Origin of the sequence: Amorphus coralli DSM 19760 (genome assembly GCF_000374525.1) — a bacterium.
GTDB classification, from domain to species: domain Bacteria; phylum Pseudomonadota; class Alphaproteobacteria; order Rhizobiales; family Amorphaceae; genus Amorphus; species Amorphus coralli.
The window spans coordinates 1-57,671 of record NZ_KB894572.1 but is presented as its reverse complement, the minus strand read 5'-3'; the positions used below and the strand labels follow the sequence as shown (position 1 = coordinate 57,671).

46 protein-coding genes and 1 tRNA gene (1 of these 47 running past the window's edge) are annotated in these 57,671 nt (G+C 67.9%); 19 read left to right on the top strand and 28 right to left on the bottom strand.

Annotated features, from left to right (window positions below):
• Positions 1-620, bottom strand: the 5' portion of a protein-coding gene (locus C507_RS0108280) for a mandelate racemase/muconate lactonizing enzyme family protein (RefSeq protein WP_018699212.1). The gene continues 541 nt to the left of window position 1, outside the view; the window shows 620 of its 1,161 coding nt (coding positions 1-620); it begins with the start codon at positions 618-620; its stop codon lies beyond the left edge, outside the window.
• A 161-nt stretch (positions 621-781) separates the two neighbouring features.
• On the opposite strand from C507_RS0108280, the gene C507_RS0108275 reads away from it, so the two are divergent.
• From C507_RS0108275 to C507_RS0108260, 4 genes are all read left to right on the top strand, one after another.
• Positions 782-1,750 (top strand): tripartite tricarboxylate transporter substrate binding protein, encoded by a 969-nt coding sequence (locus C507_RS0108275; protein ID WP_018699211.1) that lies wholly within the window; start codon positions 782-784, stop codon positions 1,748-1,750.
• A gap of 64 nt (positions 1,751-1,814) precedes the next feature.
• On the top strand, positions 1,815-2,258 hold the full coding sequence (locus C507_RS0108270; RefSeq protein WP_018699210.1) for a tripartite tricarboxylate transporter TctB family protein: 444 nt from the start codon (positions 1,815-1,817) through the stop codon (positions 2,256-2,258).
• Positions 2,259-2,332: 74 nt separating this feature from the next.
• The gene (locus tag C507_RS0108265) at positions 2,333-3,811 is read left to right on the top strand and encodes a tripartite tricarboxylate transporter permease (protein ID WP_018699209.1); all 1,479 of its coding nucleotides are present in this window, start codon (positions 2,333-2,335) and stop codon (positions 3,809-3,811) included.
• A complete protein-coding gene (locus C507_RS0108260) occupies positions 3,808-4,527 on the top strand; it encodes an arylmalonate decarboxylase (protein ID WP_018699208.1) in 720 nt (239 codons plus the stop codon). The genes C507_RS0108265 and C507_RS0108260 overlap by 4 nt, the downstream gene beginning before the upstream one ends.
• Before the next feature lie 168 nt (positions 4,528-4,695).
• Here the strand turns inward: C507_RS0108260 and C507_RS0108255 are convergent.
• A tRNA-Glu gene (locus C507_RS0108255) sits at positions 4,696-4,770 on the bottom strand.
• 371 nt (positions 4,771-5,141) lie between these two features.
• Between C507_RS0108255 and C507_RS0108250 the strand changes: the two genes are divergently transcribed.
• Complete coding sequence (locus C507_RS0108250) at positions 5,142-6,347, top strand: hypothetical protein (protein WP_020608217.1); 1,206 nt, start codon at positions 5,142-5,144, stop codon at positions 6,345-6,347.
• An 11-nt stretch (positions 6,348-6,358) separates the two neighbouring features.
• On the top strand, positions 6,359-7,000 hold the full coding sequence (locus C507_RS20775) for an exopolysaccharide biosynthesis protein (RefSeq protein WP_018699207.1): 642 nt from the start codon (positions 6,359-6,361) through the stop codon (positions 6,998-7,000).
• Here the strand turns inward: C507_RS20775 and C507_RS20770 are convergent.
• From C507_RS20770 to C507_RS0108220, 5 genes are all read right to left on the bottom strand, one after another.
• A complete protein-coding gene (locus C507_RS20770; RefSeq protein ID WP_018699206.1) occupies positions 6,997-8,535 on the bottom strand; it encodes an ArnT family glycosyltransferase in 1,539 nt (512 codons plus the stop codon). The two genes, C507_RS20775 and C507_RS20770, sit on opposite strands and share 4 nt — an antisense overlap.
• A 7-nt stretch (positions 8,536-8,542) precedes the next feature.
• A complete protein-coding gene (locus C507_RS0108235; protein WP_018699205.1) occupies positions 8,543-9,679 on the bottom strand; it encodes a glycosyltransferase in 1,137 nt (378 codons plus the stop codon).
• Between the two features lie 209 nt (positions 9,680-9,888).
• Positions 9,889-11,277 (bottom strand): PepSY-associated TM helix domain-containing protein, encoded by a 1,389-nt coding sequence (locus C507_RS0108230; protein ID WP_018699204.1) that lies wholly within the window; start codon positions 11,275-11,277, stop codon positions 9,889-9,891.
• A 71-nt stretch (positions 11,278-11,348) separates the two neighbouring features.
• Complete coding sequence (locus C507_RS0108225; RefSeq protein ID WP_018699203.1) at positions 11,349-11,747, bottom strand: DUF2946 family protein; 399 nt, start codon at positions 11,745-11,747, stop codon at positions 11,349-11,351.
• An 87-nt stretch (positions 11,748-11,834) separates the two neighbouring features.
• A complete protein-coding gene (locus C507_RS0108220) occupies positions 11,835-12,605 on the bottom strand; it encodes a gamma-glutamyl-gamma-aminobutyrate hydrolase family protein (protein WP_018699202.1) in 771 nt (256 codons plus the stop codon).
• Positions 12,606-12,855: 250 nt separating this feature from the next.
• Between C507_RS0108220 and C507_RS0108215 the strand changes: the two genes are divergently transcribed.
• The 4 genes from C507_RS0108215 (at position 12,856) to C507_RS0108200 (ending at position 19,783) form a co-directional block, all read left to right on the top strand.
• Complete coding sequence (locus C507_RS0108215; RefSeq protein ID WP_018699201.1) at positions 12,856-13,953, top strand: TRAP transporter substrate-binding protein; 1,098 nt, start codon at positions 12,856-12,858, stop codon at positions 13,951-13,953.
• Positions 13,954-14,060: 107 nt separating this feature from the next.
• On the top strand, positions 14,061-14,600 hold the full coding sequence (locus tag C507_RS0108210) for a TRAP transporter small permease subunit (RefSeq protein ID WP_018699200.1): 540 nt from the start codon (positions 14,061-14,063) through the stop codon (positions 14,598-14,600).
• Between the two features lie 8 nt (positions 14,601-14,608).
• The gene (locus C507_RS0108205; protein WP_018699199.1) at positions 14,609-16,204 is read left to right on the top strand and encodes a TRAP transporter large permease; all 1,596 of its coding nucleotides are present in this window, start codon (positions 14,609-14,611) and stop codon (positions 16,202-16,204) included.
• 108 nt (positions 16,205-16,312) lie between these two features.
• A complete protein-coding gene (locus C507_RS0108200) occupies positions 16,313-19,783 on the top strand; it encodes an indolepyruvate ferredoxin oxidoreductase family protein (protein ID WP_018699198.1) in 3,471 nt (1,156 codons plus the stop codon).
• Between the two features lie 369 nt (positions 19,784-20,152).
• On the opposite strand, the gene C507_RS0108195 is transcribed toward C507_RS0108200, so the two are convergent.
• The 3 genes from C507_RS0108195 to C507_RS0108185 form a co-directional block, all read right to left on the bottom strand.
• Positions 20,153-21,409, bottom strand: a complete 1,257-nt coding sequence (locus tag C507_RS0108195; RefSeq protein WP_156829228.1) for a L,D-transpeptidase family protein — start codon at positions 21,407-21,409, stop codon at positions 20,153-20,155.
• Between the two features lie 289 nt (positions 21,410-21,698).
• Positions 21,699-22,661: an acetyl-CoA carboxylase carboxyltransferase subunit alpha gene (locus C507_RS0108190; protein WP_018699196.1), complete on the bottom strand. Its 963-nt coding sequence runs from the start codon at positions 22,659-22,661 to the stop codon at positions 21,699-21,701.
• A 62-nt stretch (positions 22,662-22,723) separates the two neighbouring features.
• Entirely contained in the window at positions 22,724-23,662 is a 939-nt protein-coding gene (locus C507_RS0108185) for a site-specific tyrosine recombinase XerD (protein WP_018699195.1), read from the bottom strand.
• Positions 23,663-23,798: 136 nt separating this feature from the next.
• Here C507_RS0108185 and C507_RS0108180 point away from each other — a divergent pair, with 136 nt between their 5' ends.
• From C507_RS0108180 to C507_RS0108170, 3 genes are read left to right on the top strand one after another with little or no spacing between them, the layout of a single operon-like run.
• Complete coding sequence (locus C507_RS0108180) at positions 23,799-24,410, top strand: shikimate kinase (RefSeq protein ID WP_018699194.1); 612 nt, start codon at positions 23,799-23,801, stop codon at positions 24,408-24,410.
• Positions 24,407-25,531: a 3-dehydroquinate synthase gene (aroB, locus tag C507_RS0108175; protein ID WP_018699193.1), complete on the top strand. Its 1,125-nt coding sequence runs from the start codon at positions 24,407-24,409 to the stop codon at positions 25,529-25,531. The genes C507_RS0108180 and aroB overlap by 4 nt, the downstream gene beginning before the upstream one ends.
• A complete protein-coding gene (locus C507_RS0108170) occupies positions 25,528-26,817 on the top strand; it encodes an HlyC/CorC family transporter (RefSeq protein WP_018699192.1) in 1,290 nt (429 codons plus the stop codon). Before aroB ends, C507_RS0108170 begins: the two co-directional genes overlap by 4 nt.
• Positions 26,818-26,846: 29 nt before the next feature.
• Here the strand turns inward: C507_RS0108170 and C507_RS20765 are convergent, their stop codons facing one another.
• Entirely contained in the window at positions 26,847-28,262 is a 1,416-nt protein-coding gene (locus C507_RS20765) for an undecaprenyl-phosphate glucose phosphotransferase (protein WP_018699191.1), read from the bottom strand.
• Between the two features lie 140 nt (positions 28,263-28,402).
• Positions 28,403-29,242: an O-methyltransferase gene (locus C507_RS0108160; RefSeq protein ID WP_018699190.1), complete on the bottom strand. Its 840-nt coding sequence runs from the start codon at positions 29,240-29,242 to the stop codon at positions 28,403-28,405.
• Between the two features lie 296 nt (positions 29,243-29,538).
• Here C507_RS0108160 and C507_RS20760 point away from each other — a divergent pair, with 296 nt between their 5' ends.
• The 3 genes from C507_RS20760 to C507_RS0108145 are packed head-to-tail and all read left to right on the top strand — an operon-like array spanning position 29,539 to position 33,229.
• On the top strand, positions 29,539-31,365 hold the full coding sequence (locus C507_RS20760) for an ABC transporter ATP-binding protein (protein ID WP_018699189.1): 1,827 nt from the start codon (positions 29,539-29,541) through the stop codon (positions 31,363-31,365).
• A gap of 5 nt (positions 31,366-31,370) precedes the next feature.
• Positions 31,371-32,267, top strand: a complete 897-nt coding sequence (locus tag C507_RS0108150) for a glycosyltransferase family 2 protein (RefSeq protein WP_018699188.1) — start codon at positions 31,371-31,373, stop codon at positions 32,265-32,267.
• A gap of 44 nt (positions 32,268-32,311) precedes the next feature.
• Positions 32,312-33,229, top strand: a complete 918-nt coding sequence (locus C507_RS0108145) for a glycosyltransferase family 2 protein (protein WP_169508957.1) — start codon at positions 32,312-32,314, stop codon at positions 33,227-33,229.
• A 704-nt stretch (positions 33,230-33,933) separates the two neighbouring features.
• Here the strand turns inward: C507_RS0108145 and C507_RS23055 are convergent.
• From C507_RS23055 to polA, 3 genes are all read right to left on the bottom strand, one after another.
• Entirely contained in the window at positions 33,934-34,302 is a 369-nt protein-coding gene (locus tag C507_RS23055; protein WP_018699186.1) for an MliC family protein, read from the bottom strand.
• Between the two features lie 267 nt (positions 34,303-34,569).
• On the bottom strand, positions 34,570-34,875 hold the full coding sequence (locus tag C507_RS0108135; protein WP_342662894.1) for a GIY-YIG nuclease family protein: 306 nt from the start codon (positions 34,873-34,875) through the stop codon (positions 34,570-34,572).
• Between the two features lie 102 nt (positions 34,876-34,977).
• A complete protein-coding gene (gene polA / locus C507_RS0108130) occupies positions 34,978-37,965 on the bottom strand; it encodes a DNA polymerase I (RefSeq protein ID WP_018699184.1) in 2,988 nt (995 codons plus the stop codon).
• A gap of 251 nt (positions 37,966-38,216) precedes the next feature.
• Between polA and C507_RS0108125 the strand changes: the two genes are divergently transcribed.
• Positions 38,217-40,427, top strand: coding sequence for a transglycosylase domain-containing protein (locus C507_RS0108125; RefSeq protein ID WP_018699183.1), 2,211 nt, complete (start codon positions 38,217-38,219; stop codon positions 40,425-40,427).
• Positions 40,428-40,960: 533 nt separating this feature from the next.
• Here C507_RS0108125 and C507_RS0108120 read toward each other — a convergent pair.
• From C507_RS0108120 to C507_RS0108060, 13 genes are all read right to left on the bottom strand, one after another.
• Positions 40,961-42,160, bottom strand: a complete 1,200-nt coding sequence (locus C507_RS0108120; protein WP_018699182.1) for a multidrug effflux MFS transporter — start codon at positions 42,158-42,160, stop codon at positions 40,961-40,963.
• Positions 42,161-42,405: 245 nt separating this feature from the next.
• The gene (locus C507_RS0108115) at positions 42,406-43,644 is read right to left on the bottom strand and encodes an HlyD family secretion protein (RefSeq protein ID WP_018699181.1); all 1,239 of its coding nucleotides are present in this window, start codon (positions 43,642-43,644) and stop codon (positions 42,406-42,408) included.
• A gap of 3 nt (positions 43,645-43,647) precedes the next feature.
• Positions 43,648-44,085, bottom strand: a complete 438-nt coding sequence (locus C507_RS20755; RefSeq protein WP_018699180.1) for a hypothetical protein — start codon at positions 44,083-44,085, stop codon at positions 43,648-43,650.
• A 197-nt stretch (positions 44,086-44,282) separates the two neighbouring features.
• A complete protein-coding gene (rplS, locus tag C507_RS0108105; RefSeq protein ID WP_018699179.1) occupies positions 44,283-44,696 on the bottom strand; it encodes a 50S ribosomal protein L19 in 414 nt (137 codons plus the stop codon).
• 251 nt (positions 44,697-44,947) lie between these two features.
• Positions 44,948-46,180, bottom strand: a complete 1,233-nt coding sequence (locus tag C507_RS0108100) for a phenylacetate--CoA ligase family protein (RefSeq protein WP_018699178.1) — start codon at positions 46,178-46,180, stop codon at positions 44,948-44,950.
• 40 nt (positions 46,181-46,220) lie between these two features.
• A complete protein-coding gene (locus C507_RS0108095; RefSeq protein ID WP_018699177.1) occupies positions 46,221-47,075 on the bottom strand; it encodes an ABC transporter ATP-binding protein in 855 nt (284 codons plus the stop codon).
• The gene (locus tag C507_RS20750) at positions 47,066-48,121 is read right to left on the bottom strand and encodes an alpha/beta hydrolase (protein WP_018699176.1); all 1,056 of its coding nucleotides are present in this window, start codon (positions 48,119-48,121) and stop codon (positions 47,066-47,068) included. The genes C507_RS0108095 and C507_RS20750 overlap by 10 nt, the downstream gene beginning before the upstream one ends.
• A gap of 106 nt (positions 48,122-48,227) precedes the next feature.
• The gene (locus C507_RS0108085) at positions 48,228-49,562 is read right to left on the bottom strand and encodes an ABC transporter substrate-binding protein (RefSeq protein WP_051089730.1); all 1,335 of its coding nucleotides are present in this window, start codon (positions 49,560-49,562) and stop codon (positions 48,228-48,230) included.
• Positions 49,563-49,718: 156 nt separating this feature from the next.
• Positions 49,719-50,795: a branched-chain amino acid ABC transporter permease gene (locus tag C507_RS0108080; protein ID WP_018699174.1), complete on the bottom strand. Its 1,077-nt coding sequence runs from the start codon at positions 50,793-50,795 to the stop codon at positions 49,719-49,721.
• Positions 50,795-51,175 (bottom strand): VOC family protein, encoded by a 381-nt coding sequence (locus C507_RS0108075; protein ID WP_018699173.1) that lies wholly within the window; start codon positions 51,173-51,175, stop codon positions 50,795-50,797. Before C507_RS0108075 ends, C507_RS0108080 begins: the two co-directional genes overlap by 1 nt.
• Before the next feature lie 3 nt (positions 51,176-51,178).
• Positions 51,179-52,135, bottom strand: coding sequence for a branched-chain amino acid ABC transporter permease (locus tag C507_RS0108070; protein ID WP_018699172.1), 957 nt, complete (start codon positions 52,133-52,135; stop codon positions 51,179-51,181).
• Between the two features lie 48 nt (positions 52,136-52,183).
• Complete coding sequence (locus C507_RS0108065) at positions 52,184-53,005, bottom strand: ABC transporter ATP-binding protein (RefSeq protein WP_018699171.1); 822 nt, start codon at positions 53,003-53,005, stop codon at positions 52,184-52,186.
• Positions 53,006-53,014: 9 nt separating this feature from the next.
• The gene (locus C507_RS0108060) at positions 53,015-55,006 is read right to left on the bottom strand and encodes an AMP-dependent synthetase/ligase (RefSeq protein WP_018699170.1); all 1,992 of its coding nucleotides are present in this window, start codon (positions 55,004-55,006) and stop codon (positions 53,015-53,017) included.
• Between the two features lie 291 nt (positions 55,007-55,297).
• Here C507_RS0108060 and C507_RS0108055 point away from each other — a divergent pair, with 291 nt between their 5' ends.
• Both C507_RS0108055 and C507_RS0108050 read left to right on the top strand, forming a co-directional pair.
• Complete coding sequence (locus C507_RS0108055; protein ID WP_018699169.1) at positions 55,298-56,473, top strand: DUF3734 domain-containing protein; 1,176 nt, start codon at positions 55,298-55,300, stop codon at positions 56,471-56,473.
• A gap of 151 nt (positions 56,474-56,624) precedes the next feature.
• Positions 56,625-57,368: an acetoacetate decarboxylase gene (locus C507_RS0108050; RefSeq protein WP_018699168.1), complete on the top strand. Its 744-nt coding sequence runs from the start codon at positions 56,625-56,627 to the stop codon at positions 57,366-57,368.
• Positions 57,369-57,671: the final 303 nt, after the last annotated feature.

Sequence of the window (57,671 nt, the reverse complement as noted above, 5' to 3'; positions counted from 1 at the left end):
TCCACGTAAAGCTCGCACTCCGGGCCGATCGCCTCGCGCACCGTCCGCACGCGCTCCACGTCCTCCAGCACCGCCGCGCGCAGGTCACGATTGTGGGAGCGCCGGGCCAGCGCCTGGTGGCCGACCACCATCTTGAAGCGGGTCACGCCGTCGCTCTTCAGGTGGGTCGCGGCGTCACGCAGCTGGTCCCGGTCGAGCGAGCCGAAGCCGAACGTCACATAAAGGGGGACCTCGTTGCGGGCGCCGCCGAGCAGCCGCCAGCACGGTTGGCCGGTGGCCTTGCCGAGAATGTCCCACAACGCCAGGTCGATGGCGGAGACGACATGGCTTGCATAGCCGGTCTGGCCGCGGGGCGAGAGCAGCCAGTAGAGGCGCTCGGAAATCTTCTCGCGGTCGAGAGCATCCATGCCGGTCAGGGCCGGCGTCACCACTTCGCGGATCGCGGCCGTGACGACTTCCTCGTCGGTGATCGCCGTATAGCCATGGCCGACGATGCCTTCCGCGGTGACGATTTCGACCACGACGCACGACAGGGCCGTTTCGGCCTTGACCGAGCCGAGTGGCAGCATCACCGGAATGTAGGCTGGATAAGCGGTCACCTCCTGGATCGTCAGGTTCACGCGCTCCTCCCTTTCTGTCTCGTTTCGGCCACCGGACCGATCCACATTTGAAAAAATCTCATGAGAGATCGTTGACAACAAGAAGGTTGGATAAAAAACTAATTAGCGCAGATCAAGCAAGAGGCGCCTCGTCGCGCCCAATAATTCAACCGGGAGGAAACATGCAGATCAGATCCCTCGCAGTCGCCGCGCTGGCCGCCACCCTGGGCCTCGGCGCCGCCGCCGTTCCGGCTCAGGCGGACTATCCCGAGAAGCCGATCAAGCTCATCGTGCCGTTCCGCGCCGGCGGCGGCACCGACGGCCTCGCACGGGCCGTTCAGGCCGCGATCGACAAGCACGACCTGCTGCCGGTCCCGTTCGTGGTGGTCAACGCCGACGGCGCGGCCGGCACGGTCGGCACTCGCCAGGTGCTGACCGCCGAGCCCGACGGCTACACCATCCTGCAGATCCATCAGGAAATGTTCGCCGTGTCGGCCCTGGATCGCGTCGAGTACGGCCCCGCCGATCTCGAGCCGGTGCTGCAGGCCAGCGAGAGCTGCCTGTTTGTGGCAGTTCCCATCGAATCGCAGTTCGAGACGCTCGAGGACTTCCTGACCTTCGCCAAGGAAAACCCGGGCAAGATCAAGCAGGCCGACGACATCGGCAGCGCCACCCATTTCCCCTCTGCCCAGCTCATGCAGGCTGCGGACGCGGAATGGGCGATCGTCCCCACCGGCGGCACGTCGAAGCGCTTCGCCTCGATGAAGGGCGGCTTCACCGACATGGCCCTCATGTCGACGCCGTGGCTGACCAAGGGCAAGAACGACCTGCGTCCGCTGGCCGTGCTTGGTTCCGAGCGGCTGGACTCCCAGCCCGATCTGGCCACGGCCAAGGAGCTTGGCTACGACGTGCAGGGCTGCCTGACCCGGCGCTACTGGGCTCCGAAGGGGACCCCGGCCGACCGTGTCGCCTACCTCGCCGAAGTGCTGGAAAAGGCGCTGCAGACCGATGAGGTGCAGGCTTACCTGAAGCAGAACAGCGAAGCTTCGGTGATCTTGAGCGGCGAAGAGCTGCAGCAGGCGGTGGACGCGGACTATCAGTCGTTCCTCGACGTCGCCGACCTGGTGAAGCAGACGTCGGCCAAGAACTGACCCGACGCCCGCTTCGAGGACTTTCCGGATGATACCCGCTCTCGTTCGCCGGAACGGATCCGCGATGGCCTTCATGGCCATCGCGGTTGCCGTGGCCGGATCGTGCCTCTACGCGCTCGCCTCGGTGACCGCGTCGCCCTACGAACAGCTCGGCACCGCGGCCTTCCCGCGCGCGGTGGCCGTCCTGACCCTCGCCTTCGTCGTCCTCAAAGCCGTCGGTTTGGCGCGCAGCCGCGACAGCGACGATGATCGTGACGAGGATGGAGGAGCTTGGCGCCGGCTGGCCGGACCGGCCCGGATGATGGCCCTGACGGTCGCCTATCTCCTGGCGCTGTCGCAGACCGACATCGATTTCCGGATTGTCACCAGCATCTTCCTGTTCGTGGCAACCTGGATCATGGCGGGCCGGCTGGGGATGCGAGCGCTGATCGTGCTCCTTGCCGCCTCCATCGCGGTCAGCATCGGCCTCGACCTCCTGTTCAAGAATTTCCTTTACGTCGACCTCTGATCGGGACGACGGCCAGCCGGATCGCATTCGCGACCGGCCCGTCGCGGATCGGCACCAACGCCCCGAGGCGCGCAATGCTCGACATCTACGTCTACGTGTTCACGACCGGCCTGCCGTGGATCCTGATCGGAACCGGCGTCGGCATCCTCGTCGGCGCCATTCCCGGCCTGTCCGGTGCGGTGGTCATCTCGCTGGCCCTGCCGACCACCTATTTCATGGACGGTTCGGACGCATTGCTGCTCCTTATCTCCATGTATATCGGCGCCACCACGGGCGGCCTGATCAGCGCCACGCTGATGCGCATGCCGGGCACCGAGGCGGCGATCATGACCACGCTCGACGGCTACCCGATGGCGGCCGGCGGCCAGCCCGCCCGCGCCCTCGGGCTCGGCGTGCTCGCCTCGTTCATCGGCGGCCTCATCGCCTGGGCGATCCTGGCAGCCCTCTCGCCGCCGCTCTCCCTCGTGGCGGTGCGGTTCGGCCCCTACGAGATCTTCGCCATGACGGTGGTCGCGTTGACCCTGATCGCGGCGGTGTCGCGCGGCTCGCTCCTCAACGGCCTGCTCGCGGCTGCCCTGGGCGCCCTCTTCGCCATGCCGGGCATCGACCCCTCCTCCGGCATGCTCAGGCTGACGTTCGGCATCTCCAGCCTCGACAACGGCTTCGCGCTGCTGCCCGTGATCCTTGGCGTACTCGTCCTCGGCCAAGTCCTGCTCGACTGCGAAGGCCCTGCGGCCAAGACGCTCGAGCGGGTTCCGGGCTCGGCCCGCATTGCCATGCGCCTCAGCGATCTGCGCGACTACGCTGGCACCTTCGTCAGCGCCTCGGTGATCGGTTCCTGGATCGGCATCCTGCCTGGCGTCGGCGGCACCACCGCCTCCATCGCCGCCTACTCCGTCTCCAAGGCGGCGTCGAAGAACCCGGAGCGCTTCGGCCAGGGCGAGGAGCGCGGCATCATCGCCGCCGAGAGCGCCAACAACGCCGGCACCGTCGGGGCGCTGGTGCCACTCATCACGCTGGGCATCCCTGGCTCGGTCATCACGGCGATCCTGCTCGGTGCGATGGTCATCCACAATCTCAATCCGGGGCCGCTCCTGTTCACCGAGAACCCGGAGATTGCCTATACCGTCATCGCCGGTGCGTTCGCCGCCAACGTTGCCATGCTTGCCATAATGTGGGTGGCCACGCCGCTCCTGTCGCGGCTGATGTACGTCAACAAGTTCTACCTGTTCCCCGCCATCGTGGTGTTCTGCTTCATCGGCGCGTTCACCGTGTCGAGCCGCTTCTTCGACATCTGGGTGATGCTTGGCTTCGCTGTCCTCGGCTACGTCATGGCCAAGGCGAAGGTTCCGGCTGGCCCGTTCATCATCGCCTACATCCTCACCCCGATCGCCGAGACGAACCTCCGGTCCGGTCTGGTCATCTACGACGGCAGTTTCGTTCCACTCCTGACCCGCCCGGTCTGCGCAGCATTCCTGGCGCTCGCCGCCGTGTCGCTGATCTGGTCGCTTTGGACGGAGCTGAAGCACGCGCGCCGGACGCCCGCCCGATGAGCGAGGAAACGCCCCCCACCATCGGCATGATCGTCCCGCCGGCCGCCGGCGAGGTACCGCCCGAAGCCCCCGCGGTCTATCCGGAGCTGCGCTTTCTCGCCCATGGTCTCGGCCTCGCAGACATGGCGCCGGACGACTACGCCCGCGTCACGGATTTCGTCGGCGACGCCGCGGCAGGTCTCGCGGCAAGGGGGGCCGATGTCGTCGGCATCATGGGGACGTCGCTCAGCTTCTTTCGCGGCGCGGATTTCAACGACGCGCTTGCCGCGCTGGTGGCGGAACGCTCCGGGCGCCCCTCATCGACCATGAGCTCGGCGATCATCCGCGCGCTGCGGGCCGTCTCCGCGCGCCGGCTTGCCGTTCTGACCGCCTACGAGGACGACGTGAACCGGCTGCTTCAGGCTTATCTGGAAGGCCACGGGTTCTCGATCGCCTCGCTGCAGGCGCTGAAGATCCGCGCAGTCTCGGAAGTGGCCGGTGTCGGGACAGAGCAGCTGGTTCACGAAGGCCGCCGCGCGATCGAAGCGGCTGCAGGGGCCGACGCGCTTCTGATTTCCTGCGGCGGTCTGCAGACGTTGGACTGCGTGCGCCAGCTGGAGGCAAAGGGGTCGCCTCCGGTTGTCACCAGCGCCACCGCCGGCGTCTGGGATCTCGCCCGGCTGGCCGGCGCCCACACGCCACGCCCCGGCTTCGGCCGCCTTTTCGAGATCGCCTGAGGCGGAAGGCCTCGCCCGCCTGTTTCGCGGCAGGCTCAAATGCCCTCTGCCTTTCCCCAAGTCGCCATGGCGAAAGAGAACCACGCGCCACCGCGCGCGCGAGTGTGCACTCGCGACGGGATTCCACAGGCAGATAGAGAGGGAAAAAGCCCCTGGCCGGGGAGCGGGTGGCACGCCCTAGGGGAGTCGAACCCCTCTTTCCAGAATGAAAATCTGGCGTCCTAACCGATAGACGAAGGGCGCACACCGCGACGCTCTTGCGAACGTTGGCGGGGTTATAAGGAGCACAAAGCGGCTCGGCAAGAGGCGAAAGTCACCGATCCACCGGTGCACCGACGGTTTTTTTGGGGTGGGCTGGGTCGCGAACGGCACGCGATCGCCCAATACAGCGAAAAACCGGCCATCTTGCCACCTTGCCGCCGAAGTCGGCTTGAATGGATGAGGGAAGAATACACATCCGAGCGGGCGCACGATGGGGCGATCCCGCCGTGCGAGCCCCGTTCCGGGCAGGTCGCGACCGCCGGGCGCGGTTGCAGCCGGGCTGGGAAACGGGCAGACGTCATGATGCGCGGGAGGCTGCCGCCGGCGCGTCGCCACCACGGGACACCGGACCGATGACACCGACCATTCTTCTTGCGCGCATTCAGCGCGGCCTGCGGCGGACCGCCGCCCTTGGCGCCCTGCTTGCCGCCGGCGCCCTCGCCGCCGCGCCGGCCCATGCCCAGGGCGGGCCGATTCCGCCGCGCGATCTCGGCGCCATCGACCAGCAGCTTCAGTCCATCCTCCAGTTCGCACCGCCCGGCTCCCCGGATTCCTTCAGCGCCCCGTCCGGCGCCAATGTCAGCGTGCGCTCCTTCCAGGCCGTCGAGCGCCGCACCAGCCAGCCCTGCATCACCTGCGCCAATCCCTGCCGCGGCTACGAGGTAACCTATTCCGGCCCCGCCGAGCGCGTCGTCATGCAGGGCTTCCGCTGCCGCCGCAGCGACGGCGTCTGGGTCATGGTGCAGCCGGAAACCATCATCAGCCGCGAAGCGACGGGCACCGGCCCGGTGATCGGCGAAGCCGGCGACATTCCGGAAATGTCCGAGGACGAACTGCGTCGGCGCGGCCTGATCCCCGGCGAGCCCGGCGCGGAGATCGAGACCGGTGAGCTCGGCTCGCCGAGCGGCCCGCAGCCGCTGACGCCGGAAGAGCAGCAGGCCGCGGCCGACGCGCAGCGCGCCTTCGAGGAAGGTGCTCTGCCGGAGGCGGACGGCATTGGCGCGGTGCCGGAAGCCGTCGAGGAAGGCCAGCTTCCCGGCGATCCGACCCAGACCGCCGGAACCGGTCCCGACGGACAGCCGTCGGGCACGCCTGCGACACAGACCGCGGCGGCCGCGCCAGACGGCCAGGCGGTCATTGGGGGCACGTCGACGACGCCGGTCGATGCTCCGCCAGCGCGCGAGCTGACCGAGGAGGACACCGTCTCGCGCGTGATCTATCCCGGCGGTGGCGGCGGCGACGAGGCCCAGCCGCAGCCGCAGGAGACGCAGACCGCGTCCGCCGGCGCGACTGACGACGGCATGGACGCCGCCCTTTCCGATCCCGCCGTGGTGAGCCGGCTGAAGCAACTGCGCTACCTGCCCCAATCCGCGTCCGCCAGCGACCAGGAACAGGTGCGCCGCGCCGTCGGCGCCTTCGCCGTCGACGAGCAGTTCGCGCTGCCCATCGATGCCTCGGCGCTGGCCACCCGGCTCGATGCCGCGGCCGATCGCAACGCGTCCATCGCCTCGTGCTCCGACGCGGCCGCCGCCGACACGATCTGCGCGGAAGGACAATAGGGGCAGGCCCGATGGCGACCGCCTCCGTCAGGCATCGCCGGAGGGTTCGGCTTCATCTCCACCGGCTCACGGTTCCACCGCCTAGCCTGAGCGCCCTTCTCGACCGGCTCGCCAGGGGCTTCGGTTCGGAAACCGTCGGCAGCCTGCTGGGCCGACTCGGATCGCGATCCTTTGGCCCGGTTCTGGCGCTGTGCGCGCTGTTCGCCATCCTGCCGACCGGCGCGATACCCGGCATCAGTGCCGTGCCCGGCCTGGTGGCCCTGCTCGCCGCTGGCCAGCTTGCGCTCGGCCGGCCGTGCCTTGCCCTGCCACGGCGTCTCTCCGCCATCGATGTCGCCCCGGAGACCGTGGCAGGCCTGGTTCGGCGCGTCCGCCCCACTGCCCGCTTTCTCGATCCGGTCCTGAAACCGCGCCTGCTCATCCTCACCGAGCGGCCGTGGTCCCGCCTGGTTGCCGGCGTCGCGGCCATGACCGCAGTCTCGATGACCGCACTGGCGCTCGTGCCCTTTGCAGCACTTCCTCCGGGCGCCGTGCTGCTTCTCATCGGTCTGGGACTGACCACCCGTGACGGGGTGGTGGTCGCGGCGGGACTCGCGACGGCCATTGGCTGGTTCGCTGCCCTCGCCGGGCTGGCTGCAGCGAGCGTTTTCTAGTCCGCTTGCGCGTCGATCGGGCCGGTCCGGCCGGTCGGATCGCCCTTCGCGCCATCCACCAGCCAGACATCGTAGGTCGCGATCGCGACGCCGTTGGCCGTACGGGTGACGGTCCCGATCTGCTCGAAGCGGTCGAAGCGGCCGCCGAGGATGTCCGTGCCCAGGCGCCGGTGTTCGTCGAGCACCAGCCCCGGCTTCTGCAACAGCGCCGTATCGGGATCGGGCAGGTTCGCGTAACGCAGCGGTTCCACGACCCCGAAAACGGGGACGTCAGGCAGATGAAAGGCCAGTTCGCCGGTCACCGTGTAGTGGACCGCCCCGATCCATTGCGCTCCGGCGGTCTCGCGCATCCGGTCGATCTCGGCTGAGAACGTGTCCCAGCCCCTCAGCTGCTTGGTCGGATCCTTCGTTGTGACGAACCCCGCACCGAGACTGGCATGCACGATCAGGAGCAGCGAGAGACCGATCCCCACCGGCGCCACCAGCATCCTGAGCCTCTCCCAGCCACGCTTGCGCCGTGCGGAGACGCCCACCAGCGCGGCGCCCTGTGCGGCGATCAACGCCACCGCCGGATAGAGCGGCGCCGGCCAGTTGCCCTGAACCCGGTCGTGCAGGCCATGAACCAGCAGATAGGCCAGGAACGGCAGTCCGGACAGCAGCACCAGCCAGTTCCCCGGCGCCATCCGGCGCGGCGATTTCGCGATGCCGATGATGCCCACGACAAGGAAGGGCAGCATCAGCGGCCCGATCAGTCCGATTTCCGCCAGCAGAAATTCCGGGATGAAGCGCTCGTCGAACTGATCGCCGGCGACCCGACCGAACTGCTTGGCGAACGAGGCCCAGTCGTTGGCCGCGTTCCACATCACCACCGGCGCGAACAGGGCCAGCGCAAGGATACCCCCCAGCCACAGCCAGGGGCTTGCCAGCCAGCGCCACTGACCTGGCACCACCAGCATCCACAGGACGATGCCGCCCCCCAGGAACAGGCCGGAATATTTGGCCAGCAGGCCCAGCCCGGCAAACAGGCCCACGGCCAGCCACCAGCGGCCGTCATCGCGGTGGACCAGTTCCAGCATGGCCCACAGAGCCAGCCCCCAGAAGAAGGCCGACGGCACGTCCGGCGTGGCGATCATCGCGCCGATGCCGACCAGCAGAGTCGCGTTGAACCAGACGACGGCGCGCCCGGCGATGCGGGCGTCAGACGTGAGGATCGCACCGGCCCGCCAGATGGCGAGCGAGCCGAGCGAGACGGAGATCACCGTGAAGAAGCGGATGCCGAGGAGCGTGTCGCCGAAGATCGCCTGCCCGGCCGCAATCCACCAGGCCACCATCGGCGGGTGATCGTAGTAGCCCCAGGCTGGCGCCATGGCCCACAGCCGGTAATAGGCCTCGTCCTCGGTGAGGCCGACGGTTGCCGCGGCCACGAGCCGGATCACGGTCAGGAGGGCGACGATGCCTGCGACGGTCCAGGGCGAGGCAAGGTCGAGAAGCGACTTCGGGCCGCGGAAACCAACCGGGGAAGCGGAGGTGCTCACGGTTGCCTCAGCGCACGCGCCAGGTCAGCGCGGCACTGGCGGCATAATTCCAGACCGCGCCGATAACGGCACCCGCAATGCCGGCCACCCACCAGACCTGATCGGCCTCGTGCACCATGCCGGCGACGCCGACATTGGCGACCACGCCCAGCGAACAGACGAGATAGAAGGACAGGAGCCCGCGCACCATGGCCAGCCCGTGCAGGCGGCGGTCGCGGTAGGTGAGCCAGTTGTTGAGGAAGAAGTTCCACGTCATGGCGACCACCGTCGCCACCGTCTGTGCGACCTCAAAGGCGATGCCCGGAACGACCAGGCCAGCCCGCAGGACCGCCAGATGCACGACCACGCCGGTGGCGCCAACCCCCATGAACAGGATGAAGCGCACCGACACGGCGTTGAACAGCAGCTTTGAGAGGATCAAGGCCAGGAACTCGATGGTGACCAGCTCGTCGAGCTTGCTCTCGCCGGCAACGCGTTCGCGGAAGGAGAACGGGACCTCCACCACCCGGATGGAGCGCGGCGCGGAAGCGACGATGTCGAGCAGGATCTTGAATCCCTGGCGCGACAGCTTCGGCTCGAGCCGTTCCACCATTTCGCGGCGAAGCATGAAGAAGCCGCTCATCGGATCGTTGAGGCGCACGCCGAGCAGCACCTTGGCGAGGCCGTTGGCCAGCTTGCTGCCGGCCTGTCGCACGGCCGAAAGCCCCTCGTTCGAGGCTCCGCCATCCACATAGCGGCTGCCCACCGCGATATCGGCGGATCCGCTTTTAACGGCTTCCAGCATCCGTGGCAGGATCGTCTCGTCGTGCTGCAGGTCGGAATCCATCACCGCCACGATGGGCGAAGCCGCCGCGATCATGCCTTCCACGCAGGCGCCGGACAGGCCGCGACGCCCCACCCGGCGGATACAACGCACCCGCCCGTCGCGCTCGGAGATCGCGTTGACCACGTCGCTGGTGCCGTCCGGGGAATCGTCGTCCACGACGATGATTTCCCACAACCGACCGTCCAGCGCCCTGGCCACGCGCTCGATGGCGATCGGCACGTTGTCCCGCTCGTTATAGGTCGGCAGCACGACCGTGATCTCCGGCGCCGGATGGGGGCCGTAGACCGGAAGGCCGGTCGGCTCGGAAGCGGGGCTCATCGTCTTCATCAACGCACGTTACGCCGTTGCAGGGCCGGGGCGGCTGCCGCGGCGCACCTGTGCCGTGGCGGCGGGACCATAGCTCGCGCGATTGCGAATGCAATGGCAAGCACCCGCCCCAGCGAACGCGTCGCAGGAACGGCCCTTATGCGGGTGGGCCCATTTTTCGCATTCCCTCCCGGACCGAACCGGTCCGGGAGGGAATGCCTTCAGGCGGCCGTGCGCCGGTCTCGACGCCGGGCGGCCGTCCGGATCACGATCTGATCGAGAAGCAGGAGCACAGCGAGCGTGAGCCCGGTTAGCGGGAAGACGATGCCGCCGATGACCAGGATGAGGATCAGGCCCCGGAAGACCCGCCGGTCCAGGGGCATCGGCGGCACGCCCATGGAGCCCTGCGGCCGACGGCGCCACCACATCACGCCGCCCGAGACCGCCAGCACCACCATCGCGAGGCAGGCACACAGCAGCACGAGCTGGTTCCAGATCCCGAAGGCCTGGCCCATGTGCAGGCTAACGCCCCACTCCGCCGCCTTGCCCAGTGGCCCGAGATCGTCGAGCCCCATGTCGGACAGCACCGCGCCGGAATACTGGTCGACGTGGATGACACGCTCCTGTGTCACGTCGTGCGGATAGACGGACGCAGTGAAGACGCCGTCCGGTGTGCTCGGGATGTTGAGCGCATAACCCGGGTGAATGCCGCGCGCCTCGACCGCGGCCACCGCCTGGTCGAGGCCGACCGGAACACCCGCCTTCGCGCCCGACACCGGCATCGGCTCGTGCTGCATGATCCAGGGCGTCTGGTCCAGTGCCTCGCCGGCCGGAACGGTCGAGGTCGGATAGCCGCCCCAGTAGCCGTCGGGGATGCCCAGCCCGGCCTTGTAGGAGAGATCGTAGAACTGCTTGCCCCAGAAGCCGGACCAGGGCAGCCCGCTGACCGCCAGAAACACGATGAAGAGCCCGACATAAAGGCCGGTAACGGCGTGCAGATCGCGCCAGAAGGGGCGGCCCCTGCGTTTGCGGATCGTGACCGTGCCGACATCCTTGCCGCGCGGCCACCACAGGTAAATGCCGGTCGCAACGAGGAGAACGCACCAACCGGCCACCGCCTCGATGACGCGGCTCGCCCACCAGCCGGCATAGTCGAGACTGTGCAGCTTGCGCACCAGCCACATGGCGCCGCTGCCGGACGATCCGCCGTCCCACGCGCTGCCGATGACCGCGCCGGTGTAGGGGTCTACGAAGAGGGTGTCGCGGACGCCGTCGTCGCCGACGATCTTGACCTCCGCCGACCGGTCTGGCGCGGCCGGCGGAGCATAGGCCTTCAGCGTTCCGGGATGGGCAGCCAGCGCCGCAGCGGCGATTTGCGACGGCGCAAGCGCGGAGCCGACGCCCGGCTCCACGATGCGGAGATCGGCCTGAATGCGGTCGTTGATTTCGTCCTTGAAGAGATAGATGCCGCCGGTCACGGCGAGCAGGAGCATGAAGGGCAGGACGAACAGTCCGGCGTAGAAGTGCCAGCGCCAGACGGCGCGATAGAGATCGGCGGAGGAGCGCGCACCCGCGGCGGCAGCCTCGCGCCCGGAAAGGACGTGGGACATCGAAGTCTCCTGACAGGCAAAGAAGATCGGCCGGCACGCCTCGCGCACCGGCTCACGACAGTCGTCGAAGGTCAGGAAACGGGAGGCGCGCGCGGACTTGTCGTCAGGATCCTGAGGAGCGCGGAGGCAACGCTCTCGTGGGGTTCGGATCGGACGGACCGGACCGGCGGCGCACGGCCGTCAAGCGACGGCGCGGTGTCCGCCGGTGCCATTGCAGCGGTTGCGATCCGGCTGAGTGCGCAGAGCGGGCAGGTGATCCCGGCCCCTTCGGAGCCGTCGCTGTCCGCCCCTGCCTCACCCGGCTGGCCGACGCCGGCCGAACAGATGACCTGCCACGGCTCGCCGCCGGGATTGGCCATCGCGCCCTGGGCGAAGCCGGACAGGAAGGCGGTGACCAGAAACAGGTAAGCCAGCGCCGCGACGCATGCCGCCGACGCCCCTCCCCGCCTTCTGAGTCTGATCCGGTCCATGAGCCCTCATGGCACGCCGCACGCGCTCTGTCACTGCGACCGAAAGGCGAGTGCGCCGTCCAATATTCCCGCAACCGAATTGCGCCCTCAGGCGGTGGCCGGCGATCCGGCCCTGGCCGCCGCATAGGCGCGCGCGGCGTCGCCGAAGGCTTCGAACAGCCGCCGCGACGGCGGATCGGTCCGGGCCCAGAATTCCGGATGCCACTGGACCGCAAGCGCGAAGGCCGAAGCGTCCTTTACCCGTACCGCTTCGATGGTGCCGTCCGGGGCACGACCTTCGACGATCAGCCGGTCGGAAAGCGCGAACACCGCCTGGCGATGCAGCGAGTTCACCATGAAATCGGTCTCGCCGATGAGCCGCGCGAGCTCCCCCTCGGGATCGAGCGACACCTCGTGGCTCAGCTTGAAGCGAACCGCGTTGTCCTCGTGCTCCGGCGGGCGGTGGTCCATCCGTCCCTCGATGGCATGCACGGCCGGATGCAACGTCCCGCCCAGCGCCGCATTCAGTTCCTGCATGCCGCGGCAGATCGCCAGCATCGGCACACCGCGATCAACGGCCCGGGCGATCAGGTTCAGCGACACCGCGTCCCGGGCCCGGTCGTAGGGTTCGGCCTCCTCGGTCGGCGATCCACCGTAGCATCCCGGATAGACGTTCGATTTCGACCCCGTTGCCAGAACACCGTCGGCACGGTCGAGGAGCGCATCGACGTCGAGCGGATCATCGAGCGCCGGAACCACCACCGGAACCCCGTGCGCAACCTCCGCGACAGCTTCCAGATACTGGGTGGGGGTGGCCACCCATACATATTTGTCGAACGCGCGCTGGTCCGACGTGACGAGAATAAGGGGGGCTGACATCCTGTCCGGCCTGCCTTTTCGCTGGTGAGCGTCTGAGCGATTTCCCGTCCACCGGTCGGTTTCGGCGCCGCGGCGCCTCTCGATGCTGCGACTGGTTCAGAAATCTGCCCAATTCCGTTTCCGACCCTTGTCGGCTCCCGGAACATGCGGTTTATATCGGAGCACGGGGCGTAAAGAGAACCGCCGTCTTGCAGGTTCCTGACAGGCGAGCGAACCACACGCCACCGCGCAACCAACCGGGAGGATACCGATGGATCGCCGTTCCTTTCTGAAATCGGCAGGTGTGGCCGCCGGCGCCACCGCCGCGTCCGCCACGCTGGCCGCGCCTGCCATTGCCCAGGGCAAACAGGAGTGGAAGCTGGTCACCACGTGGCCGAAGAACTTCCCCGGCCTGGGCACCGGCGCCCAGCGCTTTGCCGACTCCATCACCGCAGCCACCGACGGCCGCATCACGGTGAAGCTGTTCGCCGCGGGCGAGTTGGTGCCGCCGTTCGAATCGTTCGACGCGGTCCAGAACGGCACCGCCGACATGTATCACGGTGCCGAATATTACTGGCAGGGCAAGCACCCGGCCTTCGCCTTCTTCGCGGCCGTGCCGCTCGGCCTGACCGCCGGCGAGCAGGACGCCTGGGTGCAGTGGGGCGGCGGCCAGGAACTCTGGGACGAGCTGTCGGCCGGCTTCAACATCAAGCCGTTCCAGTGCGGCAACACCGGCGTCCAGATGGGCGGCTGGTTCCGCAACGAGATCAACACCGTCGAAGACCTGCGCGGCCTCAAGTTCCGCATGCCTGGCCTCGGCGGCGAAGCGCTGCGCCAGCTCGGCGTGTCGGTGATCAACCTTCCCGGCGGTGAAATCTTCCAGGCCCTGCAGTCCGGCGCCATCGACGGCACCGAGTGGGTGGGTCCGTGGAACGATCTGGCCTTCGGCTTCTACAAGGTCGCCAAGTTCTACTACTACCCGGGCTTCCACGAGCCGGGCCCGACGCTGGGCGTCGGCCTGAACAAGGGCGTCTGGGACGGCCTGTCGGATTCCGACAAGGCGATCGTCACCGCCTGCGCCCGCGCCGAAAACAACAACATGTACGCCGAGTTCATGGCGAAGAACGGCCAGGCGCTCTCGACCCTCATCAACGAGCACGGCGTCCAGCTGAAGAAGTTCTCCGACGAGATCTTCGACGCGTTCGGCGCTGCCTCGGAAGAGGTCGTGGCCAAGGTCGCCGACCACGATGACCTCGGTAAGCGGATCTACGACAGCTACATCAAGGCCCGGAAGGACCTTGCTGGCTGGACCGACATTTCCGAGCAGGCCTACTCCATGGGCCGCAGCCGGATCATCGGCAAGGAATAGGCCGCCCGGCCCATCCGCTCACGACGGCGCGGCGGACCGCTGCCGCGCCGTTCCCCCTGATGACGCGTCCCGCCGCCTCCGCCGGCCGGTCTCCACAGGACAGTCTCATGCGTGCCATCGCCCTGGCGATCGACGCCATCAATCTCTGGACCGGCAGGATCCTCGCCTGGCTGGCGCTTGCCGTCGTGCTCGTGCAGTTCATCGTCGTGGTGATGCGCTACGTGTTCGGCGTCGGCTCCATCCAGATGCAGGAGCTGATCATCTACCTGCACGCCTTCCTGTTCATGCTGGCGGCCGCCTACACGCTGCGCGTGGACGGGCACGTGCGCATCGACATCTTCTATCGCGAGGCTTCGCCCCGCCGGAAGGCATGGGTCAACCTGCTCGGCTGCCTCTTCTTCCTGATGCCGGTCTGCACCCTGATCTTCTGGATCAGCTGGCCTTACGTTTCCAACTCCTGGGCCATCCTGGAAGGCTCCCGCGAATCCTCCGGCATTCCCGGCGTCTTCCTGCTCAAGACCGCCATCCTCGTCTTCGCCGCGCAGCTCTTCCTCCAGGGGCTTGCCATGGTCATCCACTCGATCCTGGCGCTTGGCGGCGACAGGGACGAGCTGGACGCCCTCACCATTCCCTCCGCGACGCCCTGAGCGCCCCCATGTCGTTCGACGATTTCGCGCATATGCTCGACCTCCTGATGTTCGTCGCCGCGTGCGTCGTGCTCCTGTCGGGCTTCCCCGTCGCCTTCACCCTCTCCGGTATCGCGCTGATCTTCGGCCTGATCGGCATGGTGTTCGGCGTCTTCGACATCGCCTTCTTCGCCGCCCTGCCGCAGCGCATCTTCGGCACCATGACCAACGAGGTCCTGGTCGCGGTGCCGCTGTTCATCTTCATGGGCGTGATGCTGGAGCGCTCCCGCGTCGCCGAGGAACTCCTCGACACGATGGGCAAGCTGTTCGGCCACATGCGCGGCGGCCTCGGCCTGTCGGTGGCCATCGTGGGCGCCCTCCTGGCCGCCTCCACCGGTATCGTCGGCGCTACCGTGGTCACCATGGGCCTGCTGTCGCTGCCGACCATGCTGAAGCGCGGCTACTCCCCAAGCCTCGCCTGCGGCTCCATTGCCGCGGCCGGCACGCTGGGCCAGATCATCCCGCCGTCGATCGTGCTGGTCGTGCTCGGCGACCAGCTGATGAACGCCTATCAGAAGGCCCAGCTCGACATGGGGATCTTCTCCCCGGAGACGGTCTCGGTGGGCGACCTCTTCGCCGGCGCGCTGATCCCGGGCCTGATGCTTGTGGGCATGTACATCGCCTATCAGATGATCGTTGCCCTGATCTGGCCGGACTCCAGCCCGGCCATGCCGCCGGAAGAAGGCGAGCACGTCACCCTGTCCAAGGTGCTGCACGCGCTCGTCCCCCCGATCGTGCTGATCGTTTCGGTGCTCGGCTCCATCCTGGCCGGCGTCGCCACCCCCACCGAGGCCGCCTCGGTGGGCGCCATCGGGGCGCTGCTGCTCGGCGGGTTGCGCATCAATCCGGACAGGCCCTGGCCGATCTATCTTGCCGGCCTCGCCGTGATCGGCCTCCTGATCCTCGTCTCCACCGTCGATATGCGGATCAACCGGACGGTGATCGGCACCGGCGACATGATCGCCATCTGGATCGCCTTGGCCCTCTGCCTCGTGGTTGCCGTCGGCGTTGTCATCGCGCTCCTGCGCGTGCTGCGCGCCGGCGTGCTGCAGCCGGTTCTGGAAGGCACCACCCAGATCACCTGCATGGTCTTCGTGATCCTGATCGGCGCCGCGCTCTTCTCCCTCGTCTTCCGCGGCCTCGGCGGCGAGGAGATGGTGGAGGAGTTCCTGTCGAACCTGCCGGGCGGCACCATCGGAGCGATCCTCGCGGTCATGCTCCTGATGTTCTTCCTCGGCTTCTTCCTCGACTTCCTGGAGATCGTGTTCGTCGTGGTGCCTCTGGTGGCGCCGGTTCTCCTGATGATGGAGATGCCCAACGGCGAACCGATGAACCCGGTCTGGCTCGGCATCATGATGGCCGTGAACCTGCAGACTTCGTTCCTGACGCCGCCGTTCGGCTTCGCGCTCTTCTACCTGCGCGGCGTGGCGCCGCCCGAGGTGAAGACCATGTCGATCTATTCCGGCGTGATTCCGTTCGTCTTCATCCAGATGCTGGCCCTGCTGATCCTCTGGTACCTGCCGGAGCTGTCCACCTGGCTGCCGACGGTGATCTACGGAAGCTGAGGCCGAGCCCTCATTTCGGAAAAACAGGCACCGATTCGGGTTGACCGGCATCGGCTCGGGCTAGACTCTTTCCAGACTGCTCGTGTCCTCCGACCGAAGGCCCCGCCGATGGCTCCGCGTTCCGTCACACTCGACGAGAAGTACGACCTCTCCGCCGACCGCATCTTCGTCTCCGGCACCCAGGCGGTGGTTCGGCTGACGCTGATGCAGCAGGCGCGGGACGCGGCGCTGGGCAAGCACACCGCCGGCTACGTCACCGGCTATCGAGGCTCGCCGCTCGGCGGCCTCGACCAGCAATTTGCCCGGGCCGGCAAGCGCCTGTCCGAGGCCGGTGTGCTCTTCCAGCCGGCACTCAACGAGGATCTCGCCGCGACCGCTCTGTGGGGCACCCAGCAGGCGGAGCTGCGCGGCACCGGGCGGTATGACGGCGTCTTCGGCGTCTGGTACGGCAAGGGACCCGGCGCCGACCGCTCGGGCGACGCCTTCCGCCACGCCAACCTTGCCGGCACCTCGCCCTGGGGTGGCGTGCTCGCCCTGATGGGCGACGATCATACCTGCGAATCCTCCACCACCGCGCACCAGTCCGAATACGCCTTCGTCGACGCAATGATCCCGATCCTCAGCCCGGCGGGCGTGCAGGAGGTGCTCGACTACGGGCTGATGGGCTTCGCCTTGTCGCGCTTCGCCGGCACCTGGGCAGCCCTCAAGTGCGTCAAGGACACCATCGAATCCACGGCGTCCATCGATGGGCGCCTGGACCGGCTCGACATCGTGCATCCCGACGTCCCGATGCCGCCGGGCGGCCTGTCGATCCGCCCGGGCTTCGATGCGCTCGGCCAGGAAGAACGCCTCCACCGGCACAAGATTCCGGCGGCGATCGCCTTCACCCGCGCCAACCGGCTCGACCGGATTGTGGCGCGCGGCGGCCGCACGCCTCAGCTCGGCATCGCCTCGCTGGGCAAGAGCTGGCTGGACGTTCTGGAAGCGCTCGACCTGCTTGGCATCGACGAGGTCGGCTGCGCCGATCTCGGCGTCCGGCTCTACAAGATCGGCTGTTCGTGGCCGCTGGATCCGGAAGGCGTCGGCGAGTTCGCCGAAGGCCTGCCGCGCATCCTCGTGGTGGAGGAGAAGCGCGGCCTGGTTGAGGGCCAGCTCAGGGAGATCCTCTATTCGCGTTCGGAGCGCCCGGTCATCGAGGGCAAGCGCGATGCCGGCGGCGCCTGGCTTTTCCCCGCCAACGGCGCGCTCGATGCGCCGATGATCGCCGAGGCGATCGGCACCCGCATCGTGGAGTTCACCGGCAACGAGGCCATCGCAGCCCGTCTGGAGAAGGTTCGCGCCGCCCGTAGGCGGTTGGCATCAACCACCGATATCGCATCGCGCCGGCCCTATTTCTGCGCCGGCTGCCCGCACAACTCCTCGACCGTGGTGCCCGACGGCAGTCACGCCTTCGCCGGTATCGGCTGCCATTTCATGTCGCAATGGATGGACCGCTCCACCGAGGGCTTCACCCAGATGGGCGGCGAGGGCGCCAACTGGATCGGCGAGGCGCCCTTCTCCGAGACGCCGCACGTCTTCCAGAATATCGGCGACGGCACGTTCAACCATTCCGGCATCATGGCGATCCGCGCGGCGAAGGCCGCCAGCGTCACCATGACCTACAAGATCCTCTACAACGACGCCGTCGCCATGACCGGCGGTCAGGCCAACGATGGCGGCCTCACCGTCGGCCAGATCGCGGCGGAAATCGCTGCCATGGGTGTCGATCGGATCGCCGTGGTCAGCGACGAGCCGGACAAGTATGGCGGCGGCTGGCCATCCGGAACGAGCGTCCACCACCGCGATGATCTCGACGAGGTGCAGCGCGATCTGCGCGAGATCCCCGGCCTGACCGTTCTGATCTACGACCAGACCTGCGCGGCGGAGAAGCGGCGCCGGCGCAAGCGGGGTACCTTCCCCGATCCCGATCAGCGCGTCCTCATCAACGAAGAGGTCTGCGAGGGCTGCGGCGACTGCTCCGTCCAGTCCAACTGTGTTGCCGTGCAGCCGGTGGAAACCGAGTTCGGGCGCAAGCGCCAGATCGACCAGTCCAACTGCAACAAGGACTTTTCCTGCCTGAAGGGCTTCTGTCCCTCCTTCGTCACCCTGCACGGCGCCCGGCCCCACGAGAAGGCGGCGGCCGCGCCGTATGAGACCGATGCCGACGCATTGCCCGAGCCGGCGCTTCCCGGCCTGCACGCGCCGTATGGCATTCTCATCACCGGCGTGGGCGGCACCGGAGTCGTCACCATCGGCGCCATCGTCGGCATGGCGGCGCACCTTGAGGGGAAGGGCTGCGGCATCATCGACATGGCCGGCCTCGCCCAGAAGGGCGGCGCCGTGACCAGCCATGTGAAGCTCGCCCCCGCCCCGGAGGATCTGCACACCATCCGCGTCGGGGCCGGCGGAGCCGACCTCGTGCTCGCCTGCGATATCGCGGTGGCCGGCATGGCAAGGCAGCTCGGCGCCATCGATCCCGGGCGCACCCGGATCGTCGCCAACACCCACGAGCAGATGCCGGGCGAGTTCGTTCAGGATCCGGACTTCTCGCTGCCCACCCGGCGGGTGGTGAAGGCGCTCGGCGATGCGGCCGGCCCTGAGCGGGCTGTCTTCTACGCCGCGACGGAGATTGCCACGGCCGTCTTCGGCGATGCCATCGCCGCGAACATGATCATGCTCGGCGCGGCCTACCAGCTGGGCGCGCTTCCGCTTTCCTCGCTCTCCATCGAACAGGCGATCGCGCTCAACGGCGTCGCGGCGGAGATGAATCGGGCAGCATTCCGCTTCGGCCGACGCCTTGTCCTCGACCCGTCCGTGGCGGAGGGTTTCGAACGCGACGCCGCGTCCAGCCCGGCACTGGAGCACCGCAGCCTGTCCGCCTCCACCGAAGAGGTGATCGATCGGCGGGCGGAGATCCTTGCCGACTACCAGAACGGTGCCTATGCCGAACGCTACCTGAAGCGCCTCGACCAGATCGGCCGGCACGAGACGCGGGTCCGGCCCGGCAGCACCGACCTGGTCGAGACCGTCGCCCGCTCTCTCTTCAAGCTGATGGCCGTGAAGGACGAGTACGAGGTGGCGCGGCTTTATTCCTCGCCCGCCTTCCGCGCGCAGATCAACGCGCAGTTTGCCTCCTTCGAGCGGATCGAACTGCACCTGGCGCCGCCCCTTCTGTCGCGGACCGATGCACGCACCGGCAGGCCGGAAAAGCGGACCTTCGGCCCCTGGATCCTCAAGGTGATGCCGGTGCTGGCCTGGGCCCGCCGCTTCCGGGGCACCCCGCTTGACGTCTTCGGCCGCACGGCGGAGCGGCGTCTGGAGCGCCGCGTGCTGACCGAGTACGAGGGCATTCTCGACGAGATCGTCAGCGGGCTGACGGCGGAGACGTTCGACGCGGCCGTCGCACTCGCCGCCTACCCGGAGAAGATCCGGGGCTACGGCCCGGTAAAGGAGGCGTCGATCGAACGCGCCCACGCTACCCGCGCCGAGATGCGCCGCGTGTTCCGCTCACCTGTCCGCCCTGCGGAGGCGGCAGAGTAGGGTTTTTCTTGCCCCTCTCGCCGAGTGCGCTTGCGCGCACCGGCTCCGGGTGGGCGCCCTGCCGGGCGGCGGACGGTCGTCCGCTGGCGGAATGATGGGTTACACCGAGACCAACCCCGCACTCCGCTCATTCCGGCGAAGGGCGGAAAACCGGGGGAACTTGGCGAGAGGATGGGCGCAGCCACCGGCAATGGACCTCATCCTACCGCACCGCTCACAGCAGACTCAGTACCTGGACGCCGGCATTGGCCGGCATGAGCGGGTGACTTGGTCGAACGCATTGCCGCAAAAACGAAAGCCCCGCGGTCCACAGGACAGCGGGGCTTTCTGATTCCGTTGTCGGACCAGACAGGTCCGGTAAGCCGGCCCTTAATTCCAGGGCAGCACCGAGTTGACCCGCCCGAAGGCCTGGCCGATGCGGCCGATGGCACCGGAGCCCTCCTGCTCCTCGGGGGCCAGTGCCAGCGCGGTCGACTTCGCGGCCGCGTCACCACCGTCCTCGGCGCCGACCGGAGCCGGGGCCACACGGGCACCGGACGCGATCGGCGAGGGAGCCGGCACCGGGACACCGGAGGCGATCTGCATCATCCGCGCCGCGTCATCGGTCGGCTCGTCGGCCGCAGGAACGCCGGCCGGAGCAACCGTCGGGGCCTCGGAGGGCGCCGGGCTCATGCCGGCCGCGCCATCGGTCTTGTCCTTGCCGCCGCCAATCAGACCGGCGATGGCCGACCTGCGGGCTTCCCAGTCTTCCTGGCGCTGCTCCTTGCGCTCCTGGGCAGCGAGGATCTGCTGGGTGCGCTCCTGGTCCTCACGCTGCTTGGAGGCAACGGCGATCCAGATATCCTGCGGGACCTTGTATTCCGGGCACGCGGACGAGGCGCGGAAGGACTGGCCGTTCGGGGCCTCGGCGTTGAACACGTACTTGTGCCCGCACACAGCCACCTGCGGCTCGCGGTGGGTGACCTCGAAGTGGTCGTAGCCTTCCTTCAGCATCGACCAGAACGGCATGTTCTCGTCGTCATGATGCTTGGCCAGGTTCTCCGGCGTCATGCGGAAAGGATAGGCCTGCACCTGGAACGCCCGCTGACCGCCGCGGAAAGCCTCGCGACCGAGCGCGTAGATCTCCTCGATCTGCTCGTCTTCCATGGCGTAGCAGCCGCGCGAGGAGCAGTCGCCGTGCACCATCAGGAAGGAGCCGGTGCGGCCCAGCGAGGCGTCGTACGAGTTCGGATAGCCGAGATTGAACGCCAGGTGGTAGCTGGAGTTCGGATTCATCTGGTGCGGATAGATCGTGTAGAAGCCCTCGGGCGACTGGCGGTCGCCCTCCTTCTTCTTGGGACCCAGGTCGCCGGACCAGGCGCAGATCTCGTAGGTCTCCAGAAGCGCGAACTTGCCGTGGCGGTTTTCCTTCCAGACCTCCAGCTCGTTCTCTTCCTTGAAGATGCGTACCAGGATCGGCGAGGTCGGCGACATGTTGAGCCGCTGGATCTTCGCCTGCATGGCCGGGCTGAGCGGCTTCAGATGCTTCGGCAGGTCGGAGACCTGACAGCCCGCAACGGCAAGGCCGATGGCCGCGGCGGCAACAAGCCCGCGCCACTTCGACAGGATGCCTTGGCTCAAACTCACGGCAATCACCCTTCGGTTCGATCCGGGTTCCGCCTCGCTCGGGGCGGATCGGACCCGTTCCAGGGAACCGGCACTCGGTCTGCGCGTTCGGTCGATGAGACCGATCCGGCGGGACGGCTCTCCGCCGCCACCCGGTCGCCAACCCTACCCGGTCCAGGTTGCGAAACAGTAACCGTGTTTTCGGGGGCTCGCGCAACCCGCTCCCGAGCGCACGTGCGCCGGTTTCCCATCACATTCGATCACACCGCAATTGCGGCGGTGTTGTGACCTGAGGGGGTCGCGCCGGTCTCTAGCGGTCCAGCGTGCGACCAATGGCCAGGAACTTGTCCCGGCGCGCCCGCTTCAGCGTCGCGGCATCCTCCACCACCAGCGTCGACAGCGCGGTTTCCAGCGTGGTGCCGACCGCCTCGATCACCGCCTTCGGATCCCGGTGGGCACCGCCGAGCGGCTCGCCGACGATCTCGTCAATGACCTTCAGCTTCAGGAGGTCCTGCGCGGTGATCTTCATATTGGTGGCCGCGTCCTGCGCCTTGGACGATTCCCGCCACAGGATGGAGGCCGCTCCTTCGGGCGAGATCACCGAGTAGATCGCGTGCTCCAGCATCACGACCCGGTTGGCCGTGGCCAGCGCGATGGCACCGCCCGAGCCGCCTTCACCGATGATGACGGACACGTTCGGCACGCCCAGCGCGAGGCAGGCCTCGGTGGAGCGCGCGATGGCTTCCGCCTGGCCGCGCTCTTCCGCGCCGATGCCCGGATAGGCGCCGGCGGTATCCACCAGGGTAATGACCGGCAGCTTGAACCGGTCGGCCAGCTTCATGATGCGCACGGCCTTGCGGTAGCCTTCCGGCCGCGCCATGCCGAAATTGTGCTTCAGCCGGGTCGCCGTGTCGTGCCCCTTTTCCTGGGCCAGAACCGCCACCGGCGTACCGCGGAAGCGGCCGAAGCCGGCCGTGATCGCGGCGTCCTCGCCAAATGCCCGGTCGCCGGACATCGGCGTGAAATCGGTGATCAGCGCATCGATATAATCGCGCGCGTGCGGCCGGTCGGGATGGCGCGCCACCTGCGTCTTCTGCCAGGGCGTCAGCTTGGCGTAGATGTCCTTGAGGGCCTGCTCCGCCTTCGTCTCAAGGCGGGCGATCTCTTCGTCGACGTTGACCGAGCGTTCGTCACCGGCGCCCAGGGCGCGCAGCTCCTCCAGCTTTCCGACGAGGTCGGCAACCGGCTTTTCGAACTCCAGAAAGTAATGCATGCGGTCCGTCGGATCCTTGGCGGTCGGGGTCGGCGGGACCGTGGGACCGGCCGACCGGGAAGTCAAGCTGCGGGGTGGGCGAGCGGATGATGCTCGCCGACAAGCCTGGCCAGCCGTTCGGCCAGAACGTGCGTGTAGATCTCCGTGGTACCGATGTCGGCATGGCCCAGGAGCTGCTGCACGACGCGCAGGTCGGCGCCGTTCTGCAAGAGGTGGCTGGCGAAAGCATGGCGAAGCACATGGGGCGACACCCGCGCCGGCGCAATGCCCGCGTCGATGGCGATGTCCTTGAGGTCGCGCGCGAAGGCCTGGCGCGTCAGGTGGCCGCTGTCGCTGTCGGCGGGGAACAGGTGCCGGCTTTTCGCCAGCCGCGGGTTGGCGTCGCGCAGGGTGCGGAACGCCGTCATGGCCTCGCACGCCGAACCGGTGAGCGGCACGACGCGTTCGCGGCCGCCCTTGCCGCGCACAAGCAGCAGCGGATCGCGCACCCGGCTCGCCGACGCCGGCAGCGAGACAAGTTCCGAGACGCGCAGGCCGGTGGCGTAGATGAGCTCCAGCAGCGTGTAGGTGCGTTGCGCCTTCAGCGCCTTGGGCGCCGAGAGCCCGGGCCGGTCGGCCGCCGTCCGCGCCGTGGCGATCAGCCTGTCCACCTCTTCAACCGACAGGATCTTCGGCAGCGGCCGCACCCGCTTCGGCCGCTCCACCTTGCCGGCGGGATCGTCGGGACGGTCGCCCTCGCCATGCAGGAAGCGGTAGAAGCGCCGGATCGCGGAGAGATGCCGAGCCTGGCTGGAGGCTGCGAAACCGCGTTCCGCGAGATCGGCGAGATGCGCGGAGACATCCTCGGCGCGCGCGCGGTCGAGCGCCTGTCCGCGCGCTTTCAGAAAGCGGGCGAAGGCCTCCAGGTCGCGCCGGTACGCCGCCAGCGTGTTGTGCGATGCACCGGCCTCCACCGCCATCACTTCCAGAAAGCGCTCGATGTCGATCGCGGAGCGATCCATTGGCATTCCATCGTTGTCCACACCCGGCCCCTGCCGCCGGCATCGTCCATGAACCTAGGCCGCGAGGCTTGACAGGTCGTTAGCCGCACCTTTCAACCGGTAGACCGTGCCGATGCCAGCCGAGCGAGCCCCTTTCGTGTCTTCCGCCCAGAGCCCGACCGCCGACGCAGACCGCTCCAGCGCGCGGATCGTGGCCGGGCTCGGCACGCGCTCCATCGTTCTGGTGGGCATGCCGGGGGCCGGCAAGACCAGCATCGGCCGCCGGCTCGCCACCCTGCTCGGCATTCCGTTCGTCGACGCCGACCACGAGATCGAAGCCGCCGCCGGAATGGCGATCACCGACATTTTCGAGGTCCACGGCGAAGCCGCCTTCCGCGACGGCGAGCGTCGGGTGATCCAGCGGCTCCTCGGCGAGGGTCCGCAGGTGCTCGCCACCGGCGGTGGCGCCTTCATGAACGCCGACACCCGCGCCGAGATCGCCCGGGCCGGCATCTCCGTCTGGCTGCGCGCCGACCTCGACACGCTCATGCAGCGCGTGCGCCGCCGCAACCACCGCCCGCTCCTGGCCCGCGACGACGCCGAAGACGTCATGCGCCGACTGCTGGCCGAACGCGAGCCGGTCTTCGCCCTCACCGATATTCAGGTCCCCTCGCGCGACGCGCCGCACGAGACCGTCGTCGCCGCACTGGCCGATGCGGTGGCCACCCACCTGTCTGCCCTCGAACACCGCCAGGAGTTTCCCGAATGACGACCGACACCGCCTACCTGCGCACTGTCAGCGTCGATCTCGGGGACCGCAGCTACGAGATCCTCATCGGCCCCGGCCTCGTCGCCGAGGCAGGACGCCACGTGGCCCGCGTCGCTCCGGGAAGCCGGGTGCTGGTGGTCAGCGATGAAGCGGTCGCGGACCGGCACCTGGATGCCCTGCGCGCGGGCCTGTCGGACGGCGGCGTGGCCAGCGAAGCCTTCACCGTCCCGGCCGGCGAGGCGTCCAAGTCCTTCGTCATGTTCGAGAAGGTCGTGGATGCCATCCTCGCTGCCCGGCTGGAGCGCGGCGACATCGTCATTGCGCTCGGTGGTGGCGTGGTGGGGGACCTGGCCGGTTTCGCGGCCGGGGTCGCCCGTCGCGGGATGGGCTTTGTCCAGGTTCCGACATCGCTTCTCGCGCAGGTGGACTCCTCCGTCGGGGGCAAGACCGGCATCAACTCTCCGCACGGCAAGAATCTCGTCGGCGTTTTCCACCAGCCGAAGCTGGTGCTCATCGACACCGATCTGCTCGCCACCCTGCCGGAGCGTCATTTGCGGGCCGGCTACGCCGAGGTGGTCAAGTACGGCCTGATCGACGACCCGGACTTCTTCGCCTGGCTTGACGACAACTGGCCCGCCGTCTTTGCCCGCGAGGCGGCACTGGCCCGCGCCATCGAACTGAGCTGTGCCGCCAAGGCCAGGGTGGTGGCCGCCGACGAGCGCGAGCACGGCAACCGGGCCCTTCTCAATCTCGGCCACACATTCGGCCACGCGCTCGAGGCCGCGCTGGGCTACGGCGACACGCTGATCCACGGCGAGGCCGTGGCCATCGGCATGGCCATGGCGTTCCGCTTTTCCGTCGTTCTCGGCCTCTGCCCGCCGGAGGACGCAATGCGTGTCGAGCATCACCTCCATGCCGTCGGCCTGCCCACCGACCTGGCGGCCCTGCCCGCCGAGGTCCGCGATCTCGACCGGCTGATCATGCTCATGAGCCAGGACAAGAAGGTTCAGCGCGGAACGCTGACATACATTCTCGTCCGCGGCATCGGTAAGGCCTATATCGCCCACGATGTCCCCCGCGACGCTGTCGCCGATTTCCTCGAGGATGAACTCGCCCGATGAGCGCCCTTCAACTCTGGATGATCGCCGGCGCGATCGTCGTCCTCCTGATGTTGTCGGCCTTCTTCTCCGGCTCTGAGACCGCCCTGACGGCTGCCTCGCGCGCCCGCATGCATCAGCTCGAAAAAGCCGGCGACAAGCGCGCCGGTACAGCCGGTCGGCTGATCGAGATCCGGGAGCGGCTGATCGGCGCGCTCCTGTTCGGCAACAATCTCGTCAACATCCTCGCCTCGTCGCTGGCGACCAGCGCCTTCATCATGGTGCTCGGCGATGCCGCCGTCGCCTATGCCACGCTGCTGATGACCTTCCTTGTTCTGGTCTTCGCCGAGGTGCTGCCGAAGACGTGGGCGATTTCCAGCCCGGACCGGTTCGCCGTCGCCGTGGCGCCGATCCTGCGCGTCGTCGTCATCGTGTTCGGACCGATCACCACCGGCGTCCAGATCTTCGTACGCTGGCTGCTGCGGCGTTTCGGCATCGACGTGGACGCCTCGCTCGGCATCTCGCCGCACGAGGAGATTCGCGGCACCGTCGACCTGCAGCACTATCAGGGCGGTCTCCACAAGGCGGAACGCGACCGTCTTGGCGGGCTTCTCGACCTCGGCGAGCTCGAGGTCTCCGACGTGATGAAGCACCGCACCGCCATGCAGATGCTCAACGCCGACGAGCCGGCCGCTCAGATCGTCGAGCAGGCTCTTGCCAGCTCCTTCACCCGCCTGCCGCTCTGGCGCGGGGAAACGGAGAACATCGTCGGCGTGCTGCATGCCAAGGACCTGCTGCGCGCCCTGCATGCTGCGTCCGGCGACGTGGACAGCCTGGATATCCTTGCCATCGCCCGACCGCCCTGGTTCGTGCCCGACACCACCAACCTCCACGACCAGCTCAACGCCTTCCTGAAGCGCAAGTCTCACTTCGCCCTCGTTGTCGACGAGTACGGCGAAGTGATGGGTCTCGTGACGCTGGAAGACATCCTCGAGGAGATCGTCGGCGAGATCTCCGACGAGCACGACATCGTCGTTCAGGGTGTCCGGCCGCAGCCCGACGGGACGCTTCTGGTGGACGGTGGTGTTTCGATCCGCGATCTGAACCGCGGCCTGGACTGGAATCTCCCCGACGAGGAGGCGACCACCGCGGCCGGCCTGGTCATTCACGAGGCGCGCATGATCCCGGAGGAGAAGCAGGCCTTCACCTTCTACGGCGTCCGCTTCGTGGTGGAGAAGAAGGAGCGCAACCGCATCACCCTTCTCCGGGTTCAGCAGGTTCCGGATGAGGAACTGCAGGCCGGAAGCTGAAGCGGGCCGGGCCGGTCTCAGCCGCACCGTCAGTAGGCGTTCTCGCGCCTGAAAAGAACGACGAAGGGCGTGATCAGCAGGATGTAGAGGTCGAGCCCGATCGACCACTTGTCGACATATTCGATGTCGTAGCGGATGCGCATCCTCAGCTTTTCCGGGCTGTCGGCCTGGCCGCGCCAGCCGTTCACCTGCGCCCAGCCTGTGATGCCCGGCTTCACCCGGTAGCGCTGCATGTAGTTCTTGACGGACCGGTCGAAGGGCTCGTTGCCGAGCATCGTGCCTTCCGCATGCGGGCGCGGTCCGACCAGCGACATGTCGCCCTGCAGGACGTTCACGAACTGCGGAAGTTCGTCGAGGCTGGTGCGCCGCAGGAATCGGCCGACACGGGTCACGCGCGGATCGTCCCTGGTCGTCTGCCGCGCGCCGATCACGTCGGCCATGTCGGAGCGCATGGTTCGGAACTTGTAGATGGTGAAGATCTCGCCGTTGAACCCGGCCCGCGGCTGACGAAACAGAACCGGACCGGGACTGGTGACGCGAATGGCCAGGGCGATCGCGGCATAGACCGGCAGCAACACCAGGATGAGCAGCAGCGAAAGCACCTTGTCCTCGATCAGCTTGGCAACCCCGGCCCAGCCGAAATGCGGCTGGTCGAGAAGGCGCGGCAGCGGAATGCCAGCAAGCGAATAGGATTCACGCTGGAAGACCCGCCACATGATGAGGTCGGGCGCCAGCAGAACCAGAACCGGGTACCGGTCGAGCTGGTTGGAAATGGACAACAGCCGGTCGACGGCGTTCAACGGGAGGGCAAGGATCACGGTGTCGATTTCGCCGCGGGCGGCGGCCTCTTCCAGCTCGGCCAGTCCGCCGAGCCGGGGAATGCCATCGTAGTTTTCCGGCACGCGGTCGAAACGCTCGTCGAAGAAGCCGACGACCTGGAGGCCGGGATCGCGCACCGCCTGGAGATATTCCATCAGCAGCTGGCCCTGATCGCCGCCGCCGAAGATGGCCGCTCGCCGGATCAGGCCGCCCTGCCGCATCATGCGCCTGACGAAGAGCGCAACGGCAACCCGCATCCCGAGCAGCATGGCAAAGGACATCGACACCCAGGCCAGGACCCAGATGCGGGAGAAGGTCTCCGATTCCTTGAGGGCGAAGGCGACGGCCGCAAGCACTGCAACCGTCGACACCACCGCAACGCCCACCTGCAGGATGAGGCGGGGCCGGACCCGGTGCGGCTGGTCGTTGTAGACCCGGTTCAGCCAGAGAAACCAGCTGCAGATAACGGCACCGAGGAGGATCGCCAGTCCGTATTCGCCGTGCAGTTCGACCGCCACGCCGGGATAGACGAGGTAAGCGAAGAAGCCGGCGGCCACGACCACGAGGAAATCGAGCACCCGAAGCAGTTCGGTGATGTGCTGAAGGCGAAGCGGCGAACGTGTCATGGCGCGGTCTCGGTCGGACCTCCGGCTGAGGTATCGACCCGCAATACGCAGGTCCCCTCGCTTCTATTTCGCCGGAAAACCTTGCAACCTCCTGAACAGGCGCGGGCGCCCGCGCCACCATTCCCTGTAGTCGCGGCCGGCTACGGCGCCAGCACCGAATAGAGCGCCGGCGTGACGGTCGGGTGACCTTCGGGCGGGCCGGAATAAAGTGCGATTCCCATCGTGTAGAGGTCAATGACCACGGAAAAGCGGGGATCGCGGCAGACGTCGGCCCACGCCCGCTTCATGCCGTCCGACCAGCGGATATCGTCGTAGACGACCACCGCGCCTTCGACGCAGCGCGCCAGGATCTTGTCGGTATAATCGAGCGTCGGCTCGTACTGGTGATTGCCGTCGATAAAGGCCATGTCGATGGGCGCGGCCTCATCGATCGCGCCATCCAGCGTGTCTTCGAACAGGCCGACCCGCGTCACGATGGAGGTCAGGCCCAGCTCCGCGTGCAGCCGTTCGGCAACCCGCAGACGGTAGGGCGACACGTCGAGCGTGAGGATGCGTCCGTCGCCGCTGCCATCGGCGAGACCGGCGCCCAGGAAGGCCGCCGAAACGCCGATATTGGTGCCAAGTTCGAGCACCGAGGACGGCTTCAGCCGGGAGGTCAGGGCGTACAGCAGCAGCGCCTGGCTCGGCGGCTTGCTGACCGCGCAGGCATCCGCCACCGTCACGCCCTCGTCGAAGGATCCAGCTGGGCCGAGGCTCCCGTCGTCGAGCGGGCTTGTGTCCGCAGCCCGCGCCGCCCGGGCCGCTTCCAGCCTGCGAATGGCGGCCGGCGGGTCGGTCTTGATCGCATAGACGGCCAAAACCGCGTCAGCCACCGCCTTCGTGCGTGGATCGCCGTCCGAGCCGAGCCTCTCCAGCATGGCACGGTCGCGCGCCGAGAAACCCCGGCGGACCATCCGCTTCACCGAACCGAGGACCGACATAGCCCCTCCGTTGCCTTATGCCGGCGCGCAGTTCCCTGCGCACCAAGCCAATCGCCGCGCACCTTCTAGACCCGTTTCCCCCGGGGCTCGACCGTTTTCAGCAGAAAGCCGTGATTTTTGCTGCGCGGCGGGCCGGGCGCGGCTAAGGTCGCGGCCTGCGCATCGACGCTGCGCAGTTTTGCGCAGAGGTGCGCAGAAGCGCGCGATCCTGCGCAGGCGCCGCCCGGGCTCCGCCGCGCGCGGCCTTTCACGACCGGGGTCCCGCCCCCGCCATCAGAGACGTCTCCACGCGGTCCATGACCAGCCACGCGCCGAACGCCGAGACCGGCAACGCCTCGCTCCTGTCGCTGCTGATGCGGTTCTACCGGCACCTCTCCGCCCGCCGGCGCAAGCAGCTCGGGCTGCTCGTCTGCCTGATGCTGGCCGGTGCCATGGCGGAGCTCTTCACGCTCGGCGCCGTAGTCCCGTTCCTCGCCGTCCTGTTCGGCACGGACGTGGCGCAGCAGGGGGGCACGGCCGGCTTCCTGGAGAACATCGTTCCGGCCGCCATGCTCGCCTCCGGCCAGGCCGTCTACGTGGTGAGCTTCGCGCTGATGGGGCTGGCGCTGGTGGCGGCGACGACCAGCGTCGTCATGTACTGGGCGGTCTACAAGTTCGTCTTCGCCGTCGCCAACGACTTCGGCATCGACGCCTACCGCAAGACGCTCTACCAGCCCTACACCTTCCACGTGAACCAGAACTCCAGCGACGTCATCGCGGTGACGAACTCGGTGCAGATCCTGCTGTTCTACGTGCTGCAGCCCTTCTTCGAGGCCTTTTCCGCGGCCTTCGTCGCCACCTTCATCATCGCGGCGCTGCTGCTCATCGACGCCTCCAGCGCGCTGATCGCCGGCTCCGCCTTCGCGATCATCTACCTGATCATCACCCGGCTGGTGAAACCGCAGCTGGGCACCAACAGCGTGCGCATCGCCGCCGCCCAGACCGACCGCGTGAAGTGCGTCCAGGAAGGGCTCGGCGACATCCGCGACATCCTGCTGGACGGCACCCAGGAGGCCTACGTCGCCAAGTTCGCCGCCGTGGAGACCGGTCTGCGGAGGGCCCAGGCGACCAACCTGTCGCTTGCCGTGCTGCCGCGCTTCGCGGTCGAGGGCATCGGCATCTGCGTCATCGTCGGGCTGGCGCTGTGGCTGAGCCAGTCGGAAGCCGGCATCGTCGCCTCGCTGCCGGTGCTGGGCGCCCTGGCGCTGGGCGCGCAGCGCCTGCTGCCGCTGGCGCAACGGGTCTATGCCGGATGGAGCCGCGCCACCGGCAGCCGCTCGGTGCTTCTCGACGTGCTCGTCTTCCTCGACCAGGAGATCCCGCCGGAATACCGCGCCGAGCGACCGGCCACCCCCCTGCCCTTCCGTGACGCGATCCGCTTCGAAGGCCTGACCTTCCGCTACTCCCCCGAGGACGCGCCGGTGCTCGACCGGATCGACCTCACCGTTCAGCGCGGCGAGCGCATCGGCATCGTCGGCAAGACCGGCTCCGGCAAGTCGACCCTGATGGACCTGATGATGGGCCTCATCGAGCCCACCGAGGGCGCCATCCGCATCGACGATGCCGTGCTGGACCGCGACAACCGCCGCGCCTGGCAGGAGCAGATCGCCCACGTGCCCCAGGCGATCTTCCTCTCCGACGGCACCATCGCGGAGAACATCGCGCTCGGCCGCCCGCGCGAAGCCATCGACATGGAGCGGGTGCGCGCCTGCGCCGACCGCGCCCAGCTCACCGACCTCCTGGCCAAGCTCCCCGACGGCTTCGACAGCATCGTCGGCGAGCGCGGCGTGCGGCTTTCCGGCGGCCAGCGCCAGCGCATCGGCATCGCCCGGGCCCTCTACAAGCGGGCGAGCGTGCTGATCTTCGACGAGGCGACCAGCGCGCTCGACACCGACACCGAACAGCAGGTGCTCGCCGCCATTGCCGGGCTGGAGCGTGCTGACTACACGATGTTCTTCATCACGCATCAGCGCGCGTCGCTGGCGCTCTGCGACCGGATCGTCGAGCTCGGCGGCGGTGACATCCTCTCCGTCACCACTCCCGGCGATGCCGCGCCGGCAGACATGACCGACCGGACCGGGTAACGCGCATGGCCTCCGTTTCCATCGTCATCATCACCTATGCCCGGCCCGACCTGCTGCGCACCGCGGTCGCCTCCTGCCAGACCCAGACCTCGGCCCTTCCCGGCGGCTTCGAGATCGTCGTGGTGGACAACAACCCCAAGGCCACCGCACGGCCCGTTGTCGACGAGCTGGCCGCCGCGGCCCCCGTCCCCGTCCGCTACGTGCACGAGCCCGCCCCCGGCATCCCGAGCGCCCGCAACGCCGGCATCCACGCCAGCGACGCGCCGTTTATCGCCTTTGTGGACGACGATCAGACGCTGTCCCCCGACTGGCTGGAGCTGATGACCCGCGCCTTAGAGACGCAAGAGGTCGACTGCCTGTTCTCCAACGTCGAGCCCGTCTACTCCGACCCCGACCTGTCGCCGCCCCAGGCCATCGCGGACTCCTACCGGCGCTTTCCGGGCGGCCGCGGGTCCGGCGGAACCCTGTTCCGGCGCGCCACCTGCGCCACCGACGCCGAGCCCTTCGACCCGGCGATGCGCTTCACCGGCGGCTCCGACACCGATTTCTACACCCGACTCGACGGGCGCGGCTGCCGCTTCGGCTGGTGCATGGAGGCGATCGCCTACGAGTTCGTGCCGGCCGACCGGGTGCGGCTCGGCTACGTCATGCAGCGCCAGTATGCCGGCGGCCAGCACTTCGCCTGGACGAAGATCCGCTACGCCTCCTCGCCCGTCCTGACGGCGGCGACCGTCTTCGCGAAGGCGGTCCTGCAGACCGGCGGGCTGGGCGTGGTGACGCTTCTGAGCCCGCTGATGGGCCGCGAGCGGCGTGCCTACCTGCTGTTGCGGCTGTCCGGCGCCGTGGGCAAGCTCTGCTGGCCGCTCAAGTTCGAGCTGCGCCGCCGGCCCACCACCGCCTGATGCCGGCCGGGCGCGACGGATCGCAGCGCATCGGATCGGTCAGCGTGATCGTGCCGACGCTGCGCCGCCCCGAGAGCCTTTCCCGCGCCATCATGTCGCTTGCCGCGCAGACGGAGCTCGATGGACGCCACCTGGAGATCCTCGTCGTCGACAACGCGCCGGAGGGCGGAGCCGACGCGGTCTGCGCCGGGCTTCCAATGCCGGACGGCACGACGCTCAAGGTCATCCCCGAACCGCGGATGGGCGTCGCCACGGCCCGCAACGCCGGCCTCGCCGCTGCCACGGGCGGCATCATCGGCTTCCTGGACGACGATTGCACCGCGCCGCCCGACTGGCTCGCCACCCGTCTCGCCTGCCTGGAGGAGACCGGGGCCGACGCCCTGTTCGGACCTCGCCACGCGCTTCTGGAGCGGCGGCCGGAGACCGACGCCGCCTGGTTCGAGGACGCCTTCACCCAGGATCTGAAGGTGGCCTCGGGAACGCCCGTCGCCGACCGGTGCGACTATCTTCCGCTGACCGGATCGCTGGTACGCCGGGTCGCCCTCGGCGACCGATTGCGCTTCGACCCGCGCCTCGACCGGACCGGAGGCGAGGACATCCTCTTGTTCAAGGCGCTGCGGGAAGCGGGCGCGCGGATGATCTGGTGCGACGCCGCGCCGGTGGTGGAGCACGTGCCGGAGGCACGCCTAGATCCCGCCTACGTGCTGAAGCGGCGCTATGTCAGCGGCCAGATCCGCTGTCTCGTGCCGTCGCTGCTGGATCCGCCGGGACGGCGCGAGATCGCCGCGCAGATGGTCAAGGGCGCGGCGCAGGTGGCGCTCGCCGGGCCGCTCGCGCTCGCCGGCCGGATGGCGCGCGGCCGATGGCCGGCGCGCCTCACGACGGTCGCCCTGTCGGGCCTCGGCAAGCTCACCTGGTGGCGCACCGGCCCGCACTTCTACGGCGACGGCCACGTGGGGTGATCCCTTTGTCTCTCACGCCGAACTTGCTTGGTTTTATTCCCCTCACGCCGAATGCGCTGCGCGCACCGGCTCCGAAAGGGCGGCCTCCGGCCGGCATGCGGTCGCATGCTGGTGGCTGTGATGCGGCTGGTGCTGGGTGGGCGGCCTCCGGCCGACACGCGGTTGCATGCTGGTTGGTGAGATCAGGACAGGCCCAGATCGTTTCCCTCCGCACCCGCCCCATTCTCCGCTCATCCCCGCGAAAGCGGGGATCCATGGGGCCTGGCCGTCAAAGCTGAAGCGTTTCGTAAAGATCGCGCCACTCGCCGTCGCGCGAGATCATCCGTCCTTCCGACGTAGGAGGTGCCGGTGCGCCGGCTTGCGAGGATGTAGACACAGAAGGCCATTGCGCGAGGACACCCTGCGGGCCCATTTCATACCGCCCGAGTTTGGCGCCACCTCCCTATGGATCCCCGCTTTCGCGGGGATGAGCGGAGTTTGGGGTAAGCGCCGGGCGCAAAAGTGCTCAGCCTAACCTCCTCACGCCACCAGCGCGCGACCGCGCGCCGGCCGAGATCAACGGACATTCGGTCGAGACCGAATGTCCAAGGAGTTGATCGATCTTTAGGACGAGCAACCTTCCCGCGTCCGGCCGGACGCGGGGTTGCTCTCAGGCCGCCCGCCCGGAGCCGGTGAGCGCAAGCGAACGCGGCGTGAGGGGAAACCTAACCCTTCGCCTTGCACTCCACAGGGGTCTGGGAGTCGGTCATCAGGTTGGTGAGGGTGGCGTCGTCCTTACCCTTCGCCCACCAGATATACTGGTCGCCCGCATACTTGGCGCCGGAGGCGGCGAGCACGTTGGCGGCGACCACGAACTCGTCCTTGAAGGTCAGAAGCGCGATGGAGGTGGGGCCGGCGTTGATGTACTCGACCTCGACCTGCTGATCGAGGCAGGTGTAGGTGGTCTTGGTCGAGGTCGCCTTGTCGGCGCCCGGCACCTTGAAGGAGACGGTGGCGGACTGGTCGGCGGCGACAGCCGGTGCGAGCGGCGCGAGGGCCAGGGCTGCGGCCAGGCCAAGGGCAAGCGTCTTCATCGATCCATCTCCTGTTTGGTCTTTCCGCAAAGCCGGACGGAAAACCGGTTCCCACTTTTCCTGGCTTTGCTCCTCACTCCGCAAAGCCGGACGGAAAACCGGTTCCCACTTTTCCTGGCTTTGCTCCGGCACTCCCACTGGAATCGCAAGTTCGGGCGGATGGCGGCAAGGGAATTTTTCCGCCATTTCTGGATGGAAGAGTTTCTCCCGCACCCACCCCAATCTCTGCTCACCCCCGCGAAAGCGGGGGTCCATAGGGCCTGACCGTCAGAGCGGAAGCGTTTCGTAGAGATCGCGCCACTCGCCGTTCTGTTGAGGTACCAGGGCGATCTTCCATTCCCGCCGCCACTTCTTGATCTGACGCTCGCGGATGAAAGCGGCTTCCCGGCTGTCGTGGACCTCGTACCAGACCAGGGTCTTAACCCGGTGCGTGCGGGTGAAGCCCGGCAGGGCGCCGGTCTTGTGCTCGTAGATCCTGCGCGCGAGGTCGTCAGTCATCCCCACGTAAAATGTGCGGTTACGCCGGCTTGCGAGCATGTAGACATAAAAGGCCATGGCGAGACGATAGCCCACATTTCCCTCTCATCCCGCCTGAGATTGGCGCGACCGCCCTATGGACCCCCGCTTCCGCGGGGGTGAGCGGAGTGTGGGGCGGACCCTTGGGCACACGCGAAATTAGTGCGCATCCGCCCACGTTTCCGCGGCCTTGGCCTCCACCTCCAGCGGTACGGACAGCGCAACGGCGGGGGCGGCCGCGCCTTCCATGATCTCGCGGACCAGCGCGATGGTGGCGTCGACCTCGCCGTCCGGCACCTCGAAGATCAGTTCGTCGTGGACCTGCAGGAGCATGCCGGCCGACAGCTTCGACTGGGCAAGCGCCGGCTCCAGACGGATCATCGCCCGGCGGATGACGTCGGCCGCGGAGCCCTGGATCGGTGCATTGATGGCGGCGCGCTCGAAGAAGGCCCGCATGGACGGGTTCTTGGTGTCGATTTCCGGATAGTGCGCCTTGCGGCCGAAGATGGTGGTCACGTAGCCGTGGGTGCGCACGAAGGTCTTGGTCGCCTCCATGTAGTCCCGGATGCCGGGGAAGCGCTCGAAATAGCGCTTGATATACTCGCCCGCCTCGCCCCGCGCGATGCCGAGCTGGTTGGCCAGCCCAAAGGCGGAAATGCCGTAGATGATGCCGAAGTTGATCGCCTTGGCGCGCCGCCGGATCATCGGGTCCATGCCCTCCACCGGCAGGCCGAACATCTCGCTGGCCGTGAGCGCGTGAATGTCGAGCCCGTCGGCGAAGGCCTGCTTCAGCTGCGGGATGTCGGCGATGTGGGCGAGCACCCGGAGCTCGATCTGGCTGTAGTCGGCGGCGACTAGCTTGGTGCCCGGCGCGGCGACGAAGGCGGAGCGGATGGCGCGCCCGGTCTCCGTGCGGATCGGGATGTTCTGCAGGTTCGGCTCCGACGAGGAGAGCCGGCCGGTGGAGGTGGCCGCCATGGCGAACGAGGTGTGGACCCGGCCCGTCTCGGCGTTCACGAAGGTCGGCAGCGCATCGGTGTAGGTCGACTTGAGCTTCGACCACTGGCGCCATTCCAGGATGCGGGAGGGAAGCTCGTGGCCTTCCGCCGCGAGATCCTCCAGCGCCTGCGCACCGGTGGCCCAGGCGCCGGTCTTGGTCTTCTTGCCGCCGGGAAGGCCCATCTTGCCGAACAGGATATCGCCGAGCTGCTTCGGCGAGCCGACATTGAAGGGCTCGCCGGCGAGCTCCTGGATCTCCTCCTTCACGGCGGCCATCTTCTGGGCGAAGTCGCCGGAGAGCTGCGACAGGACCTGCCGGTCGATCACCACGCCGCGCCGCTCCATGCGGGCGAGCACATCGATCAGCGGCCGCTCCAGCGTCTCGTAGACGGTGGTGACGCGGTCGGCGACGAGGCGCGGCTTCAGCACCCGCCACAGCCGGAGCGTCACGTCGGCGTCCTCCGCCGCGTAGGCGGTCGCCCGGTCGAGCGGCACCTGGTCGAAGGTGATCTGCGCCTTGCCGGTGCCGCAGACGTCCTTGTAGGCGATGGGCGTGTGGCCCAGCCAGCGCTTGGACAGCTCGTCCATGCCGTGAGCGCGCACGCCGGCATCCAGCGCGTAGGAGATGAGCATGGTGTCGTCGAAGGGCGCCACCTCGATGCCGCAGCGCGCCAGAACCAGCCAGTCATACTTCATGTTCTGCGCCACCTTGAGGACGGAGGGGTCCTCCAGCAGCGGCTTCAGGCGGGCGATGGCGTCGCCGTAGGGAATCTGGCCCTCCACGAGCGCGCCTGAATCGAACAGGTCGGCGCTGCCGGAGCGGTGGGTCAGCGGGATGTAGCAGGCGCGGCCGGGGGCAATGGCGAGCGAGACGCCGACGAGATCGCAGCTCATGGCGGTGAGCGAGGTCGTCTCGGTGTCGACGGCGACGACGCCCGCCTCGCGGGCCTCGACGATCCAGCGGTCGAGATCCTCCAGCGTGCGCACCGTCTCGTAGGCGGAGGTGTCGACGGGCAGGGCAACGGCCTCGGCCAGGCGCTTGGCGGCCAGGCCGGCCGCACCGGGAAGCGCATCGCCGCCGGCAAGAGCCGCGGCCGAGGGTGCCTCGTCCGCGACCGGCGCGGCCACGCCCTCGGGCAGCTCTGAATAGGCCGGATCGGCCTCGATCTCCGAGGCCTCGATCTCGAAGGTCTCCGCCGCGCGGCGGGTGATGGTGGTGAATTCCATCGCCTTGAGGAAGCCGACGAGGGCCTGCGGGTCAGGATCGTGGACGGCGAGATTGTCCAGCGGCACGGCGACGTCGACGTCGCAGACCAGGGTAACGAGCTGCTTGGAGACGCGGGCGAGGTCAGCGTTCTCGATGAGCTTCTCACGGCGCTTGGGCTGCTTGATCCCTTCCGCCCGGGCGAGAAGCTCCTCCAGCGAGCCGTACTCGCCGATGAGCTGGGCAGCGGTCTTGACGCCGATGCCGGGCACGCCGGGCACGTTGTCGGTGGCGTCGCCGGCCAGCGCCTGGACGTCGACCACCTTCTCCGGCGGCACGCCGAAATACTCCACCACCTCGTCCGGGCCGATGCGGCGCTCGGGACGGAAGGAGCCACGCTTCTTCTCGCCCGATGCCGGGTCGTACATGGAGATGCCCGGCCGGATGAGCTGCATCAGGTCCTTGTCGGCGGAAATGATGAGGACGTCGGCGCCGGCCTCCTGGGCCTGGACGGCATAGGTGGCGATGAGGTCGTCGGCCTCGTAGCGGTTCTGCTCGATGGGGATCATGCCGAACGCCTCGACGGCGGAGCGCATCAGCGGGAACTGCGGCACCAGGTCCTCGGGCGGATCCGGCCGATGGGCCTTGTAGTCGGGATAGATCTCGCGGCGGAAGGACGCCTCGGACTTGTCGAAGATGATGCCGAGATGGGTCGGCCGGATGCCGACCGCCCCCTCACGGATGAACTGGAAGAGCTTGGTGCAAAACAGGCGCACGGCGCCGGTGGGCAGCCCGTCGGAGCGGTAGTTGTATTTCCGGTCCTGGTTCATGGACTGGAAGTAGGCGCGGAAGACGAAGGAGGAGCCATCCACCAGGAAGACATGGTCGCCGGCCTTCGGCGCGCGCGGCGTGAACGGGGTCGCTTCTCGGGTCACTGTCGCCATGTCGGGATGATGCCTTCGGGTCGGATCGGATTGAAGGGCGAATCTGGCCGCCGTGGACCGTCTTTTACCCCTCATTAGGGATGCGCGCACACACTCCCGGCACAAAGCGCGCGATCGCGAACGATGGCGACGCGCCGCCGTTCACTCCGGATGTATGCGGCGGGACCACAAATCGCCACATCTCGCCCGCATCCGGTGGTCGGCCGCGCGCACACGATTCCCGCGCGGCCCAGCGAAGGATCTAGACACCCATGGCATCCAGCCGGCCGCCCCAGGGCCGTTCCCCCCGCCGCAAGACCTCCGGCGCGGGCAAGACCCTCGACCTGCACCCGATGCGCGACGACCGCTCCGGCGGCAGCGGCAAGGGCGGCGGCGGGTCGCGCGGCGGCACCGGCAGCGGCAAGGGTGGCGGCCAGCGGCGCCGGTCGAGCCAGCCGGAGCGGGCCGATCCGCGCACGCGCAAGACGACCAAGGGGCGGCGCAAGCGAAGCCTGTTGCGCCGGCTCGTCGGCTTCACCCTGTTCGTCGGCGTGTGGGGCGTCATCGCCGTCGTCGGCGTGCTGGCCTATTTCGCCGCGACGCTGCCGCCGACCTCGGAATGGGCCGTGCCGGAGCGCCCGCCGAACGTGCGCATCGTGTCGGAGCGCGGCGAGCTGATCGCCAACCGCGGCGACACCGGCGGCGAGGCGGTGACCATCGGGGAAATGTCGGAGTATCTGCCGGAAGCGGTGATGGCCATCGAGGACCGGCGCTTCCGCGACCATTTCGGCGTCGACCCGATCGGCCTGGCCCGCGCGGCGGTCTCCAACCTGGTGGCCGGCGGCGTGGTGGAGGGCGGCTCGACGCTCACCCAGCAGCTTGCCAAGAATCTGTTCCTGACGCCGGAGCGCACCATCGAGCGCAAGGTGCAGGAAATGCTCATGGCGCTGTGGCTGGAGACCAAATATTCCAAGGACCAGATCCTGGAAATGTACCTGAACCGGGTCTATCTCGGCGCCGGCGCCTATGGCGTCGACGCGGCCGCGGAGCGCTATTTCAACCGCTCGGCGCGCGAGCTGGACCTGGCCCAGTCGGCGATGATCGCCGGCCTGCTGAAGGCGCCGTCGCGCTACGCTCCGACGCGCAATCCGGACGTCGCGGCGGCGCGCGCCCGGGTGGTGCTGCAGGCCATGGCCGACGAGGGCTACATCACCCCGATCGAGGCGAAGATCGCCGGCGCCAACCCGGCGCAGGTGGTGTCGCGCGCCACCTCCCCCAGCGTCGGCTACGTGGCCGACTGGGTGGCCGACGTGCTGCCGGGCTACGTGGGCGCCATCGACGAGGACATCGTGGTGGAGACCACCATCGATCTGGGGCTGCAGGAGATGGCGCAGGACGCGCTGCAGACCAAGCTCAACGAGGAAGGCGCCAAGATGGGCGTCAGCCAGGGCGGCATCGTCGTGCTGGACGGCGGCGGCGCGGTGAAGGCGCTGGTCGGCGGCCGCGACTATGCCAAGAGCCAGTTCAACCGCGCGGTGACGGCCAAGCGCCAGCCGGGCTCGTCGTTCAAGCCGTTCGTCTACCTGGCCGCGCTGGAGGCCGGGTTCACGCCGGAGTCCATGCTGGTGGACGAGCCGGTGACCATCGGCAACTGGTCGCCGGAAAACTACAACCGCAAGCACTACGGCCCGGTGTCGCTGACCCGGGCGCTGGCCTTCTCGCTGAACACCATCGCGGCGAAGCTGGCGGCCACCGTGGGACCGGCGAACGTGGTGAAGGTGGCGCACCGGCTGGGCATCCACTCCGAGCTCGACCCGAACGCCTCCATCGCGCTGGGCACCTCGGAGGTGACGCTGCTGGAGATGACGGCCGCCTACGTGCCGTTCTCCAACGGCGGCTACGGGGTGGTGCCGCACATCATCCAGCGCATCCGCACCGACGACGGCACGATTATCTACAAGCGCTCCGGCTCCGGACCGGGCCGCGTCGTGGGCGAGCGCCAGGTCGGCCAGATGAACACCATGCTGTCGGCGGCGCTGACCTCCGGCACGGCCCAGCGCGCCCAGATCGAGGGCTGGCCCGCCGCTGGCAAGACCGGCACCAGCCAGGCCTGGCGCGACGCCTGGTTCGTCGGTTACACGGCCTACTTCACGGCCGGCGTGTGGCTGGGCAACGACGACAACTCGTCGACCAAGAAGGCCACCGGCGGCCACGCCCCGGCGGAGCTGTGGCGCTCGGTGATGCAGAAGGTGCACGAGGGCATGGCGGTCGCCGACCTGCCGGGCGCCTATGCCGGCGGCGAGGTGCCGATGGCCAGTGCCGACGTGCCGATGGATGGCCCCAACCCCGGCGCCTACCCGGCCCAGGCCCGCCAGACCGGCGAAACCCGCAACGTGCAGGGCTCCAGCCACGGCGCCTGGATCCCGCCGGAGCAGAATGTCGGCAACGGCAACGGCTTCTTCAGGCGGCTGTTCGGCGGGTAGAGGGGGCCGGGCGCATGACCGTGCGCCGGTGTGCTCGCGTGAGGGGTCCATGGCAGGCTGTGGCCTGTGGCCCCGGATTCCCGCCTCCGCGGGAATGAGCGGAGTGTGGGGCGTGGGTTTGGAGTGAACCAAGCACTGCCCGGCCGGACTGCACCAACCAGCGCGCGACCTCGCGCCGCCCGAGATCAACCGACATTCGGTCGAGACCGAATGTCCAATGGGTTGATCGATCTAAAGAACGAGCAGCTTGTCTGCGGCCAACAGGCCGCAGGCTGCTCTCAGGGCGCGCCCGCGCAGCCGGTGCGCGAAGCGCACTCGGCGTGAGCGCATAAAACCCATCGCAAGCAAACTCGGCGTGAGGGGAATTTTTACCCCGCAATCCCGGACGCAAAACCGCAAGAGCACTTTTGCTGGGATTGGCTCTTCACTTCGCAATCCCGGACGCAAAACCGCAAGAGCACTTTTGCTGGGATTGGCTCTTCACTTCGCAATCCCGGACGCAGAACCGCAAGAGCACTTTTGCTGGGATTGCTCTACCACTCCGCTCCCGTGGCGCGGATGGAGCGGGTCACGGCGAAGGTGGCGGCGGCGGCGCAGCCGCAGGCCGCCAGGAACAGCGCCAGCGGCCAGGCGCTGTCGCCGAGAAGCAGGCCGATGGCGGCGCCCACCAGCGCCGCGAAGACCATCTGGATGAACCCCAGCAGCGACGAGGCCGCACCGGCCCGCTTGGCGAACGGCATCAACGCCGCGGCCATCGCCAGCGGCAGCGTCTGGCCCACCCCCATCATGTAGATCATCGCCGGGATGAAGATCGCCGCCGGCACATCCAGCCCGACCAGCAGGCCCCCGATCATGGAAAGCCCGCCGAGCGCAAGGAACGAACAGCCGACGCCGAGCGCCTGGCCGACGCCGAGGCGCTTCAGCAAGCGCTGGCCCAGCAGCGTGCCGCAGACATAGGATGCCGCGCACAGGCCGAAGATCATGCCGAACACGATCGGGCTCACGCCGTAGATGTTCTGGAACACGAAGGACGAGGCCGACACGAAGGAGAAGATGCCGGCATAGGTGAAGCAGACGATGGCGACATAGACCCGGTAGCCGGGATCGGCGATCACCGGACCGAAGCCGGAAAAGAAGGTGCGGATGGTGAGCGGTTCGCCGGTGCGCTCGCGCAGGGTTTCCGGCAGCGCGAAGAGGACCAGCGCCATGATGACGCCGCCGAGAACCAGCACCGCCACGAATGTCGAGCGCCAGCCGAACCAGGCATCGAGAAAGCCGCCGAAGGTGGGCGCGATGGCCGGCATGATGCCCATGATCGTGCCCATGCGCGACAGCTCCGTGCCGGCCCGCCGCCCTTCGTAGAGATCGCGTACGATGGAGCGCGACAGCACCACCGGCCCCGCGGCGCCCAGCGCCTGCAGAAAGCGCGCGCTGATGAGCACCTCGATGGACGTCGCCAGCACGCAGGCGAACGTGGCGGCTGCGAACAGCGCCAGCGCAATCACCAGGACCGGCTTGCGCCCGTAGCGGTCGGAAAACGGACCGTAGACGATCTGGGCGACCGCGAAGCCGACCAGGAAGGCCGACAGGGTGAGCTGCACCGTTGGGATGGGCGCGTCCAGCTGCAGGGCGATCGACGGCAGCGACGGCAGGTAGGTGTCGGTGGAGATCGGCCCCACTGCCTGCAGCGTCGCCAGGACGGCGGTCAGCGCGAGCGTACCCTTTTTCAGCATGACGCCCCCTGCCCCCAGACAGCGGCGCGGCAGCGCCCGGCAATGCCGGACGAACGGTGGGCAGGATCGGACCACATGGCGTTGAACGCTCGACGCAAACGGGACGGGGCGGCGCGTCCCGGGGCGCGCCACGGCGCACGGGCCTGCTTGGGGCGGACCGCGTGACGGGAGGCTCTCCTTAATGGACCCGCGCCCCGGGCTTGTCGATGCGCGAACCGCCCCAGGGGGGCGACATGCACCCCGGCTCAGTGTCCGGTGAGAACCAGCGTCTGGACCGGGAACAGGATCGCCTGCAGCCGCAGGATCATGGCGTGGACCAGGCCAACCGTGTCGACCGCGTGCAGGAACACCGCCTCCCCGGTACCCAGATCCGGATCGTTCTCCAGCCGATCATGGTTCGAGGTGTAGGCGTTGACGATGCACTGGCTGCCCGGCGGCACCCGGTCCAGTCCGCCGGGATAGAGCGGCTCCAGGAGCGTGGTGATGGTGCCGGGCGTCGTCGGACGGGCCGCGTCGATGAGCTGACCGCCGGAGAGGATCTGGCCGGAGGCGATCTGGGTCTGCACCTCGGTGACGACGAGCGGAATGATGGTGAAGGGGACGGACCCGCACGCAGCCTCCGCGACCATGCCCACCCGAAGCACCTGTGCCTCGATCTGGCCGAAGCCGGCGATGAGATGCTGGTGCGCGGCATCGGCAGGGACCAGGGCGCCGGCCGGCCGCATGAGCGGATTGACCACATCGCCGACCCGGAGCGAGAACTGGTTCACCGTGCCGTCGACACCGGCATAGACGGTCGTCTTGGCGAGCGCGACCTCGGCCTCGGCAAGACGCCCCCTAGCGCTTTCCAGCTGCGCGGGAATCGCCTCGTCGATTCGGATCTGTACGAGATCGCGGTTCGCCTCGGCTGCCGCCACGCCGGCCTGGCGGGCATCGACGGCCGTCTGCAGGCGCTCCACCTCGCGCTCGGTCACCGTGCTGGCGTTGCGCTGCTGAAGCTCGCTCTTGGTCTCGAACTCGTCCACCGCCTGCTTCAGAGAGGCCCTGGCCTGATCCACCTGGGCCGAGGCGACGGCGAGATCGCCCTCCGCCACGCGCAGGGTGGCCTCCAGCTCCTTCACCTGCCGCGCCGCCGTTTCCACGGCGGCCTCCTGGCTGCGGCTGTCGAGCCGGAAGATGGGATCCCCCGCCTTCACCGGCGTCTCCAGCTCGCGGGAGACAAACAGCTCCTCCACCCGGCCTGAGGTTTCGGGGAGGATCGGCACGGTGCGGAACAGCGCCGTGGCGGACGCGGTTGGGTGGAAATAGAAGATCAGGGTGATCAGCGAGACGGTCAGCATCAGGCAGGTCACGATGCCGTAGCGCAGCTCGTACCAGACCGAATAGAGCGTGATCTCCCGGCCGATCCGTTTTCCCTGGCCGTAGCGGCGGAACAGGTAGTCCGGGAGGATGGTGACCAGCGAACAGATGATGAGCTCGAACATCGATCAGGCCTCCGTCGCGCCGGACGGGCGCGTCCCAGAATGCGGATCGGCTTCGACATCCGGATCGGCCCCGCTGGCGAGACCCCCGTCGTCGTCGCCCCGTCCGGCCATGCGCGACAGCGAGGCGGCCATGGACTGCAGCGGCGAGAAGAAGTCCGGGATCGGGACGAAGGCCAGGAGCAGCGCGGCCACCCAGAAGATGTTGTTGTGGGTGAACAGCGCAATCAGCGCCATGATCGCGACCAGGTCGAACTGGACACGGTGATGGCGGTGGGCCAGACGCTCGGGCAGCGAGTGGAGATGGAGATAGAAGGCGCCGGCAAAGACCAGCCCCACGATGAGCGCAACCAGCATGATCGTCATCAGCGGATCGCTGCCGTCGGCGGACGGAACGAACATGGGCAGATGGTGAGGGGCGAGGTCGTGAACGTCGGCGGCCATCGGCGTCTCCCGGAGCAGTCGCCGACGGTGGGCGACCCTTCCGTGTAATCGGCCGGGCAGGACGCGAAAGTCAATCGGGCCCGGCCGGACCGAAGGGCGCGACGCGCGGCTCGCGCAAGCTCTGGCGCGCGGGCAAACGAAAGGGCCGCCGCGACCGGTGGGTCACGGCAGCCCGCTCAAAACGCTCGCAGAGAGGCTTATTCGGCGGCGTCTGCGGCCGGCTTGATCGTGGTGCGAACTTCCTCACCCCGGCGATCACGGCGCTCGGCGATGCGCGCGGACTTACCGCGGCGGCCGCGCAGGTAGTACAGCTTCGCGCGGCGGACACTGCCGCGGCGAACCACGTCCACCGACTCAATCATCGGCGAGAAGATCGGGAAGACGCGCTCGACGCCCTCGCCGTAGGAGATCTTGCGGACGGTGAAATTCTCGTGAAGACCGCCGCCGGACCGGGCGATGCAGACGCCTTCGAAAGCCTGGACACGGGTGCGCGTCCCTTCCGTGACGCGCACGTTGACGCGCAGCGTGTCACCGGGCTGGAACGGCGGCAGCTTCCGCTGACCCTCGATGGTCGCCATCTGCTCGCGTTCGATCTCTTCGATGACGTTCATGGCACTCTACCTTCTCAGTTCATTTACGAGCGCGGCGTCGGCGCCCTGCGTTGGGGCGCATGCGGCAGCGATAGCTCTCGGGAAAACAGGACGACGGTCTACACCGATGCGGCGCACTTGTCGATCCTCACGAGATAGCGAAGTTCGCAACCGGATTTCAAGAGCAGGACGGCGGAAAATGACTCCAAACCGCCGGTTTGACGCGAAAATCGATCCGGGGAAGCGAATCCGGGCCCGCGGGGCCCGCCCGCTCAGTCCACCGGACGCTCGTCGGCGATGACCTTGCCGTCGTTGGGGAGCGATCCGGGCGCCACGATCTCCACCGTTCCGCCGAGCTTCGTGATGGCGCGCAGCGTCTCGGCGACGCGGGCCTCGAAGCCTTCGCCTGCCTCCGCCTCCACGACAAGGCGCATCTCGTCGCGCTCGTCGGCGCGGCGCACGACGAGGCGGGCCCGCCGGATCTCCGGATGGCGCTTGAGCACCTGGTCGACATGGGCGGGATCGACGAACATGCCCTTCACCTTGGCGCGCTGGTCGGCGCGGCCCATCCAGCCGCGGATGCGCATGCCGGTGCGCCCGCACGGGCTCGGTCCAGGCAGGATGGCGGACAGATCGCCGGTGGCCAAGCGGATCAGCGGGTAGGTCGAGTTGAGACTGGTCACCACCACCTCGCCGACCTCGCCCTCGGGAACGGGATCGCCGGTGCCCGGACGCAGGATCTCCACCACCGTGTCCTCGTTGACGATCAGACCCTCGCGCGCCTCGCTCTCGTAGGCGACGACGCCAAGCTCGGCGATGGCGTAGGCCTGGAGAACGGACACGCCGCGCCCGTCGAACTCGGCCCGGAGGCTGGCGGGAAGAGCAGCGCCGGAAACGAGCGCCTTGCGGATCGACGCGGCATCGACGCCGAGCTCCGCGGCCTTGTCGAGCAGGATCTTCAGGAAGTCCGGCACGCCCGAGTAGAAGGTCGGTCTGAGGGCCGCGATGGCAGCGACCTGCTGCTCGGTGTTGCCCGGGCCGGCGGGAAAGACGGTGGCGCCGAGCGCCCGCGCCCCGCTGTCCATGATCCAGCCGCCGGGGGTCATGTGATAGGCGAAGGTGTTGTGGACGAGATCGCCGCGCCGCAGCCCGGCCGCATGGAGCGCGCGGGCGGACTTCCAGGGATCCGGGCCGATGCCCTGGGGCTCGAAGATCGGCCCGGGCGACTGAAACACCCGGCCAAGCACCTCGGCCGGCGCACTGACCAGCCCTCCCAGGGGCGGGTCGGCGGCCTGCAGGCCGGTGAGGTCCGCCTTGCGCAGGACCGGCAGGGTCGCCAGCGCCGCCCGACTGGCCACCGCATCCGTGTCGCAGCCCTGCAGGTGCCGCGCCCAGCCCGGCGCATTGTGGACCGCGTGGCGGACCAGAGCGGCGAGCCGGCGCATCAGCTCCGCCTCGCGCTCGGCCGGATCCTGGGTGTCGCGCTCGTCCATGGTGTCGGTCATGCGTTTCCTCCCCGTGGGCCCGCCATCGCTCTCAGTACGTTTAAGAAAGCCAGCGCTTGCGGCGCTTGTAGTGCTTGACGTTGCGGAAGGAGCGCCGCCCCTCGCCGCCGACGCCGAGATAGAATTCCTTGACGTCCTCGTTCTCGCGCAGCGCCTTCGCATCGCCGTCCATGACGATGCGTCCGGACTCCAGGATGTAGCCGTAGGTGGCGTAGCGCAGCGCGATGTTGGTGTTCTGCTCGGCCAGCAGGATCGAGACGCCCTCGTTGCGGTTGAGCGACTTCACGATCTCGAAGATCTCCTCCACCAGCTGCGGCGCCAGCCCCATCGACGGTTCGTCGAGAAGGACCATCTTCGGCCGCGACATCAGCGCCCGGCCGATGGCGCACATCTGCTGCTCGCCGCCCGAGGTGTAGCCGGCCATGGAGGAGCGGCGCTCCTTGAGGCGGGGGAAGTAGGAATAGACCATCTCCAGGTCGGCGCGAATGGCGCCCCAGCCCTCGCTGCGCGTGTAGGCGCCGGTGAGCAGGTTCTCCTCGATGGTGAGGTGACCGAAGCAGTGGCGGCCCTCCATCACCTGGATGCAGCCGCGGGTGACCAGCGCGTTGGGCGACATCGCCTCGACCCGTTCGCCATCGAAGCGGATCGAGCCCTTGGTGACCTCGCCGCGCTCGGCGCGCAAAAGGTTGGAGATCGCCTTGAGGGTGGTGGTCTTGCCGGCGCCGTTGGCGCCGAGCAGCGCGACTATGCCGCCCTCCGGCACCGCCAGCGACACGCCTTTCAGGACGAGGATGACGTGGTCGTAGATGACCTCGATGTTGGAGACGTCGAGGATCGGGGCGGATGCCTCCGGCGCCGTCGCGACGGCGGATGCGGATTCCGAACTCAGGGCCATCGGGGCGTCTCCTGGTGGGCCGCGCGGGCGTGGCGGCGCGGAACGGAGGGGATGGGGCCAGCCGCGGTATCGGCGGGCACGGCGACGGCGCAGGCCAGGCCGTCGCAGGCGGTTGGCGAGCCGGGATCGTCGGCAAGCCGCAGGAAGAGCGTGTTCAGCGCCGCGCTGTTGGCGCCGTACATCAGCGCGTGGCCGCCGGTCTCGAAGGCGTAGAGACGGCAGGTCGACAGGCCGGCGCACAGCGTCTCGGTGCCGGCGTAGCTCACCTCGGCATCGTCGCGCGCCATGACGATGTCGATCGGGCGGTCGATGCCGGCGACCGCCGGCGCGATCGCGTCGGCGTAGTCGAAGAGCTGCAGGACGGCGTCCGGCACGATGAAGAAGAAGATGGTCTGGGCATAGATGTCGGCCCTGGCCTGGGCGTCGACGCCCTTCGGGTTCGGCACGGTGCAGCCGAAGGCGACGATGTCGCAGTAGGCCGACCAGAGCCGGAAGGCCTGGAGCTGGAGCGTGGTGGTTTCGGTGTTGGCCCGGATGTCGACGGCGGGCGCCAGCAGGAGCACGGTGGCGGTGTCCGGGATGGCGCCGTCGGCGACGAGATCGGCGAGCATGGCACCGCCGAAGGAATGGGCGATGACGACCACCTCGTCGTAGCCCTGGATGCGCTGGGTGAGCCGGGCGGCGAGGTCGTCACGGATCGCCTCGGCGTCGAAGGCGGCGAAGCGCTGCAGCGAGCGGCCGTGATAGTCGAGCAGCGGCGCCCAGAGATCGGCGTCGGTTCTCTCTGCAAAGGCATCGAAGATGGGCAGCATGGTCATCGGCGAGGCCCCGAAGCCGTGCACCAGCACGACGATGCGCTTCGAACCGCGCTCCAGCACCCGCTCGCGCGCCTTGTAGAGGACGCCGTCCGGCTGGACGTCGTTGATGTGGGCATGGATGCGCTCGGCATTGCGCTCATAGATCCAGCCGGTTCCCCAGAAGACGGCGACGAGGACCAGAAGCAGAATGAGCAGTCGGCGGGCGCGGCGCCATCGTCGATGCGGCAAGGCAAACCACCTTTCGGTGCGGCCCGTCGGGCGACGGAGCGTTAGTCGACCCCAGCGACCGGGCGGACGGCGATGCCGCCGCCTGCCCGGCCCTTGACCGAGGAGGTCAGTTGCACGGCTCCTTGCGCTCCGGCCACGGCTGGTTGGAGGCGACATATTCCTCCGCAGCCTTGACCAGCATCGGCCGGACCACGTCCTTCATGGGCGCGAACCAGTCGGAGACCTTCTGCCAGGTCTCGCCGTCCCACTGCTGGACGTAGACATCGTTCTCGCCGGAGTGGTCCTCGCAGGAGAGCTTCAGCGGGGCCATGAAGCCTTCCATGCCCGCCTCCTTGAGACGCTCCGCCGTGATGTCGAGATTCTCCATCCCGGCCCGCATGTCGGTGGCGTCGATGACGGTCTTGCCGGTCATCTCCTGGGCCGTGCGGATCGCCTCGGCCATCAGGAAGGAGTTCATGACGCCGCGGTTGTAGAGGTTCTCGCCAACGCGCGAGGTGTCGGACACCTGGCTGAGATCCTTGTCCACCACATGGGTGATGATGTCCTGGATCGCAGGGAAGTCCTGGCCCACGCCGTTGAAGTTGAGGGTCTTGAAGCCCTTCGCGCCGTCACCGGCGGGACGGGCGTCGTCCTCGCCGCCCGACCACCACACGCCGATGAACTTGTCCATCGGGTAGCGGATCTTGGCGGCTTCCTTCACCGCCGTCGGGTTCATGGCACCCCAGCCCCACATGATCATGTAGTCGGGCCGGTCGCGGCGCACGTTCAGCCACTGCGACGACTGGTTCTGCATCTGGTCGGCCGGGACCGGATACTGGGTGAGGGTAAAGCCGTAGTCCTTGGCGAACTGCTCCAGGAGCGGGATCGGCTCGCGGCCGTAGCCGGCGTCGAGGAAAATGTAGCCGATCTTCTTGCCCTTGAGGTTGGAGAGATCGCCGCCCTCCTGCTGGGCAATGTACTTGATGGCGGCGGAGGCGCCGTCCCAGTAGGTGTCCGGCGGATTGAACACCCAGGGGAAGAGCTTGCCGTCGGCTGCCGCCGACAGGCCGTAGGCCATCGACAGGACCGGGATCTGGTCCACCGACGCCTTCGGGATCAGCTGCAGGGTGATGCCGGTGGAGTACGGGTTGTAGATGAGCGGGTTCTGGCTCTTGGTGCTCTCGTAGCACTCGACACCCTTCTGGGTGTTGTAGCCGGTCTCGCACTCCTCGACGCGGATTTTGACGCCGCCGATGCCGCCGTCGCGCTCGTTCAGCATGGTGAGATAGTCGCGCATGCCGTCGGCGATGGGGATGCCGGAGCCGGCGAACGGGCCGGTGCGGTAGGTGAGCAGCGGAATGAAGAGCTCGCCATCCTGGGCCTGGGCGGCCGGTGTGGCGAGCCCGGTAAAGGCAACGGCAGCGATCGCCATTCCGGCGAGCGCGGTCCTGGTTGAAGTCATCCTGTTCCTCCCTGCTGCGGGGTGATCCGCAGGCTGTTTTCGGCTGGAACTCTTTGACGGTTCCGTATGGCCGATCTTAAGTGCGGCACCAGCCTTTGCAAGCCGACGTTGTCGGCTCCGGCCCGGCTGGCGGGGCCGGATTTCCTTGAAAATCCCTCAATACGGGAACGGCCAGACGCGCAGCTTCTGCTTGAGGATTTGCCACATGCGCGCCAGCCCGTGCGGCTCGACGATCAGGATGGCGATGATAAGCGCGCCGACGATCACGAAGTTGACGTGCTCCACGGTGGCCGCCTCGACGCTGAGGCCCAGCACCTCCGGTACCATCCGGATCACCACCGGCAGGATCCAGATGAAGGCGGCGCCCATGAAGCAGCCGATCAGGCTGCCAAGACCGCCGAGGATCACCATGAACAGGATCTGGAAGGACAGGTTAATGGAGAAGGCAGACGGCTCCGCCGCGCCCAGCCAGAAGAAGACCATCATCGCGCCCGCCACGCCGCAGTAGAAGGAGGAGACGGCGAAGGCGAGGAGCTTGGTGTGCAGCGGCCGCACGCCGATGAGTTCGGCGGCGATGTCCATGTCGCGGATCATCATGAAGGACCGACCGATGCGCCCGCGCAGGAGGTTGGAGGCGATCCACGTCATCACCACCACGATGGCCAGCACCGCGAAATAGCGCGGCAGCGCCCCGGCCGCCGGCCCCGTCAGCGTGATGCCGAAACCGGTGCGGCTGGCCACCTCGATCGCGCCCGAGGCGTTGGCGTTGTAGAGCCAGGGAATGCGGATGAAGGCCCACTCGAGAAAGAACTGGGCAGCCAGCGTCGCCACCGCCAGATAGAAGCCCTTGATCCTGAGGCTCGGCAGGCCGAACACCACGCCGACGGCGGCGGAAAAGAAGCCGGAGGCGACGATCCACACGAGGATGTTGGTGTCGGGGAAGTAGGACGTGAGCTTGTAGCAGGCATAGGCGCCGACCCCCATGAAGGCGCCGGTGCCGAGCGACAGCTGGCCGCAATAGCCGGTCAGGATGTTCAGCCCGATCGTCGCGAGGGCGAAGATCAGGAACGGGATCATGATCGAGGTCAGCAGGAAGTCGCTGGCGAAGAGCGGGATCCCCACGAAGGCGACGGCCAGGATCACGGCGATGCCGATCCGGTCCTGCCGGATCGGGAACACCGCCATGTCGGCGGCGTAGCTCGTCTTGTACTGGCCGGCCTCGCGATAGAACATCAGTCCCCGTCCCAGGTTGCGGCGTCGGCGCCCATGTCGGCGCTCGCCTTCTCCACGATGCAGAACCGGTGGCCGGTCGGGGCCTCCATGACGATCCAGCGCTTCACGGCCTCGATCCGCTTCGCGCCATGGCGCTCCAGCCGGGCGGCCTCGGCCTCGATGTCGTCGCTGACGAGATCGAGATGGACCCGCGGGGCGTGGTCAACGGACTGAACGAGGAGTTCCAGGCCACCGGCGCTGCCGGCGAACTGGGCGTACTTGCCGTCGGGATCGACGGTGCCCTCGATGCCCAGCGCGGCCGACCAGAAGGCGGTTGCCGGGCCGATGTCCTCCGCGTTGCAGTCGATGACGAGACCGCCGAGCTGGCTCTTGTGTGTCATGGCTCAGATCCTTTCGATGATGCGTTCACCGAAGAGACCTTGCGGACGGACCAGGAGGAACGCCAGCGCGATGATGTAGGCGAGCCAGCTCTCGATGCCGCCGCCCACCAGCGGGCCCCAGTAGATCTCGCCGAGCTTCTCGCCGATGCCGATCACCAGCCCGCCGACGATGGCGCCGGGGATGGAGGTGAGCCCGCCGAGGATGATGACCGGCAGCGCCTTGAAGGCGACGATCTGCAGGGCGAAGGAGACGTCGGAGCGCGCCCCCCACATGATGCCGGTGACCAGCGCCACGATGCCGGCGGCGAACCAGACGATGACCCAGATCTGGTTGAGCGAGATGCCGACGGAGAGCGCCGCCTGGTGGTCGTCTGCGACGGCCCGCAGCGCCCGGCCGATCCGCGTCTTGGAGAAGAAGAACCCCAGCGCCGCCACCATGACGATGGCGATGACGGCAGCCGCGATGTCGATGTGCTGGAGGATCAGGAAGCCGCCCATGACATCGAGGTCGGACGATCCGGTGGGCAGCAACAGCTGTTCGGTGACCATGGTCTTCGGTTCGCCGCCGAAGATCAGCTCGCCGAGGCCGATGAGGAAGTAGGTGAGCCCGATCGTCGCCATGAAGAGGATGATGTCGGGCTGGTTGACCAGCGGCCGCAGCACCATGCGTTCCACGCCCACGGCCAGCACGAACATTATGCCGATACACAGCACCAGGGAGAGTAGCGCCGGCACGCCAAGCGCGGTCAGCCCGACCAGCGACAGGGCGGCGAACACCACCATGATGCCCTGCGCGAAATTGAGCACGCCGGATGCCTTGAAGATCAGCACGAAGCCCAGCGCGATCAGCGCGTAGAGCACCCCGGAGACAAAGCCTTCCCAAAGCACCTGCAGGAAGAAGTCCGGCGCCTGAACCATCTGAACGAACGGGTCGATGAGGACCAGATAGAGGGTTTCCATCGGCTCAGCCCCTCCCCCGGCCGGCGTCGGCCACAACCACGCGCCCCGTCATTCGTGCGGCACTCCCAGATAGGCGTCGATGACGTCCTGGTTGGCGCGCACCACGTCCGGCGGCCCGTCGCCGATCTTCTTGCCGTAGTCGAGCACCACCACCCGGTCGGAGATGTCCATGACGACGCCCATGTCGTGCTCGATCAGCGCGATGGTCGTACCGAACTGCTGGTTCACGTCGAGGATGAAGCGGGACATGTCCTCCTTCTCCTCCAGGTTCATGCCGGCCATCGGCTCGTCGAGCAGCAGAAGCCGCGGCTCCATGGCGAGCGCCCGGCCGAGCTCGACCCGCTTCTGCAGGCCGTAGGGCAGCTTGCCGACGGGCGTCTTGCGGATGTGCTCGATCTCCAGGAAGTCGATGATCTCCTCCACCCGGCGGCGGTGCTCGATCTCCTCATTGAGCGCCGGGCCGAGGCGGAGCGCCTGCCAGAAGAAGTTCTTCCGCATCATCAGGGTGCGCCCCGACATGATGTTGTCGAGGGTGGTCATGCCGCGGAACAGCGCGACGTTCTGGAAGGTGCGGGCGATGCCGGAGCGCGCCGCCTCGTAGGGGCGCATGCGCCGGCGCACCTTGCCCTGGAAGGTGATGGTGCCTTCCTGGGGATGGTAGAAGCCGTTGATGACGTTGAGCATCGACGTCTTGCCGGCGCCGTTCGGGCCGATGATGGCGCGGATCTCGCCCTCGCGGATGTCGAAGGAGATGTCGGAGATCGCCTTCACCCCGCCGAAGGCGAGCGAGACGTTTTGAACCGCCAGCAGGACCGGCGCCTCGGCGCCGTCCGGCCGGACATCGGCGGGGCTGTCGACCATGGCCACCATCGCCCCCTCCTACTCCGCCGCCTCCGACAGCGGGCGTTCGCCCGCCGCCGGGAAGGTTTCCGCGTCCTCGATCCGGACCGTCGCCTCGATCAGGCCCTTGCGGCCGTCCTCGAAGACCACCTCGGTCGCGACGAACTTCTCGCTCGAGCCGTCGTAGAGCGCCTCGATCAGCGGCTGGTAGCGCTCGGCGATGAAGCGGCGGCGCACCTTCTGGGTGCGGGTCAGCTCGCCGTCGTCGGCGTCGAGCTCCTTGTGCAGCACCAGGAAGCGCTTGATCTGGGCCGCCGCCATCATCGGCTCGGCGGCAAGCGAGCGGTTCACCTCGGCCACGTGGGCGGCCATCATCTCGTAGATGCGCGGCAGCGCGGCGAGCTCCTGGTAGCTGGCATAGGAAACGTTGTTGCGCTCCGCCCAGCTGCCCACGGCGATCAGGTCGATGTTGAGGAAGACGGCGACGCAGTCGCGCTCGTGGCCGAAGGCGACGGCCTCCTTCACGTTGGGGAAGAACTTGAGCTTGTTCTCGATATATTTCGGCGCGAACAGGCTGCCGTCGGAGAGACGGCCGACGTCCTTGGCCCGGTCGATGATCTTGAGCTGGCCCTCGGGCGTGAAGATGCCGGCATCGCCCGTGTGGACCCAGCCCTCCTCGGTCTTGGTGGTCCGGGTCGCCTCGTCGTTCTTGTAGTAGGCCTGGAAGACGCCGGGCGAGCGGAACATGACCTCGCCGCTCTCGGCGATCTTGACCTCCACCCCCGGCGGCGGCGTGCCGACGGTATCGGCATCGATGGTGCCGTCGGGCTGCATGGTGATGTAGACGCTCGCCTCGGTCTGCCCGTAGAGCTGCTTCAGGTTCATGCCGAGCGAGCGGTAGAAGCGGAAGATCTCCGGGCCGATGGCCTCGCCGGCCGTGTAGGCGACGCGGATCTTCGTGAAGCCCATCCGGTTCTTCAGCGGGCCGTAGACCAGGAAATCGCCGAGCGCGTAGAGGAGCCGGTCGCCGAAGCCGACGCGCTTGCCGTCGAGGATCGGCTCGCCGACCTTGCGGGCGTGGCCCATCAGCCAGTGGAACATGCGCCGCTTTAGGGCGCTGGCATCCTCCATGCGCACCATGATGGCGGTGAGCAGCGTCTCGTAGACCCGCGGCGGGGCGAAAAAGTAGGTGGGGGCGATCTCGCGGCGGTCGTCGTTGACCGTCTCCGGGCTCTCCGGACAGCACACGCAGTAGCCGGCCTCGTAACTCTGGGCGTAGGAGAACATGTGGTCGCCGACCCAGGCGAGCGGCAGGTAGGCGATGACCTCCTCGCGGTCGGTGAAGCGGTCGAAGGCGTTGGCATTGCGCGCCGATATCACCAGGTTGTCGTGGGTCAGCATCACGCCCTTGGGCTGGCCCGTGGTGCCGGAGGTGTAGAGCATGACGGCGAGGTCGCCGCCGCGGCCGCGCGCGATCTCCGCCTCCCAGGCCCCCACCAGCTCGGGCCGCCGCCCGATCGCCTGGTCGGCGACGGCCTGCACGTCCTCGAAGCTCTTCAGCCGGGTATGGTCGTAGTCGCGCAGGCCGCGCGGCTCGTCGTAGATCACGAGCTCGATGGAATGGACCTGGTCGGCGATGGACAGGACCTTGTCGACCTGCTCCTGGTCCTCGCAGACGGCCGCCTTCACCTCGGCATGATCGAGGACGAAGGCCATCTCCTCGGCGACGGAATCGGCATAGACGGGGATGGGCACGCCGCCGAAAGCCTGGACGGCGGCGAAGGTCCAGTAGAGGCGCGGCCGGTTCTGCCCGACGACGGCAACCCGGTCACCGCGCTTCAGGCCGAGTTCCTCCAGGCCGATGGAGGCGCGGCGCACCTCGTCCAGCACCTCCGCCCACGTCCATGTCTGCCAGATTCCGAAGCTCTTTTCGCGGATCGCCGGCTTGCCGCCGCGGTCGCGCGCATTGCGAAGCAACAGCTTCGGCAACGTGTCAAAGGCATCGGCTGCGGCCGCGACCGCTCCCTCCATCCGCCGTTCCACCCTCTGGCGACCCGCCCGCCGGTCTCGTGCCGACTGATTCCGGATCCTGTTCTGGTTGAATCGAGTGAAGCCGACGAGAACGAGCAAATCAAGAGGCGGAAAACCGCTGGTAGTAACAGCTATCAGGGACGCGCCACCGGCACCGCGCGCAATCCGTGCGGCCGGCTCATGCTGCACCGCAAAACACCCTTTCTCGCCGCAACCGGAGCGACTAAGGTCGCCCGGTGACGCGGGCGCGCGCCGACCGAACCTCGAAAGCCGCAAAGGGGAATTTCGAGAATGCTGGATCCGGACAAGGAAGAGATGGCCTCGGGCGAGCCGTTCGCCGAGTGCCGCAGGGAGATCGACAAGCACTACAACACCACCGCCCTGGTCCTGCAGGGCGGCGGTGCGCTGGGCTCCTACCAGGCCGGCGTGGCGGAGGTGCTGCACGAGGCCGACATCACCATCGACTGGGTGGCCGGCATCTCCATCGGCGCCATCAACTCCGCGCTGATCGCCGGCAACCCGCCGGAGAAGCGCGTGGAACGGATGCGCGAATTCTGGGAGCGGGTAACCAGCCGGGTGCACTGGCCGCACATTCCCGACGGCGACGACATCCGCGCCGCCTACAACCAGGCCGCCTCCATGGCGGTGATGACCTTCGGCGTGCCCGGCTTCTTCGCGCCGCGCTTTCCGCCGCCGATGATGCAGCCAGCCGGGTCATCGGCAGCGATGAGCTTCTACGATACGGCGCCGCTGAAGACGACGCTGGAGGAGCTGGTCGACTTCGACCGCATCAACGACGGCCCGATGCGGCTTTCGGTGGGCGCGGTGAACGTGCGCTCGGGCAACTTCACCTATTTCGACAGCGCCTACCGCAAGATCGGCCCCGAGCACATCATGGCGTCAGGCGCGCTGCCGCCGGGCTTCCCGCCGGTGGAGATCGAGGGCGAGCTCTACTGGGACGGCGGTCTCGTCTCCAACACGCCGCTCTCCTACATCATCGATTCCGGCCAGTATGACGGCACGCTGGTGTTCCAGGTGGACCTGTTCTCCGCCCGGGGCCCGCGGCCGCGCACCCTGCAGGACGTCTCGGAGCGCGAGAAGGACATCCGCTTCTCCAGCCGGACCCGCCTGAACACCAATATGTTCCGGCGCATGCAGGAGGCCCGCCAGGCGGTGGGCAAGCTCCTGGACAACCTGCCGGAAGAGATGCACGACACGCCGGAGGTGAAGCGGCTCAAGACGTTCGGCCTGAAGGCCAGCGTCAACGTCTTCCACCTGATCTACCGGCGCAAGCTCTACGACCAGGCTTTCAAGGACTACGAGTTCTCGCGCAACACCATGGTCGACCACTGGCAGGCCGGCGCCTCGGCGATGCGTCGCACGCTGCGCCACGCCGACTGGTTCGCGCCGCCGGACCCGGAAGTGGGCTTCGTCACCCACGACGTCGACCGCGACGCGGAAGACTGAGACACGCGCAAAGCCGCCGCCCGGCCCGACCGGCGGCGGTTTTTCATGGCACCGGCCGGCGCCCGCGCCGCGCCTGCGAGCGGCCCGACGCCCGACCTCTCGACCTCCCGACCCTTCCCAAGCCTGCCGTCCCTGTCAGCGGAGACCCGACATGATCGACGAAGCGACCATCAAGGCCAACGCCTACGCGATGCCCTTCACCTCGCCCGCCTTCCCCAAGGGCCCCTACCGCTTCACCAACCGCGAATTCTTCATCGTCACCTATCGCACCGACCCGGAAGCGCTGGCCGCCGTGGTCCCGGCACCGCTGGAGGTGAGCGACGACCCGATCGTGAAATACGAGTTCATCCGCATGCCGGATTCCAACGGCTTCGGCGACTACACGGAGTCCGGCCAGGTGATCCCGGTCACCTACAAGGGCGAAAAGGGCGCCTACGTCCACTCCATGTATCTCGACGACGGCCCGCCGATCCTGGGCGGCCGCGAGCTGTGGGGCTTTCCGAAGAAATACGCCCACCCGAAGATGACGGTGGCCAAGGAAACGCTGGTCGGCACGCTGGACTTCGGCCCCGTCCGCGTCTGCACCGCGACCATGGGCTACAAGCACGCCGACCTCGCCGAGGACGTCGTCATGCCGTCGCTGACGGCGCCGAACTTCCTTCTGAAGATCGTGCCGCACGTGGACGGCACCGCGCGCGTCTGCGAGCTGGTGCGCTACCACATGACCGACATCACCTTCAAAGGCGCCTGGACGGGACCGGCGGCCATCGAGCTGTTCCACCACGCGCTGGCGCCGGTGGCCAAGCTGCCGGTGGTCGAGGTGCTCGGCGGCACCCACATCCTGTCGGACCTGACGCTGGGCCTCGGCGAGGTGGTGCACGACTACCTGGCGTAGGGGGGGACTCTTTATCCCTCACGCCGGGTACGCTTACGCTCACCGGCTCCGGGTGGGCGGCGCAGGGGCGCCGGCGCGCGGTCGCGCGCTGGTTCAGGGGCGGCATTCCGCTCCCGCCTTTCCCCTCGCGCCGGGTTCGCTTGCGCGGTCGGTTTTCCTTCCGCTCACGCCGAATGCGCGTCGCGCATCGGCTGCGCGGGCGCGGCCTGACTTTTTGAGGTCGCAAAGCCGGACGGAAAACCGGTGCCCACTTTTCCTGGCTTTGCTTTCTTTGGTCGCAAAGCCGGACGGAAAACCGGTGCC

What these genes read in the sequence shown, in the direction of transcription:
- C507_RS0108275 (WP_018699211.1), top strand. Translation starts at nt 782, where the DNA reads ATGCAGATCAGATCCCTCGCAGTCGCCGCGCTGGCCGCCACCCTGGGC.
- C507_RS0108270 (WP_018699210.1), top strand. Translation starts at nt 1,815, where the DNA reads ATGGCCTTCATGGCCATCGCGGTTGCCGTGGCCGGATCGTGCCTCTAC.
- C507_RS0108265 (WP_018699209.1), top strand. Translation starts at nt 2,333, where the DNA reads ATGCTCGACATCTACGTCTACGTGTTCACGACCGGCCTGCCGTGGATC.
- C507_RS0108260 (WP_018699208.1), top strand. Translation starts at nt 3,808, where the DNA reads ATGAGCGAGGAAACGCCCCCCACCATCGGCATGATCGTCCCGCCGGCC.
- C507_RS0108250 (WP_020608217.1), top strand. Translation starts at nt 5,142, where the DNA reads ATGACACCGACCATTCTTCTTGCGCGCATTCAGCGCGGCCTGCGGCGG.
- C507_RS20775 (WP_018699207.1), top strand. Translation starts at nt 6,359, where the DNA reads ATGGCGACCGCCTCCGTCAGGCATCGCCGGAGGGTTCGGCTTCATCTC.
- C507_RS0108235 (WP_018699205.1), bottom strand. Translation starts at nt 9,679, where the DNA reads ATGAGCCCCGCTTCCGAGCCGACCGGCCTTCCGGTCTACGGCCCCCAT.
- C507_RS0108230 (WP_018699204.1), bottom strand. Translation starts at nt 11,277, where the DNA reads ATGTCCCACGTCCTTTCCGGGCGCGAGGCTGCCGCCGCGGGTGCGCGC.
- C507_RS0108225 (WP_018699203.1), bottom strand. Translation starts at nt 11,747, where the DNA reads ATGGACCGGATCAGACTCAGAAGGCGGGGAGGGGCGTCGGCGGCATGC.
- C507_RS0108220 (WP_018699202.1), bottom strand. Translation starts at nt 12,605, where the DNA reads ATGTCAGCCCCCCTTATTCTCGTCACGTCGGACCAGCGCGCGTTCGAC.
- C507_RS0108215 (WP_018699201.1), top strand. Translation starts at nt 12,856, where the DNA reads ATGGATCGCCGTTCCTTTCTGAAATCGGCAGGTGTGGCCGCCGGCGCC.
- C507_RS0108210 (WP_018699200.1), top strand. Translation starts at nt 14,061, where the DNA reads ATGCGTGCCATCGCCCTGGCGATCGACGCCATCAATCTCTGGACCGGC.
- C507_RS0108205 (WP_018699199.1), top strand. Translation starts at nt 14,609, where the DNA reads ATGTCGTTCGACGATTTCGCGCATATGCTCGACCTCCTGATGTTCGTC.
- C507_RS0108200 (WP_018699198.1), top strand. Translation starts at nt 16,313, where the DNA reads ATGGCTCCGCGTTCCGTCACACTCGACGAGAAGTACGACCTCTCCGCC.
- C507_RS0108190 (WP_018699196.1), bottom strand. Translation starts at nt 22,661, where the DNA reads ATGCATTACTTTCTGGAGTTCGAAAAGCCGGTTGCCGACCTCGTCGGA.
- C507_RS0108185 (WP_018699195.1), bottom strand. Translation starts at nt 23,662, where the DNA reads ATGGATCGCTCCGCGATCGACATCGAGCGCTTTCTGGAAGTGATGGCG.
- aroB (WP_018699193.1), top strand. Translation starts at nt 24,407, where the DNA reads ATGACGACCGACACCGCCTACCTGCGCACTGTCAGCGTCGATCTCGGG.
- C507_RS0108170 (WP_018699192.1), top strand. Translation starts at nt 25,528, where the DNA reads ATGAGCGCCCTTCAACTCTGGATGATCGCCGGCGCGATCGTCGTCCTC.
- C507_RS20765 (WP_018699191.1), bottom strand. Translation starts at nt 28,262, where the DNA reads ATGACACGTTCGCCGCTTCGCCTTCAGCACATCACCGAACTGCTTCGG.
- C507_RS0108160 (WP_018699190.1), bottom strand. Translation starts at nt 29,242, where the DNA reads ATGTCGGTCCTCGGTTCGGTGAAGCGGATGGTCCGCCGGGGTTTCTCG.
- C507_RS20760 (WP_018699189.1), top strand. Translation starts at nt 29,539, where the DNA reads ATGACCAGCCACGCGCCGAACGCCGAGACCGGCAACGCCTCGCTCCTG.
- C507_RS0108150 (WP_018699188.1), top strand. Translation starts at nt 31,371, where the DNA reads ATGGCCTCCGTTTCCATCGTCATCATCACCTATGCCCGGCCCGACCTG.
- C507_RS23055 (WP_018699186.1), bottom strand. Translation starts at nt 34,302, where the DNA reads ATGAAGACGCTTGCCCTTGGCCTGGCCGCAGCCCTGGCCCTCGCGCCG.
- polA (WP_018699184.1), bottom strand. Translation starts at nt 37,965, where the DNA reads ATGGCGACAGTGACCCGAGAAGCGACCCCGTTCACGCCGCGCGCGCCG.
- C507_RS0108125 (WP_018699183.1), top strand. Translation starts at nt 38,217, where the DNA reads ATGGCATCCAGCCGGCCGCCCCAGGGCCGTTCCCCCCGCCGCAAGACC.
- C507_RS0108120 (WP_018699182.1), bottom strand. Translation starts at nt 42,160, where the DNA reads ATGCTGAAAAAGGGTACGCTCGCGCTGACCGCCGTCCTGGCGACGCTG.
- C507_RS0108115 (WP_018699181.1), bottom strand. Translation starts at nt 43,644, where the DNA reads ATGTTCGAGCTCATCATCTGTTCGCTGGTCACCATCCTCCCGGACTAC.
- C507_RS20755 (WP_018699180.1), bottom strand. Translation starts at nt 44,085, where the DNA reads ATGGCCGCCGACGTTCACGACCTCGCCCCTCACCATCTGCCCATGTTC.
- rplS (WP_018699179.1), bottom strand. Translation starts at nt 44,696, where the DNA reads ATGAACGTCATCGAAGAGATCGAACGCGAGCAGATGGCGACCATCGAG.
- C507_RS0108100 (WP_018699178.1), bottom strand. Translation starts at nt 46,180, where the DNA reads ATGACCGACACCATGGACGAGCGCGACACCCAGGATCCGGCCGAGCGC.
- C507_RS0108095 (WP_018699177.1), bottom strand. Translation starts at nt 47,075, where the DNA reads ATGGCCCTGAGTTCGGAATCCGCATCCGCCGTCGCGACGGCGCCGGAG.
- C507_RS0108085 (WP_051089730.1), bottom strand. Translation starts at nt 49,562, where the DNA reads ATGACTTCAACCAGGACCGCGCTCGCCGGAATGGCGATCGCTGCCGTT.
- C507_RS0108080 (WP_018699174.1), bottom strand. Translation starts at nt 50,795, where the DNA reads ATGTTCTATCGCGAGGCCGGCCAGTACAAGACGAGCTACGCCGCCGAC.
- C507_RS0108075 (WP_018699173.1), bottom strand. Translation starts at nt 51,175, where the DNA reads ATGACACACAAGAGCCAGCTCGGCGGTCTCGTCATCGACTGCAACGCG.
- C507_RS0108070 (WP_018699172.1), bottom strand. Translation starts at nt 52,135, where the DNA reads ATGGAAACCCTCTATCTGGTCCTCATCGACCCGTTCGTTCAGATGGTT.
- C507_RS0108065 (WP_018699171.1), bottom strand. Translation starts at nt 53,005, where the DNA reads ATGGTGGCCATGGTCGACAGCCCCGCCGATGTCCGGCCGGACGGCGCC.
- C507_RS0108060 (WP_018699170.1), bottom strand. Translation starts at nt 55,006, where the DNA reads ATGGAGGGAGCGGTCGCGGCCGCAGCCGATGCCTTTGACACGTTGCCG.
- C507_RS0108055 (WP_018699169.1), top strand. Translation starts at nt 55,298, where the DNA reads ATGCTGGATCCGGACAAGGAAGAGATGGCCTCGGGCGAGCCGTTCGCC.
- C507_RS0108050 (WP_018699168.1), top strand. Translation starts at nt 56,625, where the DNA reads ATGATCGACGAAGCGACCATCAAGGCCAACGCCTACGCGATGCCCTTC.